Here is a 57,671-nt window from a genome sequence, read left to right as displayed (position 1 = left end):
GAAGCATAACGAATATTCTAATTGAAGGCTTAAAGCGTCTTGAATACCGTGGTTATGACTCAGCGGGATTAGCTTTAATCAATGCAGGTCAAGTTTTACGTGAACGTCGTGTCGGTAAAGTTATCAACCTTGAAGAAGCGGTTTCAGAAGCAGCGATCACTGGCGCGCTTGGTATCGCACATACACGTTGGGCTACTCATGGCAAACCTACAGAAAATAATGCACATCCGCATATATCTGGTCAAGTCGCTGTGGTACATAACGGTATTATTGAAAATTACCAAGAGCTTAAAGATGATCTTGAAGCATTAGGATATGTGTTTACATCCCAAACAGATACTGAAGTTGTTGCACACTTAGTTCATGATGCACTGAAGTCTGCTCCTAACCTGCTTAAAGCCGTTGAACAAGTTGTGCCTCAACTCAAAGGTGCATTTGCACTCGGTATCGTACATACAGATTACCCAAATGAATTGATCACTGTTCGTGAAGGTTCACCGCTCGTGATCGGTGTGGGAATTGGTGAGAACTTTATCAGTTCTGATCAATTGGCCCTATTACCGATTACCAATCGTTTTATATACCTTGAAGAAGGTGATATTGCGCGTTTAACACGTGATACGATTGAAGTCTATGTACAAGGTGAGCGCGTTGAACGCCCTGTCAAAGAACTTGATGCGACAGTGAGTAATGCTTCAAAAGGTGAATATAAGCATTACATGCTGAAAGAAATTTATGAGCAACCTGAAGCGATCAAGCAAACCATCTCTCAAGCCTTAAATGCCGATCACTTACGTGATGATTTTCTTGCAAATGCTGTAGAAGATTTTTCTCAGATTCAGCAAGTTCAAATCATCGCTTGCGGTACCAGTTACCATGCAGGCATGATCGCAAAATATTGGTTTGAACAACTGATTGATGTACCTTGTCAAGTTGAAATTGCAAGTGAGTTCCGCTATCGCACTCCAGTCATCGTGAACAATACACTCTATGTGTGTATTTCTCAATCAGGTGAAACTGCCGACACATTGGCTGCTCTTCGTGATACACAAAAACGTGCCAAAGCGAAAAATATTAATATCACCACGATGACGATCTGTAACGTTGCAACATCTTCCATGGTGCGTGAAACAGATTACAGCTTATTGACATTAGCAGGTCCAGAAATTGGGGTTGCGTCGACCAAAGCATTCACCACACAACTTGCTGCCTTGATGCTTCTCGTGCTTAAGTTCGGTCAAGTTAAACAAACGATTTCTAATGAACAAGTAACAGAAATCATTACTGGATTGTGGCATACACCTAAAGTGATTCTTGACACATTACAATGTGATAAAGAAATTTTACGCCTATCTGAATTGTTTGTTGAAAAACAACATTGCCTATTTTTAGGTCGTGGAACACAATTCCCAATCGCGCTTGAAGGAGCGCTTAAACTGAAAGAAATTTCATATATTCATGCTGAAGGTTATGCAGCTGGTGAGTTGAAACACGGCCCATTGGCCTTAGTTGATAATGATATGCCTGTTGTCATTCTTGCTCCTCAGGATGACATGCTTGATAAGCTCAAATCAAATATGGAAGAGGTTCAAGCACGTGGTGGTGAGCTGTTTGTATTTGCAGATGAAAATAGTGGCATTAAGGAGAAAGAGCGCCAACACGTCGTTCAAGTTCCGAGCGTTTCAGCACTATTATCACCAATCGTATACAGTATTCCTGTGCAGCTTTTGTCTTATCATGTCGCTGTACTACGTGGTACCGATGTAGATCAGCCGCGTAACTTAGCAAAGTCAGTTACGGTTGAATAATTCAATTTGATCTACACTTAAAAAGATCGATAATGAAAATTATCGGTCTTTTTTTTATCAAATGAAATATCTTATCAGTGCATGTTTAGTCGGACATCCAGTTCGCTACGATGGTCAACATTGCCTTCAACAAAAAATTAAAATGCTCATTGATACCGATCAGGCCGTCGTAATCTGCCCTGAAATTTCTGGAGGACTTAGCACTCCCAGAGCCCCTGCTGAAATTCAAAAAGGAACAGGCTCCGATGTTTTGAGTGGCCATGCAAAAGTATTTGATCTTTCGGGAAAAGATGTTACCGAAGCATTTATTTTAGGTGCCAAACAGACCTTAGCTTTTGCGAAAAAACATGGGATTACTCATGCGATTTTGAAAGCTAAAAGTCCATCATGTGGTTTTGGTCAGATTTATGATGGCTCTTTTTCGGGGTCAAAAATAAATGCGGACGGTGTTACAGCAGCGCTTTTAAAGCAACATGGTATTCACATCATGACTGAAAAAGAATTTCTAGATCAGTTAATGAAATAAAATCAGCTACTTAATCACATCACCGTCATACTTATTTTTTTTAAGGACAGCTTTGTCACGCGTCGCCCAATAACTTGCCAAGACGGGTCCAGAAATATTGTGCCACAAACTAAAAATTGCACTTGGAAGTGCTGTAATGGGGGTTGCCGCAAAATGAACCGCAGCTAAAGCAACGCCTAAGCCAGAATTTTGCATCCCTACTTCTATCGAAACTGCTTTAGCATCTGCTTGATTAAGCTGCAATAATTTTGCAGCCCAATAACCTATAAAATATCCTAATCCATTATGTAAAATTACAACAGCAAGGATCAGCAACCCTGACTGTAAAATTTGCACTTTACTTCCAGCAATAATCGCAGCCACAATCAATACAATCGCGATGACTGAAACCATAGGCATCATTGCGATATATCGATCTATTTTTTGCTTAAATAGACCGCTCACGATCACCCCTAAAATGATAGGGAACAAAATCACTTGCATTACCGATACAAGCATTGCTACCGCATCTATATCGATCCACTGACTCGCTAAGAGATAAAAAATCAATGGTGTCAGCAAAGGTGCTAACATCGTTGAAACTGAGGTACACGCGACGGACAAAGCCACATTTGCCTTTGCCATATAAGCAATGACGTTAGATGCTGTACCTCCGGGACAACATCCAACAAGGAGTACGCCAATGGCAATTTCAGCAGGTAATCGAAATGCTATGCACAAGCCCCATGCCAATAATGGCATCACTATAAATTGAGCACCCACCCCAATGGCAACCGCCTTAGGCTGACTGAGAACACTTTTAAAATCCTTCCACGACAGGGTCATTCCCATGCCAAACATGATAATCCCGAGCATCCAAGTGATATAAGACTTAAGCCAAATAAATGCTTCTGGCATATACATGGCAATTCCTGCAAAAAGGAGTACCCACAGCGCAAAGGTTTTTTGCAAGAATTGATTGATGGCTTTCATTTAAAAAGTTCACTTATTGGATTAACGACGTATGATCTTGAACCATGACCTTTAAATGGTCTACGCGGAGTGTCTGAGAGTCATCAGTTCTTTGGCGTAAATTCGTTTCACACCTTGTGCAAGCATTTCTTGCCATGCATGTTGCAACGAACCATTTAAATCAATGCCTTTAGTCGCATCTGACACGACATAACTATTAAAACCTAATTTTGCAGCATCAATTGCCGTCCAAGCCACACAAAAATCAGTGGCGATCCCGACAATGAAGACATCACGAATTCCACGCTCACGCAGATAACCTGCTAAGCCAGTCGACGTTCGATGATCAGCTTCTAAAAAGGCAGAATAACTATCAATATGTGGATGAAAACCTTTACGAATGATCAACTGCACTTTGGGTATATTCAAGTCTGGATGAAAATCTGCATCATGTGTACCCTGCACACAATGTGAAGGCCATAACACCTGACGGCCATAAGCTAATTCAATCGTATCATAAGCAGACTTTCCAGGATGATTTTCAAAAAATGAAATATGGTCTTGAGGATGCCAATCTTGGGTAAGGACAACATTGTCAAAATGCCGAGCAAGTGAATTAATGGTTGGAATAATTTGATCTGAATTTGCTACCGCCAAATTTCCCCCAGGGGTAAATCCATTCTGAACATCAACAACGATAAGTGCACTTTGTTGTGGTTGGAACATCCTTTTAGCTCCCAATATTTTTAAAATTGTTAGGGACTATTGCATAGGATCAAGAGAACTACAATTGCTTGAGTTGAAAATTTGATATCAAAATTCTATAAAAAAAGCCTGCATCAAGCAGGCTTTAATCTATGTTTTTGTCTTAATTCTGGATACGACGTACCAACATTAACATGAAGATTGCAGAAATAATAATACAAGGGATTGCTGCAGAGATTACGCCTGCTGCACCAAATCCAGCCGTTAATAATGATCCTGCAATTGCTGGCCCAAGCATAGCACCGATACGACCTACTGCTGATGCTACACCAACACCTGTACCACGTACTTCTGTTGGGTACACAATACCACCAAATGCGTAAAGCACACCTTGACAGCCAATCACGAAAGCACCAACCAATGCTGAAGCCAAATACATTTGTGTGAGTGAGCTTGCTGCATTCAACGCAAGAAGGCCAGCCAAAATACCACCGTACATTAACAAGATCACATAAGCTTTTTTCCAGCGGTCAGTTAATACACCTAAAATCACAGTACCTACAGTAGCACTTACCATGAAGTAGAATTGCGCTGTCGCACCTTCTTTTCTCGAAAAACCTAATTCTTGGAATAGAGAAGGTAACCAGCTGAGCATGATGTAAACCACCATGAGCGTGAAGAAATAGCTACACCAGATGAACATCGTACGAAGAAGATTCTGTGAATTAAACAAATCTTTAAACGAACCTTGTGGAGCTTCTGCAATTTCAGCTTCAGTTCTATTTTGCGTTTTCAAAAATTCTTTAGATTCAGGTAAGAATTTCATCATCACTGGTATAACAATTAATGGTAATAAACCACCAAGATAGAAAATATTTTTCCAATTAGCACCGAAATCTGTACTTGCAATTAAAGATAAGATCGCAGCACCGACAGGCATACCACAGTACATTAGCCCTACAGCACGACCACGATTTTGTGGGGTTACTGCTTCAGAAGCCAAAGTGATGAGAATTGGCATTGCTGCACCTAGTCCTGCACCTGCAAGGAAACGTACAGCCAATAAACTGTTAAAACTATTTACCCATACCGTACATAAAGTGAATACAGCGAAAACAGCAACAGACCAAATTAAAACTGTTTTACGACCAATACGGTCCGCAATACGCCCACCTACCAGTGCCCCAGGTAACAGACCTAAAATACCGGCACTAAAAAACACACCTAATTGTGAACTATCTAAACCAAAATGTTCACGAATACCCGCAGCTGCAATACCTGCAGCCTGAATATCTAAGCCTTCAATTACTGCAATGAGGAAGCAGATACCTACCGTCAAAATTGCATGTTTGTTACTTACTGATTCTTGCATTGAACTTCCCTCACTCATCAGCATTTGAGTCCGATGCCCGATTATCTATGTAAGTCAATGAAAGTGAGAGTTATCAAATGGTGTAATAAAATGTAATCAAAATAAGATTAAATTTCATACCTCTTGCCAACCAAAATAAATTCTAGTCTTCAAAACGATTAATTATTTTTTTTATTTAGGAAAAAACCAAGAAAAATCTATTATAAAATCTATAAGTATTAGAATAATTTAACCTTTAAGTAAAAAAAATAAGACGTTTTATAAATTATAATAATCACATAATTTAAAAATTATTAGTCTATTCACCTGTATATACATACATCTTAAATCTGATGTAAGTGATATAAGCTATTAATTCAGGGTAAATTGATCAGATTTTAGTTCGAATTTTCATTTTTATCCGCAATACTTTCATAGACGAACATCTATCTTCACTGTAATTTAAATGCCTAACCATAAGGTCTTAAAATTGCTTTTTTTAAAAAAAGTTACTTGTTTTAACTAAACTTTTTTTTGACTGAAGTGAATTCATATTGTTCTTATTGGTTGCTTAGTTCATAATTTGCATACGCATTATCCAGTATGCAGGCATATTGGATCGTGATATAAATCAAAATACATACCCATCCAAACTTCGCTTCTCAACCTTCACTGGATGGAAAAATAGGATCGTGTTTTAAAATGACTACTCAGCAAGCTCAGGTAATTCAAGGCTCAATCGTCGCAATCGTCACTCCAATGTTTGAAGATGGAACTGTTGATTGGAAGGGTCTCGAGAAGCTTGTTGAATGGCACATTGAACAAGGTACAAATAGTATCGTTGCCGTGGGAACAACAGGTGAAGCTTCGACCTTAAGCATGGCTGAACACACTCAAGTGATCAAAGAAATCATTCGTGTAGCCAATAAACGCATTCCAATTATTGCCGGCACAGGCGCAAACTCAACGCATGAAGCGATTGAGCTTACCAAAGAAGCTAAAGAGCTTGGTGCAGATGCTGCACTTTTAGTAACGCCATATTATAACAAACCGACTCAAGAAGGCTTGTATCAGCATTACAAAGCAATTGCTGAAGCTGTTGATTTACCGCAAATTCTTTATAACGTACCTGGCCGTACTGGCGTTGATATGAGCAATGAAACTGTAGTTCGTCTTGCTGATATTCCTCAAATCGTAGGGATTAAAGATGCAACAGGTGATGTTCCTCGCGGTGCTGAGCTTTTAAAAGCACTTGAAGGCAAAGATATGGTGGTCTATTCAGGTGATGACGCAACAGCATATCAACTGATTGAGCATGGTGCGAAAGGTAATATTTCTGTGACCGCTAACGTTGCTCCAAAGCAAATGAGCCAAGTGTGTGCCGCTGGTTTAGTGGGTGATGCAGCTCAAGCAAAAGCAATTAATGATCAAGTTGCAAATTTACACGAAATTCTATTTTGTGAATCAAACCCAATTCCTGTGAAATGGGCACTTCATGAAATGGGATTAATTGGTACAGGTATCCGTTTACCACTTACTCCATTAGCAGAACAATATCGAGCTTCACTGCGTGATGCATTAAAAGCTGCGAGCATTATTTAAAGAAGAGTTTAACAACTATGCAACTACGTTTTGGTTTACCCCTTGCCCTTTCAGCCCTCAGCATGGTCGGTTGTAGTACGATTGGTATCGATAATGGTTCACTCGATTATAAAAAATCTACTGCACAAGCCCCGCTTAAATTCCCTGAAGGTTCAATGGTTAGACCAGCAACACCGCTTTATCCAGCGCCTGTTGTTGAACAGCTTGCAATAGACAATGCGCCACAAATGGTTAATAAGCGAGGTAATCGTTTTGAGCTACCTCGTCCTAATGTGGCACCAACCGTTTCTAATCCTGTTGAGAGTGAACAATCAACTGCTGTCGGTCGTCCACAACTTTTAACTGATGGAAATGGCAATCCGTTGATCAAAATTGACGGAAATTCTGCTACAATTTGGCAATACACAATCGCCACCCTCAGTAGCCTCAACTACAACTTTGTCAATCAACCTAAGAATCCCCATTCCGCGACAATTCAAGTGGATGGTGAAAGTTTAGTGCTTAAACTGACATCTGTAGGTTCGAGTCATACCTTGGCCGTGTTTACCCCAACTAACGCGTTTGCAGACAAACAAAAAGCTGCGAGCCTGTTAACCCAGATTTATCAAAACTGGCCAGCCTAGTCGTTCTAGGCATATTTTTTCTGAAAAAGGTTCCACCATGTTAAAACAAACCTTGCTCTATACTGGTAAAGCTAAATCCGTTTATGAAACCGATAGTGCAGACCACCTGATTTTAGTCTTTCGTGATGATGCCTCAGCATTTAATGGCGAAAAAATCGAACAGCTAGATCGCAAAGGTAAGGTGAACAACCGTTTTAACGCCTTTATCATGGAAAAACTTGCAGCTGCAGGTATCGAAACTCATTTCGAAAAACTTTTAACACCGAACGAAGTTTTGGTTAAAAAGTTAAACATGATTCCAGTTGAATGTGTAATCCGTAACTATGCAGCTGGTTCGCTTTGCCGTCGTTTGGGTGTTGAAGAAGGTTTAGAACTTACACCACCTACATTTGAATTATTTTTCAAAGATGACGCTTTGGGCGACCCAATGGTGAATGAATCTCAAGCCATTGCTTTAGGTTGGGCTACTGCTGAACAACTTGAGCGTATGAAAGAGTTAACGCACCAAGTAAACGTGGTGTTAAAAGATCTTTTTGCTCAAGGCAACATGCTTTTAGTTGATTTTAAACTTGAATTTGGTGTGTTCCATGACCGTATCGTTCTTGGTGATGAGTTCTCTCCAGATGGTTGCCGTCTATGGGACAAAGATACCAAGAAAAAATTAGATAAAGACCGTTTCCGCCAAGGTTTAGGTGGTGTGGTTGAAGCTTATGAAGAAGTTGCGACACGTATCGGTGTTGACCTTTCTGATATCTAAATCAAAATTTAGATAAAATGAAGCCGAGTCATATGACTCGGCTTTTTTGTATCTGTTGATATTATTTTTATATTTTCAAATTGTTGTTATACATTCATTATTTTTGTTAAGTCGCATTACCAATGCTCTCTCCTCATTGGTAATGCTATTAATTTATCGAATCGATATTTAAATAAGATGACAAATCTGGGGTTTTGATCATTAAAAAACTCAATTGTTTTTTGTGTTTTTAAATTTACACCCATTAATCGAATAAATTAATGCTATTTATTAAAATGATCGTTTTTACAATATTACTAAGTTCAACTAATATATTTTTATACCAGGCAACTACAGGAGTTGGTGGCTCAAGAGAGAGACTGTAGTTGCCGACCAGATGAATCTCTTTTCGCCCAGCTTCCTATAGAACTGGGCTTTTTTTTATTGTTGTTGCTGCTCTTGCTGCCAACGTCGCTGCTGTAAACGCTCTGCTTCGACTTCACGCTTATTACGAGCTGATTCGTACAATTTGGTGCCTTTCAGCTCTGGAGGCATATAATCCTGCAACACGAAATGTTCTGGATAGTGATGTGGATATAAGTAATCTACACCATATCCCTGCTCTTTCATTAACTTGGTTGGAGCATTTCTTAAATGCAATGGAACTGGAAGATTTGACGTACGTTCAGCCAACTCTAATGCTTTATTGATTGCTAAGTAAGTGCTGTTACTTTTCGCGCTTGTGGCCAAATACACTGCACATTGTCCTAAAATAATACGGCATTCTGGCATCCCAACCGCTTGAACGGACCTAAAACACTCCCCAGCCAATAACAACGCATTAGGATTAGAATTTCCAATATCTTCCGAAGCGGCTATCAACATCCGACGCGCAATAAAGACTGGATCTTCCCCCCCCTTTAACATTCTCGCCATCCAATATAGTGCAGCGTCAGGATCACTTCCACGAATTGATTTAATGAATGCTGAGACTAAATCATAGTGCTGCTCACCAGATTTGTCATATCGCGCAATATTTTGTTGAGCTACTTTCACCACGATGGCATTGGTGACAATATTTTCAACATCTGCTTCAAATGTGCTCGCAATGAGATCCAATAAATTGAGTGCTTTACGAGCATCACCTGCGGCAAATTGAATTAATGCATCATATTCTTCGATATGAATATGACGGTCTTTCAGAAATTGGTCTTGCTTGAGTGCACGTTCAATTAAATGTTGAATATCATGCTCAGATAATGCATTCAGCGTATACACCTGACAGCGCGACAACAAAGCATTATTGACTTCAAAAGAAGGATTTTCTGTGGTTGCACCAACCAGAGTAATCTTGCCTTTTTCTACTGCGCTCAGTAAGGCATCTTGTTGAGATTTATTAAAACGATGAATTTCATCAATAAAAACCACTGGCACAATGAGATCACCACTTTCCCCAATGATTTCTCGAAGCTCTTTAACACCAGTGTTGAGTGCAGACAAGCTAATAAAAGTACGATCTACAGCTTGAGCTAACAATAGCGCAATGGTGGTCTTGCCGACGCCTGGAGGCCCCCAAAAAATAATCGAAGGTAAATGTCCTTGGTCAATCATTTGACGTAAAGGTGCGTCTTCACCAAGTAAATGATCTTGTCCGATAATCTCAGACAAATCACGTGGACGTAAGCGTTCAGGTAGCGGAATTTGTGTATCGGACATATTTTTTATAGATCTCAAAGTGCTGTTGACTAGTCTACTATGTAATAGTCAAATTCCAATATTAATAGTCAAAACAACCATCACTATTCAACATTTTTCATTTTACTCAGATTCGAGTTTTGCTTTTAATTTGAATAAATAAGCTTGCGGTCCATCTTCTATTCCCCAAATTGTGCCATCCTTCGCTTCATGCAAGTCTCGTACTCGAACCCCCATATCCAAGCGCTGAATTTCTCGTACAGGTTCAGATTGTGGATCTACCACAATAATGGCTTTCGATGATAATCCACCGATTAAGGCTTTGTTCTTCCATTGTGGAAAATAGTTAGATTTATAAAAAATCAGACTCGAGGGTGAAATCACTGGAGACCAATCAAGTTTAGGGGCTATGAATTCAGGTCGCGTTTCATGATTCGGAATCTGTTTCCCATCATAGTGATCACCATTAGATACAATTGGATAGCCATAATTCTTACCTTTTTCAATAAGATTGAACTCATCGCCACCTTTAGGGCCCATTTCTGCCACCCACAAACGATTTTGATGATCAAATGCCATACCTAAAGGATTACGATGACCTAAACTCCAAATCTGCGCTGAGACACCACCTTGTTTGGCAAATGGATTAGATTCTTGAGCACGACCATCATCATACAAATATACAATTTTACCTAGATTAGACTGCATATCTTGTGCAGGCTGAAACTTCTGCCGTTCCCCTGAACTAATCCATAAATTCGCTTGCTGGTCAAACACTATACGATGTGCATAATGCCCCTGACCCGACACTTTAGGGACTTGCTCCCATATGCGTTCGATATCCGTCAGTTTCGGTGCTTCGATATTCGATAAATCCAATTTCGCTCGGATCACCACTGCACCAAACAATCCATTTTTTTCTTCGGCATAACTGAGATATAGCCAAGCGTTATTATTGAAATTAGGATGAATCGAAACATCACCTAACCCACCTTGTCCGCCATAAGCAACTTGAGGCACACCAGCCACGTTAAAACTACGTTTTGATTGTGGGTCAAACAACTTAAGTATGCCTGACTTTTCTGTAATTAACAGTTGACCATTTGGTAAAGTTGCAATCGCCCATGGTTCATTAAATTGAGCAATTTTTTCAACTTGATATCGTTGTTCTTGAGCTTTTGAATTCTCGTTTTTGACTGTTGATTCCTGCGGATTCTGTGCTTCAGTGGCTTTATTTTGATTGGCATGACACGCCATTATGATTCCGCTCAAACCAACAATCCAAATCAGTTTTGCAGCTTTTAACATGCCTTTCCCTTTTTAAATCCTTGAATATCAGTCTCAAGGATTAAACGGCAATGATCATTTTAAAAGTGTTTTTATATTACAAAATATGTGTAGTCTAGCAATTGAATGTACTAGCGTACCCACCGCACGATGTATTCATCTATTTCATTTTCATCAACAAGCTGTTCAGATATACAACGACCTGCTACAGATTTTCGAGCACTAATCACACTTTGTTTATTGCCTGTCACCAAGTGATGCCAATTCGGTAGCTTTTTACCTTCATTAATACGTCGATATGCACAACTCGAAGGTAGCCATCGTATTTGTTGTAATTTTTCAGGCGTTAAATGAATACAGTCAGGTACATGCACCTGACGATTTTCATAATCTGAACAATGCCCCGTCTGACAATCTAGAAGTTTGCATGCCACTTTGGTATATGCGATTTCTTCGGTTTCATCATCTTCTAATTTAACCAAACAACACATACCACAACCATCACACAGTGCCTCCCATTCTGCTTGGTTCATTTCAAACAGTGAATAATGTTTCCAAAATTCAGGGCGTAAAGATGTGCTCATGATTCAGCTAAATATCAAAAATTTGAGTCAGTATATCACTAATAATTCTCATAAAATTTCACCAATCTCAGTTACAGTTGATTAACTAAAGAATATCAATACTCTACGTTAAAATACCCTTTGTATACATTTTGCTCAGTTTATTTTCTTATACTGAATGAACATTAATAAAAATTTATGGAGAATCAAAATGTTCCGTTGGGCGATTATTTTTGCAGTGATTGCATTGATAGCAAGTTTGCTAGGGTTTGGTGGTGTAGCAGGCTTATCTAAAGATTTCGCAATTATCTTACTTGTGATTGCAGTGATTCTCGCAATTGTAGGCTTTATCTCAAGAGGCAAAGTCTAGTGTTCTAAATCACTAGATTAAATTGAAAACACAAGATTGATGAAAAGAAGAAGGTACTCCTTCTTCTTTTTTTATTTCTTTTTTATCTGTTCATTGATACGCGTTTTATATATTCCAATCTTTCATAAATTCTCACATTTGATTTTACTTTCTTATTGCAAATTCATCACTTCGGAAAACATTTATGCTTTAATCTTTGCTGATTTTCATAAACGAAAGGACTTTCAATAATGACTTCAGCAATTCAAACAAGAGAAATTCAGTATAAAGCGGCAGATGGTACACAATTGATTGGTTATTTTGCCGCACCTGAAAACTCTTCAGGAGCTGCGGGTATTATTGTAGCCCCAGAGTGGTGGGGTCGTAATGAATATACAGAACAACGTGCTCGAGAACTTGCAGAACAAGGATATGCTGCTTTTGCCATTGATATGTACGGCGACAAAAAGGTAACCCCTGAAGCTTCTCAAGCAAATGAGTGGATGATGCAAACTTTCGCACAGCCTGAAACGATTGTACAACGCGCTACAGCTGCGTTAGACACTTTATCTGCACAGCCTGAAGTTGACGCAACTCGATTAGCTGCTATTGGTTTTTGTTACGGTGGAAAAGTTGTCTTAGATCTTGCTCGATCTGGGGCGAATTTAAAAGCAGTTGCTACTTTCCATGCTAATTTATCTGCGCAAACACCTGCTCAACAAGGTCAAGTTAAAGCTGAGATTCTGGTTTTACATGGTGAGCTAGATAGCATGGTCACGCTAGATGATGTGGCACAATTTAAAGAAGAAATGTTTGCAGCTCAGGTGCCACATGAAGTCATTATCTTTGAGGATGCAAAACACGGTTTTAGCAATCCACAAGCTGATGAACGGGCAAAAGCCAATGGTGTAGATCTCGGTTATAACGCTGAAGCTGAGGAAAAAAGCTTAGCTGCGATGTATGAGTTACTGTCGCGTCACTTAGATTAATATACTTTCAAAGTTTATTAGCGCTAAGATTATTGAAGAAAGAAGATAAAATATAAGAGGAATGTAAGGATGAGTGAACAATGTACTTATTGCAATCACGATGAATATGATGTGATTGATAAAAATGAATTCGGTGTGATTTTGCCAGAACATCAGCCGTTGACTAAAGGACATTCCGTTATTATTCCTTTACGTCATGTGAGTTCTTTTTTTGAAATTACCGATAAAGAGCGTAAAAGTTTACAGTCGCTGTTAGAACTGGCACGTAACGAGTTAAAAATCCGTCATCATCCGGAAGGCTTTCATATCGCTTTTAATGATGGCAAAGTTTTTGGCGATGAAGAGTCGGAACATTTACACATCCATATTATTCCTCGTTACAAAAACCAACCGCTTAAATTAGATAGTCGTTGGGGCATTATTCAAGAGTAATGTTGATTTTCCAAAAAGGCGCAATATGCGCCTTTTTTCATGCTTTTTTAAAAGGTCTTTGCCTAGATTGGTTATACTGAGCACAGATTATATTAATGGTATTTTCATGTTTTCTTTTTCAACTGCGTTACTTGATTGGTTTGATGTACATGGTCGACATGACCTGCCATGGCAAGTCGCAGATGATCCTTACAAAGTTTGGGTCTCTGAAATTATGTTGCAGCAAACCCAAGTGAAAACTGTTCTGAAATACTATGATCGTTTTATTGAGCGCTTTCCGACGGTCACCGATTTAGGTCGTGCTACTTGGGATGAAGTTGCTCCTTACTGGGCAGGTCTAGGCTATTATGCGCGTGCTCGCAACCTGCATAAAGCAGCCACAATCGTAAGTCAAAATGGACATTTTCCAGAGACTTTAGAAGCTTGGATGGCTCTGCCAGGAATAGGTAGATCAACTGCTGGTGCATTGATGTCACTTGGATTACGCAAATACGGCGTGATAATGGATGGAAATGTTAAGCGTGTTTTAGCACGTTTCTTTGCCATTGAAGATGATTTATCAAAGCCTGTCCATGAACGTGCAATGTGGGAATTAGCCGAGCAACTCTGTCCTGAACAACGCAACCATGATTACACGCAAGCCATTATGGATTTGGGTGCAACAATTTGTACTCCTAAAAAACCACTTTGCCTGTACTGTCCAATGCAGTCAGAATGCCAAGCTTTAAAGCAGGGTCTGACACAAGAGTTACCATTTAAAAAGCCAAAAAAAGCAGTGCCTATAAAGACTGCGGATGTTTTATTACTGCGAAGTACTGAAAATACATGGTTATGGCAACAACGTCCGCATTCAGGCTTATGGGGTGGTTTATGGACCTTACCCATCATTGATGAAACTTCAGAATTTAGTCAATTGACTCAGCAATATGGTTTGGTGAGTAATCAATTACCAACTCAAATTTCACACAGTTTCACCCACTTTACCTGGTTACTGAATGCACATATTTTCCATGTTGATCTCGACCAGATGGAATACCTCCAAACAGAATTAGGAGGTGAATGGCTCGCTCCACAAGTTGTAACAGAAATGGGCATTCCAACTGCGATGAAAAAATTGATCTCAGCCGTGAAATTGTGACATAGTCGATTCAAATAAGTGTGGCTGTATCAATCAAGGAGTTGGAGTGACTAAGTATTTGCGACATTACATCATCCTAAGTGTAGCTATTTTACTTGTTGCCTGCAGTAGCCAACCTCCAAAACAAACGCCGCTTGACCCAACCCTCGTTGCTCGCTTACATATGCTTCCTTTGGACCGCAAATTACCTATCCCAGTACAAGGTGTAAAAGCGAGACAACTCACTGACACTTGGGGTGCATCACGAAGTCACGGTCGAACACATGAAGGCATTGATATCTTGGCGGCTCGTGGTACAAAAGTTTATAGTGCAACTGATGGAATTGTTCGCAGTATGCGCGATAATAAGCTGGGTGGGAAAGTCATTTGGATTTTAGGACCCGCTGGTTCTTGGCATTATTATGCGCATTTAGATCAGCATAAAAAAGGTCTCAATGAGGGTGACTTCGTGCGACGAGGTGACCATATTGGTTATGTCGGCAATACGGGTAATGCTCGACATACTGCCCCTCATTTACATTATGGAATTTACTTAGATGGTCGCGGTCGAGGCCCTGTCAATCCATACCCTTATTTACATTAAATTAAAGTTTTTATTATTAGGAAGTTTTCATGTCAGAAGCCTTGATTAATCGTCTAGTTGAATTTGCAGAATCTGGCAATCAACAACGTATTGTCTTAAATGGACAAAGCCATCAGGGCTGGATTATGGAAATTACCGAAGAAGCTCTGTTGATTAGCACTGGGTTTGCAGATAAAGCAGGTAAAGATTTCTGGATTAATTTTTCGGATTTAGAGCAAGCAGAGTTGTTCTTTTGGGACAATCAAAACGATCAGTGGGTTGCTTTTACCATTTGATCACTTCGGAGCATTCGCATGACGATTCAACGCTGTGGCTGGTGCTCCGATGAGCAGATTTATATTGATTATCACGATCAAGAATGGGGTGTTCCTGTATATGATGAACACACCTTATTTGAAATGCTCTGTTTAGAAGGTCAGCAAGCAGGACTCGCTTGGATTATTGTTTTAAAAAAACGCGAGCGATATCGACATCATTTCTTTCAATACACCATTGAAGAAATTGCGACTTTTACAGATGAACATTTAATCGAAATAGCACAAGATCCGGGCATAATTCGTCATTTAGGTAAACTAAAGGCGATTCGAGATAATGCTCGAGCATGGTTGAATATGCGCCAAATCATGCCTGATATGGTCAAATGGTTATGGAGTTTTGTAGGGCATCAACCCAAAGTTCATTCTGTGCAAGACTATCGCTTAGCACCAACACAAAGCGAATTAAGCCTGCAACTGTCTAAAACTCTAAAAAAGAATGGTTTTAAATTCGTGGGTCCAACCATTATCTATTCTTATCTGCAAGCGGTAGGAATGGTTGATGATCATGAAAATCACTGCTTTAAAAAGCTTAGTTTAGCGCCATAATCTTTTTAAGAAGGTGCTTGGGATGATGACCTCATTTTTTGTTTCACCCAATCCGCTAAAAACACGATGGAGTCATGAATTTCATGAGTTAGTTCATGCCCTGCATTTAAGCGAATATAATTTTTATAACGGCGTTCTTCTCCAAAAACATCACCGGGAACAATGTTAATACCATGTTGACGTGCAGCATAATAGAGTTCTAAACCATCAATATGTGTCGGCAATTGCAGCCATAAAACATAACCACCATCCGGCTGACTTAACCCAATGTCGATCCCGTGAAAAGCGTTTAATATCGTTTTTCGATATGCATCAACTTGATGATTTAATTTTGGTTTTAATCGGAGTAGATGCTCACGATAGGCTCTACTATACATCAGGTCAGCCAAAGCCAATTGCAAAGGTGTATTCACACTGACATTTTGAATGACAATTTGACGATGCAAATATTTAAGCCTCGGCGGTAAACAAAACCAACCTACTCGATATGCACTCGACAATGATTTTGATATTGAACTGCATAAAATGACATAGCCTGCTTCATCCCAATGTTTGATCGGTAAAGGTCGCTGTAAATTAAAACTACATTCAGCATAAATATCATCTTCAATCACATAACATTGATATTGTTCAGCCAATTGCACAATTTTCTGTTTATCATGATTTGAAAGCTCAAATCCTAGTGGATTTTGATAATTCACAGTCAATAGACAGGCTTTGGTATCGGGGTGCTGCATTGCTCTTTCTAAGCGTTCTAAATCAAAACCATCCACATTTGCAGGTATCTCAATCAACTTGCGTTTCAGTGTCCCTAACAACTGTAATTGACCATTAAAATTTGGGGTTGGAATCACAATGCCATCCCCTTCCTTGGTCAAGAGCTGAACCACGAGTGATAACGCAGCCATACAGCCATTGGTGATATAAGTCTCGTCTGGATTGATATAAAAACCATCTTCAGCCCAATGGTCTGATAAAGCTTGTCTCAATCTCAAATGCCCTTGTCGATTACTGTAAAGGAAATCTTCTGGTTGACTGTGTTTTAAAGCACGTTGAATTGACTTTCGGATTGCATCTACAGGCACGTGATTTGGAGAGATTTGTACTGCACCTAAATGAATTGATCGGTTATTGATTGAAGACTCCTGTATTTCAATTTGCAAATCTAAGTTACTGATATCCTTTGCTTCAGCTTCAAATTCATGATGATAAGGCAATACTGGCGAATCGTTTCTGGATTTCAAATGTTGAACAAAATAACCCGATTTATTTTTAACAGTAATGAGCCCTTCCGATTCCAATAATGTATAACAATTTTTTGCTGTATTTAAACTGACGGCATGTAATGCTGAAAATTGCCGAAGGGAAATGAGCTTCTGTCCTGAACACAGTTCTCCACTCAGAATTTTCTGTTTGATATGTTTGGCTAAGATTTGATACTGAAACATGAACTGTGCTCATTTTTATAAAATGTGTGTATCTGTATCTATAAACCTAGCAAATTTATGATGGTCTTACAGCTAAAAAAACACAGGAGGCCACATGAACAACGATAAATTATATTTGATATTACCCTTGGTAACACTTTTGACAGCTTGCCAACCAGAGCATGCGATCGAACAAGCTGCACTTGAGCAAAAATTTATTTGTACATCGTTAATTGATGGATTCTTAAAAGTGACGCACAACAGTCATTATCGTTTTACAAAAAGTATTGAATCTCCAGATCAGCAGAAAATTTACCTCTACACCGTGTCTTCTGATCATGCAGTCAAGCTCAATAGCCCCACACAAAAAAATTTAAATTTTCAATGTGATGATTCCAAAAAACAAATCTATCAAGTTTTTCTATTGGATCAGACGTCTAAGACTAAGCAACCAATTTTGAGTTTTCATTTGCCTCAAGCAGTAGAGTTAAAGCAATTTACAGCTTACACTTTGAAAAATGATTAAATGACTGATGTAACGTCATTATTTCAAAATATCTGGTAACGATATCTGCGCAGATTGAGATTTTGCTAATTCAGTTTTCATTTTTTGCAACATTTGATAAGGCTGCTGTTGTACAAACATATTGGTCACACTTTGTGGAATTGCACCTTCTGGATCCGCATATCCTGAAGTGCTGACCTTCACCTTATTCGGTCCAATCTGTTCAAAGCTCCAGTCTCCAACATAGTGTTGCAGGCGAATATACTGAGGATTCTTCGATTTTCCCGTTTGCGAAGCTTTATTCTTAATATGAACAATACCTTTTGAATCCTTATACATTTTCCCTTGCACAATCAGGTCTCGATCTTTCAAAGGAAATGGAAAATCTAACACCATGTAGAGTTTAAATTCCCCTTGCTTCAAATCTTGAGAAATCACCTGTGCTGAACCGACATTGGGTACCCATGATTTTGCATTTTCCACATCCAAAACTATTGCAACTGCTCTTTCGAGTGAAGCATCCACTACTGTTTCAGCACGATAGGACAACACAGGATGATCAGGATTTTGCATCGTCCACACTTTAATATTGTTTTTGTTAATGGTGAGTCGAGAGGCTTCATTGGCTTGAACTTGGCTTGTCAGGCCAATGGCACTGACAAGCAAGCAGATCATAGAAATTTTCTTCATTTTTATTCTTCATATTTAACATTATTATTTAGATGATCACGCAGTATTTTTAAACTTAAACTTTGATATCGTTGAAGCCTAAAACGTCTTTCATGTCATATTTTTTCGGTGCTTTACCGACAACCCAAGCAGCGGCACGTACTGCACCTGCAGCAAAATTCATGCGATTCGTGGCTTTATGTGTGATTTCTACACGTTCACCTTCACCAATAAACATTACCGTATGTTCACCCACAATATCGCCACCACGAATGGTTTGGAAACCAATACTTTGACGTTCACGAGGACCAGTATGCCCTTCACGGTGATACACAGCATCTTGCTTCAAATCACGACCTAATGCATCAGCAATCGCCTCACCCATCATTAAAGCAGTACCTGATGGCGCATCAACTTTATGACGATGATGTGCTTCGATCACTTCAATATCGACACTGTCACCAAAGACTTTAGATGCTAATTCTAAAAGTTTAATGGATACATTCACGCCTACGGAGTAGTTTGCTGCGTACACTACAGGAGCAATCGTTGCACTTTCATCTAAAAATGCTTTTTGCTCATCGTTCATTCCCGTCGTACCGATCACTAATGCAACACCAGCCTCACGGCACAGTTTCAAATGCTGTTCAGTTGCAACTGGTGCAGTAAAATCAATAAATACATCGCAATCATTTAAAACATCTTGGATATCACCCACGACTTTCACACCAAGTGTACCAATACCCGCTAATTCGCCTGCATCCGCGCCAATAAGGCTACTGCCTGGACGCTCTACCGCTGCTGCTAATTGATAACCAGCATCTTGAACTGCTTGAATCAATGTACGACCCATACGGCCACCAGCACCTAAAATCCCAATACGCGGAGCGACAGACATAACCTATTCCTAGTGTTGCTTTAAAATTGTTCTTACTATAACAAAAGTCTATACATACGCTAAGTTTATCGATATAAAAAATTATGCTGTCTTCTAAGCATTTGATTCGAACATTAATCGAATAATCAGATTAAATTGAGAAAAATATTCGGTTTTTTATATTTATAAATTTTAACTATGATCAATGCCATGAAATTCAACACTTTTATAAGGAAATAATATGGCAGACCAAGCTCGAAAATTATCAACGATCCAAACGATCGAACAGTTACAGTTGGATGCTTCATTAGTTCAAGGTTTAGATCATGCCGAAACTGCGTGGATCATTATCGAAGCTATTCAACAATTGCAGGAATATCATAATCAGTGGCACTGAGATGAAACAGATCAGATGACTTTTCTTATTTAAAAGAAAATCATCTTCTGTGTTATTAAAATATTTACAATTTAAAAATCATATTAGGATTCAAAATTTAAAATTGCTCAAAGCATTGATTGCTCAGCTAAAGCATCGGTTTCTATTTTCATTCCTATTAAAATATGTTCTTATTATCTCGTTATTTTTAATCTAAATTACATTCTATCTTCACAGTTTCTCTGCATTTTTTCAGTACATTAGTGTGAACCCCAATTTATAAGGTCAACGAGGGCGGAATATGAAAAAGATTATGACAGTTTTGACATTATCTTTAAGTGCAATATTTACAGCAAATATTGCCAATGCTGCTCCTTACTCTGATGACTACCAAGATAAAGGTTCACGTGAACGTGGTAAAGGATTTGAGAAACGTACTCAATATGATGCTTCATCAGATCAAGAGTTCCAAGATCGTCGTAAAAACAGAGAAGAGCGTGGCGTAAAACGTTTACGTCAACATAAATGGCAAACTGGCTATGTCATGCCTCAACACTATCGTGGCAATAGTTATAAAACCGAATATAAAGATCATAACCTACCAAAACCTGGTAAAAACCAACAATGGTACAAAGTGAATAATGACTTTATTCTGGTGGATTCAAACAGCAATAGCATTTTGAAAATCCAGCAAGATTAATTTTGACGTTTAAATCGACCCGACTTCATGTCGGGTTTTTTGTTGAGTTCAATCCTAATCATTCATCTTCATCACTTCTTCATACATTTCACAAATTGACTATATCTCTCCACGGTTTATCTCAAATCATTTTGTACTTTAGCGATATCGGATAAATAACAAAGTTAGAGGTATCCCACATGAAAAAGTTAGTATCAGTACTTACATTAGCAATGAGTGGTTTATTGGCAACATCTGCGATGGCTGGTCCACATGACGATGGTCGTCACTATTCAAAACCAACTCCACCACCAGCGCATTGGAATAAAGGTCAGCCTGGGAAATATCAACATGACCGCTATGAACAAAATCGTGGCTTCCAAAATGTAAATCCAAGCCGTCAATGGCGAGTAGGTCAACAGTTACCACGTCAATTCAACTCTTCAAAATTTGAGTTAAGTGATCGTCAAGCGAAGAATCTACCTAAAGCGGCGCGTAACCAGCAGTGGTACAAAATTAATGGAGACTATGTCTTAGTGAATGAGCGTACAGATCGCATCGTGCGTATCATCGGATAAGCTTATTCCTAGATCTTCTCAAATTGATCTTCCCTGCACTCAGCCCAAACTCAGTTTGGGCTTTTTTATGTCTTTATTTTAATGCAGGTGTGGAAAATCATTTTTTTGTTTAGAATCTGATGACCACTTCCCGCTTCTATCGGTACATGCATGCAATCGGACTCAATAGATACAACTCAAAATATGACACAGCAATATGTGCATTGGTTCCGAAACTCAGCGCCGTATATCAACGCCCATCGTAATAAAACCTTCGTTTTAATGTTTGGCGGCGAAGCAGTTCAATCACCAAATTTTCAACATATTATTCATGATATTGCCCTTTTACATTCTCTCGGCATTCGACTCATTCTGGTTCATGGAGCACGACCACAAATCAGTGCAAATCTTGCTGAGAAGAATTTAGATAGTCCTTTTCATAATCATCGTAGAGTAACAACACGTGACTCATTAGGTGCGGTCATGTCTGCCGTAGGCTCAATCCGTTTACAAATCGAAGCCTTATTGTCTATGGGACTTGCAAATTCACCCATGTATGGTGCTCGCATTGATGTGGTATCTGGTAATTTTATAACAGCTAAACCTTATGGCATTCGTAATGGTATCGATTTTCAACTTACCGGTGAAGTGCGTTCAGTCGATGCAGATGCGATTCAAAAACATTTGGACAATCACAATATTGTATTGCTTGGCCCCTCAGGTTATTCAACCACTGGTGAAGTTTATAACTTGCTTGCTGAAGAAGTGGCGACCAAAACAGCTATCCAACTCGGTGCCGATAAACTCATTTTTCTCGGTTCCGAACAAGGTTTAATGCAAAGCCCACAGCAGTTGTTGCGCGAAGTGACCCCGCATCAGCTAGATCAACATATTGACGTTGCTTTAGAGCAAAATTATGAATTGGCATTGCATTTACAAAATGCCAAGGAAGCCTCTTTAAATGGCGTTAACCGCGTTCATTTATTATCTTATGAACATGATGGTGCATTAATCGAAGAATTATTTACTCGTGATGGGCATGGCACGATGATCACCGATGCACATTATGAAGAAGTCCGCACAGCGACGATTCAGGATGTCGGTGGATTAATCAGTTTATTACGCCCATTAGAACAAGAAGGCATTTTGGTATACCGCTCTAGAGAACGCTTGGAAAATGAAATTGATCATTTCGCTGTGATTGAACGTGACGGTATGGTTCTGGCTTGTGCAGCATTATATCCAATACCAACTGAATCAAATGAAATTCGTTCTGCAGAAATAGCCTGTGTGGCAGTACATCCAAGTTACCGCAAATCAAATCGTGGTAGCCAAATCTTGCACTATTTAGAAGAGAAAGCAAAAAAGTCTAATATCCAACAGTTATTTATTCTTACGACACGAACCGCACATTGGTTTTTGGAACAAGGGTTTGTCAAAGCATCGGTGGATGACTTACCACAAGCGCGTCAGGCACTTTATAATTTCCAAAGAAACTCAATTGTTTGTAAAAAGCCACTCTAAAGTGGCTTTTTTATTGCACCCTTATGAACTGCTTTATCTTTCTTTTATATATCGATATTCCTAGGTGAACTATCTTCACAATCATTCGATATATTCATACAAATCATATCCTTATCACAATTTAATATTTTAATATATATTTATATATTTCACAAACTTAGAATCAAAAATATCGTTATTCTTAGATTGAGCCTTTTGCATTTTTTTAGATATTTTTTTCTCTTTTAATTTTATCTTTTTTATTCATTAGGAATTCCTGAATTCTTATTTTTTACGAAATAGAAAATTCATTAACTTAGGCGCGTTACATGACGCATTTATTTTTTTGATTTTTTTTATTTTTAAGTTTTCAGGATTTTCAATATGAGCAGCTTTAACGCTAATCTTTGGAAAAAAACACTCATTTTGTCTTCTGCGTTAACAGGTGCTTTGCTACTCACTGGTTGCGACTCAAAAAAAGAAGATAAAACCCAAGTGTTAAATATCGGTTATCAAAAGTATGGCTTACTGCCCGTGATTAAAGAACGTGGTGAATTAGAAGCCGCTTTGAAGGATCAAAACATTCAAGTGAAATGGGTAGAGTTCCCAGGTGGACCACAACTGTTAGAAGGTTTGAATGTCGGCAGTGTTTCATTTGGTGAAGTCGGTGAAGCACCCCCTATTTTTGCCCAAGCAGCGAATTCAAATTTGGTTTATGTCGCAAATCAACCTGCGACTCCACGCGCTGAAGCGTTGATTGTTCAAAAAAATTCGAACATCAAAGATATTCAACAACTTAAAGGTAAGCGTGTAGCGTTAAACAAAGGTTCTAACGTTCATTATCTTCTCTTGAAGATCTTAGAAAAGAATCATTTGACGCTTGATGATATTGAAGTGGTTTACCTACCACCATCGGATGCTCGCGCAGCATTTGAGCGCGGTGCAGTCGATGCATGGGTAATCTGGGATCCGTTCTTTGCAGCAGCAGAGCATCAAATCGGCGCACGTGTTCTCGCTTCTGGCGAAGGGCATGCCAATAACTACCAGTTCTATATGGCTGATCGTAAGTTCGTTGAACAGAATCCTGAAATTATACAAACCGTTGTTCAAGAACTTAATGAAGCATCAGATTGGATTGCTTCCAATAAAGACGAAGCAGCTCAACTGCTCGTGAAGCCTACAGGCCTAGATTTCAAAATTCTTCAAACCTCAATTGGACGTATGAGCTTCGGCGTTTATCCAATTAGTACTGAAGTTGCTCAACATCAGCAAAAAGTTGCCGATGTATTCCATCAACAGAAGTTAATTCCAAACAAAATCAATATTCAGGCCGCAATTATTGCGCCTACACCCAAATAACAACATGAAAAGGTGATGAACATGACTCAATATCAATCAGGAAATACAGCACACACTTGGTTTAAAACCTCAAGTCATTCAATGACAACGATGCTATTTGCCTGTGCGATGTTGGGTTGCTCAGCTGCATGGGCTGTTGATACCTCAGTGAAAGAATTACGCATTGGCTTCCAAAAATCTTCCGTAAATTTGGTGATTGCTCAACAGCAAAAACTGTTTGAGCAAGAATTTCCCAATGCCAAAATTACATGGAATGAGTTCCCTGGTGGTCCTCAAATTTTAGAAGCACTTGCAGTGGGTTCAGTGGATATTGGTGCAACAGGTGATACCCCCCCTGTTTATGCTCAAGCAGGAAACAAACCTTTGCATTACATTGCTTATGAGGCGGCGAAGCCTCTTTCTTCAGCAATCTTAGTGCCGCAAAAATCCAAAATTACTCAGCTTAAACAACTCAAAGGCAAGCGTGTCGCAGTACATCGTGGATCTAGTTCACATTATCTATTGGTCCAAGCCGTCCGAAAAGCAGGTTTGCAATGGAGCGATGTAAAACCAATTTGGTTAAGTCCTGCTGATGCACGCGCAGCATTTCAAAAAGGTGCTGTTGATGCATGGGCCATTTGGGACCCGTATTACGCTGCTGCTGAACTTGAAGATAAAGCAAAAGTTTTGACCACTGGACAAGGGCTGAGCCCGAATTACACGTTCTATCTCGCTTCAGGCAAGTTTATCGACAAACATCCTCAAGCGATTTCAGGTGTCATTGAACAGATTAATCTTGCTGATCAATGGGTTCAAAAGAACTTAAAAACTACAGCAACGATTTTTGCCAAAACAACAGGTTTAAAGCCGAATGTCAGCCAAACCTTTGTTCAGCGCCGACCTCGTCCATCTTATGCAGCACCTTTAACCGCGAAAGTCATTGCAGATCAGCAACAACTGGCTGATCGCTTTGCTGAGCTCAAAATCATTCCTAAACCGATACAAATTAACCAAGTCGTATGGACTGGTAAGTAACTCATATTAAGGACTTAAGTAATGAAAATTTTCTGGTTTATTCCTACTCATGGTGATAGTCGCTACCTAGGTACAAGCAAAGGCGGACGTGTTGTCGACCATGCCTACATGAAACAAATCGCTGTGGCGGTGGATAATCTAGGTTATGAAGGTGTGCTTATCCCGACTGGTCGTTCTTGTGAAGATCCATGGTTGACTGCCGCAAGTTTAATTGATGCCACCAAAAATCTTAAATTTCTCGTTGCTTTGCGTCCAGGGGTAACCACTCCTGCACTGGCTGCACGTATGGCAGCAACCTTTGACCGTCTTTCAAATGGCCGTGTTCTATTGAACTTGGTCACTGGTGGTGATGAGCAAGAGTTAAAAGGTGACGGCGTCTATGAAGATCATAAAACGCGTTATAAAACTGCGACTGAATATACTACGATTTGGCGCGAAATTTTAAAACGCTCTCATACGGGTGAAAGCTTCACGTTCCATGGTGAACGTCTAAGCGTGGATGATGCAAAATTATTATATCCACCCGTGCAAAAACCTTATCCACCATTGTGGTTTGGTGGTTCTTCTGATGATGCTGTTGAACTGGCAACTGATCAAGTAGATACCTATTTAACTTGGGGAGAGCCTCCAGCAGCGGTTAAAGAAAAAATCGAAAATGTCCGCGCTAAGGCGGCAGCTAAAGGTCGCACCCTAGATTACGGTATTCGTTTACATGTCATCGTCCGCGAAACCAACCAGGAAGCATGGAGAGCTGCTGAAGAATTAATTCAGTATGTTGATGATGAAACAATCGCTGCGGCACAGAAAAAATTTAAACAAATGGACTCTGTTGGTCAACGTCGTATGGCTGAACTTCATAATGGAGATCGCTCGAAACTTGAAGTTTCACCAAACTTATGGGCTGGCGTAGGTCTCGTCCGTGGGGGTGCAGGCACGGCATTAGTAGGTGACCCTGAAACTGTGGCGGCACGTATCCAAGAATATGCAGATTTAGGCATTAATACCTTTATTTTCTCGGGTTATCCGCACCTTGAAGAATCAATTCGTTTTGCTGAATTGGTATTCCCTCTTCTACCATTAGAAACACGCAAAAAACTGACTCAACCGAATCTGACTGGACCTTTTGGTGAGATTGTCGCGAATAACTACACTCCTGAAGAAAATAAAAAAGGAGATCAGGTTCAGGAGCCGGCATGACAACAGCGGTAAATAAAACTCAAAAGCATTCTATCGTGTTGAGTAAAACCAAGGTGGTTAAAGCTGAAGGTTTTCTCTCTCGAGGAACCAAACAACTGGGGCAACGTTTGTTGCCTTGGTTAGTACCCATTTTTCTTATTGTGATTTGGCAACTGGCATCAGTCACTGGCATTTTAGAAAGCCGCGTCTTGCCTGCTCCAACCGCAGTGGTTTTGGCTTTTTGGCATCTATTGCTCAGTGGTGAACTGTGGACACATGTCCAAGTCAGTGCGGGACGTGCACTGATTGGCTTGCTGATTGGTGGTGGCTTAGGATTATTTTTAGGGTTGTTAAATGGCTCATCTAAAGTCGCCTCTACGTTACTCGACACGACCCTACAAATGATCCGTAATATTCCAGCTTTAGCTTTAATTCCATTGGTGATTCTATGGTTTGGAATTGACGAATCTGCCAAATTATTTTTGGTCGCGATTGGCGTGTTTTTCCCAATTTATATCAATACGTATCACGGTATCCGATCTGTAGATCCTCAGCTGATCGAGATGGGCAAGAGTTATGGTTTAACACGCTGGCAGTTATACAAAGAAATTATTTTACCAGGTGCTCTTCCTTCCATTTTAGTTGGTTTGCGCTTCGCACTAGGTTTAGTTTGGGTTCTTTTAATTGTGGCTGAAACCATCTCGGCACAAGCTGGAATTGGCTACATGACCATGAATGCGCGTGAATTTTTACAAACAGATGTCGTTTTAGTTGGGATTCTACTGTATGCCCTACTTGGTAAATTAGCGGATGTACTCGCGGTTGCCTTAGAAAAATATTTATTACGCTGGCATCCAGGCTATCAAAAATAGGAATGCGTATGACTGATTTAAGTATTTCAAATCTCGCTGATGAACATGTCATTCCAGATCATGCCAGATCAGCTCCACAAAAGATCGGTGCAGAAATCAATATTGAACAACTGCACAAGTTCTATGGCAAAGTTAAAGTATTAGAGGATTTAGACCTACATATAGAACCTGGTGAATTTGTTGCCATTGTGGGTCGAAGTGGCTGTGGTAAGAGTACGTTGTTACGGTTAATCGCGGATTTAGAACAACCGAGTTATGGTGAGATTAAATTTAAATCTGCACTGAACTTTCGTGAAGGTATTACCGCAGATGACATCCGCGTCATGTTCCAAGATCCTCGCCTATTACCATGGAAAAGCATTTTAAAAAATGTGCAATTGGGCTTAGATAAATCCCAGCATGATAAGGCTGAAGCATTATTGGAAAAAGTTGGCTTAAATGAAAAAGCTGAACTTTGGCCTGCACAACTTTCAGGTGGACAACGTCAACGAGCAGCGCTAGCACGTGCCTTGTCTCATACCCCTCGAATACTATTACTTGATGAACCTTTGGGGGCTTTAGATGCGCTTACGCGTTTAGACATGCAAAATTTAATCGAGAAACTATGGCTAGAACAAGGCTTCACCACCATCTTAGTGACACATGATGTCAGTGAAGCTGTTCAGTTAGCAGATCGTATTATTTTGCTCGATAAAGGTAATATCGCACATCAGTTCAAAGTAGATTTACCACGACCGCGACAAAAAAATGTCAAATTTGCAGAGCTTGAACAACAAGTTTTAGAAGCCGTACTTTCAACTTAAGCGATACAAAATATGACATTCTGAATTGTTGAATAAGGTAAATGGAAGTGTCTAATTTTCGTCGGAAAATTAGACACTTTTCGTACTGATAAATGGCTTTTTTTAATTAAATTAAAAGATATTCTCGATCAGCATTTCCCACATGAGTAATATGTATTTGTTTATCAAATAAATTGTACATGTGTCTTATTATTAGTTTTATCACTTAACTACACAATTATTCTTCATATTCTTTTGCAAATGCCCTAATCCTTGTGCACAAATCGCACGTTTTACCGTACAATTTGAGGTTCCTTTTTATAATTTACTGACGAGATGGAACAAAAGAAGAGTACGCAAAAACGTCAACAGCTTTTAGCTGCTGCATTAGATGTGTTTTCTGTGTATGGTTTTAGTGGTGCAAGCTTAGATGAAATTGCACAACTCGCGGAAATGCACAAATCGAATATTTTCTATTACTATGAAAATAAAGAAGCGCTCTATGTCGAAGTGCTGACTACTGTCATGCAAAAATGGTTAGCTCCACTGCAAATGTTGGAAGCTGATTTAGAGCCTGCTGAAGCGATCACGCAATATCTCATGCAAAAGATTGAGGTTTCCCGTACTCAACATAAGGCATCAAAATTATTTGCTTTAGAAATTATCCAAGGCGCACCACATATCCTGCCAATTTTGAAAGGCCCATTAAAAAAACTCTTCAAACGCAAATCTAAAGTCATTTCCACGTGGCAAGAGCAAGGCAAAATATCAGACAAGATCGATGCTGAGGTTTTAATTATTAACCTTTGGGGTATCACACAAAACTATGCTGATTTTAGCACCCAAACTGAAATGGTAACGGGAAAAACCTTACGGAATCGCACCATGTATCAACGTACCATCGAGCATACAGTCCATATGATGCTATACGGTATTTTACCTCGACCATAATTGGTTTATCTAAATCTCTTCGAGATTGATCTCTGGCATACGACCATAGTTTCTATGGTCGCCAAAATCTTCAAAATCTAGTGTTCCATACTCTGATATAAAGCCAATAATTTTTGAGCGCCCAACAACAAGTTCTCCTCCCAATCTAAATGTGCGGTGTCGTTTGCCCCATCTGTAATGTATTTCACGGAAATCAAACGAACGCCAAGTTTCTTACATACTTTGGCGAGCGCATATCCTTCCATATCAACCAACTGACATGGCACCTTAGGTGCACCAGTTTCAAAGCTATCGCCAGTCCCACAAATGCCCTTGGGAAGATGTTGAAAATACGGCTCTAGGTTAATCGCTGCGGGAAATTCCTGATCCATCGGTGTAACACCAACTTCAAAGCCAAGCGGTGAAACATCCATATCTCGCTGTACAAATGTTGTTACTTCAACCAAGGAATGCGCATCAAAATGCGAACTTCCTGCTGTTCCTAAATTCAGCAAAGTTGTGCATCCCGTTTTTTGAATCACTTCAAAAGCTTTAAATGCTGCATTGACCTTACCAATACCACTGTAATGTACTGCAATATTTTCAGCTTCGAATAATCCTTTAGATTCGCTTGCTAAGGCCATAATTAGGGCTAGATCAGACATCACTTACTCATTAAATATTGAATGGAACACATTAGACAAAAATATATCCGGAAATAAAAGTTTCTTTGATCTAATGACTCAAGCATCTTGATCTAGAATAAGAAAAGTATTGAATAAAAACACAACAACAAGACGAAACTGTGAGAATATGGCAATATATAGCCCAAATTAATTTTAGTCACCATTTCGCCCATGAAGCTACTCCGTCTGAATGCTTTAGCGCCCAACTTTCAATTGCCCAAAACTGCCGTCACCATTGGCAATTTTGATGGTGTTCATTTGGGTCATCAGGCGATGGTTCAGCAATTAAAAGACATAGCACAACAACAAGATTTAAAAACTGTGGTGATGATTTTTGAACCACAGCCTTTAGAATATTTTAAAAGTTACGACGCACCACCACGAATTAGTTCATTACGTGAAAAAGTGGAACATTTGGCTGCACTTGGTATCGACTACATTGTTGTTGCCAAATTTGATGACACATTCCGTAATTTAAGTGCGGAAGAGTTTGCTGATATTTTAAAATACAAGCTGAATACCCAAAGCCTAGTACTCGGTGAAGATCATCATTTTGGTAAAAACCGACAAGGTAATAGCCAATTCTTGCGCGATTATGGTTTTCAAGTCACCGATTTAAATAACGTTGAACTGAATGGCGAGCGTATTAGCTCTACCTTAATACGCCAAACTTTGGCTACAGGGGACCTTAAAAAAGCTGCGGAGCTACTTGGTCGCCCGTATAGCATTACGGGTCGTGTTCAATATGGTGATCAAATCGGTCGCACCATTAACTTTCCAACTATCAATGTTCGTCTAAACCGCCATAAGCCCTGTTTGCATGGCATCTATGGTGTTGAAGTGATTTGTGAAACAGAATCGTTAAAAGACAAAGTTCGCAATGAAAATGCCGAATATCCAGGTATTGCTGGTTATGAGGCTACAGCCCTTTTCGGTGCAGGACATGTCGGCACCCGACCAGCCATCGAACAGGAACATCCAGAGTGGCGATTAGAAGTACATTTCCCTGATGTTTCTGCTAATCTGTATGGCCTGTTAATGCGGGTAACATTTTTGAACTTTGTTCATGGCGAAAAGAATTATCCTTCGCTAGAAGCACTCAAAGCTGGGATCGATGATGATGTTGAGCAACTGCTTGAGTTTCGCCGAAACAACCCCAACTTTCCTTATTAATACTCCTTAATTTTTGTAAAACGCGTCAGCTTTAGACTGATTAAATTGGAAGACAACTTGCATGAGCGATAAGCAAACTCCTGAAAATGCAGTGGACTATAAAGCCACGCTAAACCTCCCAGGTACTGACTTTGCGATGAAAGCAAATCTCGCAGTACGTGAAGCGAAATGGTTAGAAGAGTGGTATGCCGACAACATTTATCAGCAGATTCGTGCGTCGCGTATTGGCAAGAAAAAATATGTGCTTCATGACGGCCCTCCATATGCAAATGGTCAAATTCACTTAGGTCATGCGGTTAACAAAGTCTTAAAAGACATCATTATTAAAAGCCGAGTAATGGATGGTTTTGATGCACCATACGTACCAGGTTGGGACTGTCATGGTCTTCCAATTGAACTTAAAGTTGAAGAAAAAGTCGGTAAAGTCGGCGTAAAAGTAGATGCTTCTACATTCCGTAAAGCCTGCCGTGAATATGCTTACACACAAGTTGAACTGCAAAAGAAAGACTTCGTGCGTATGGGCGTGTTTGGTGATTGGGACAATCCGTACTTAACGATGAACTTTAAACAAGAAGCCGACATCGTGCGTTCATTGGGTGCTATTGCCAAAGCAGGTCATATCGAACCAGGTCTTAAACCCGTCAACTGGTGTTTAGACTGTGGTTCATCATTGGCTGAAGCTGAAGTTGAATACGAAGACAAAAAATCAGACGCAATTGATGTGGGTTTCAGCGTTGTTGATTTAGCTGACCTTTCTGCACGTTTGAGTGTAGACATTGCTGAACGTACCGACATCGTGATTTGGACCACAACACCTTGGACCATGCCTGCTAACCAAGCGGTTGCGCTTCATGCTGATCTCGAATATCAACTTGTGAAAGCGACTGGCGAAGACAAAGTACCTCAAAACTTCATTCTTGCAAAATCATTGGTTGAGTCAGCGACTCAGCGTTATGGTTTCACTGCATTTGAAGTGCTTGCTGAATTCACAGGTTCTAAACTTGAAAACTTACTGCTTCAACATCCTTTAATCGCTGAACGCCAAGTGCCAGTGATCTTGGGTGAGCACGTCACCGATGGTAGCGGTACAGGTGCTGTACATACGGCTCCGGGTCACGGTGTGGACGACTATAAAGTTGGCTTACAGTACAACTTAAAAGTTGAAAACCCAGTCGGTGGTAATGGGGTGTATTTACCAACATCGCCAATCTTCCCGGGCGAACACATCTACAAAGCTAATCCAAAAATTATTGAAGCATTGACTGAAGCAACCAAGCTTTGGGCACATGTCGTAATCAAGCATAGCTACCCGCATTGCTGGCGTCATAAAACTCCAATTATCTTCCGTGCGACACCACAATGGTTCATCAGCATGGATGCGAAAGGTCTACGTAACAATGCCCTAAATGCCATTGAAAACGAGATCAGCTTCGTACCAGATTGGGGTAAAAACCGTATTCAAGCGATGATCGAAGGTCGTCCTGACTGGTGTATCTCACGTCAACGTACTTGGGGCGTGCCAATTCCATTCTTCGTACATAAAGACACCAACGAATTGCACCCACGTACCCCAGAATTGATCGAAGAAGTTGCAAAACTGATTGAACAAGAAGGTATTGATGGTTGGTACAACCGTGATGCACGTGAGTTCATTGGTGATGATGCTGAACAATACAATGCTGTGCGTGACACGCTAGACGTTTGGTTCGACTCAGGTACAACACATTATGCTGTGCTTCGCGAGCGTGAAGAACTACAAGACCCTGCTGATTTGTACCTTGAAGGTTCAGACCAACACCGTGGTTGGTTCCAATCTTCATTATTGACCTCAATTGCGATCAATGAACGTGCGCCATACAAAGGCTTGTTGACGCATGGCTTCGTAGTGGATGAGAAAGGCCGTAAGATGTCGAAATCGTTGGGTAACATCATTACCCCACAAGACATCATTAAAGATATGGGTGCAGACGGCTTACGCTTCTGGATCGCATCTGCGGATTACCGTTATGAAATGACCGCAGGTAAAGAAATCTTTAGCCGTGCCTCTGACGGTTACCGTCGTATTCGTAACACGCTTCGTTTCTTACTTGCGAACTTGAATGGCTTCAAACCATCAACAGATGCGCTTCCTGTCGATCAACTGATTGCGCTTGATCAATACATCTTACAACGTGCCTCTGAGGTTCAAGAAACCGTTAAGAAAGCGTATGAAGAAATGAACTTCCATATCGTGACAAGTGCGTTAACTAACTTCTGTATTAATGACTTGGGTGGTTTCTACTTAGACATCATCAAAGACCGTCAGTACACTACGAAAGCGGACTCACAAGCACGTCATTCTGCACAAACTGCGCTGTATCACTTGGTACAAGCATTCGTACGTTGGATGGCACCAATCTTGAGCTTTACTGCACAAGAAGCTTGGCCACTCATCCCTGAGCAATCAGAGAAATATGTGTTTACAGCTGAATGGTATGACATTCCTGTGGCATCTACAGTAAACCTTGTGTCTGAAGCTGAATGGCAAACGCTAATTAACGTGAAATCTGCGGTGAATAAGTTCATTGAAGCGGCACGTGGTGCGAAAACTGTGGGTTCAAACTTGTCTGCTAAGGTTGAGCTTTGGGCGAATGATGAACTTAAAGCCGTTCTAGACAAATTAGGCGATGAACTTCGTTTCGTTCTCATTACTTCACAAGTGATAGTCAATAGTTTCGATGCAGCACAAGGTGAAGTATCTGACTTAGAAGGCTTGAATGTGAAAGTTTCTGCTGCTGACGGCGAAAAATGCGTTCGTTGCTGGCATGTTCTGCCTGATGTGAATACACATCCATCACATCCAGGACTATGTGGTCGTTGTATTATTAACCTCCCTACAGGTCAAGGCGAAGAGAGAAAATATGCCTAATCCACAAAATAATAAAAAAGGTTTATTCCAATTCTATCCCCACAATTTGTGGTGGATAGGATTGTCTATTGTTGCCATTATTTTGGATCAATGGACTAAATGGATAGCAAGTACACATCTGACTTATGCAGACCCTGTACCTGTTTTACCTTTTTTAAATTGGACATTACTACATAACTACGGCGCTGCCTTTAGTTTCTTGTCCGATGCCGGTGGATGGCAACGTTATTTCTTTACATCACTTGCAGGAATTGTCTCGGTTATTTTTGTGTTTTGGATTATGCGTATGCCAAAAAACATGAAAGTATTGCCTTTAGCCATCGCACTCATCTTAGGTGGGGCGATTGGTAATCTTATTGATCGAGTAAGTTTAGGCTATGTTGTAGATTTTATTCATGTCTACTATAACAATAGCCACTTCCCTGCTTTTAACCTTGCAGATAGTGCCATTACTTTAGGTACCATCTTAATGCTGATCGATACTTTTTTCTTAGAGAAACATCGTATTCAACGTGCGGAAGCGCAAAATGACTGATTTTATTAATCCAAATGAAGATACTCGCATTGAAGCGGGTTCAAAAGTACATTTACACTTTTCAGTAGCCATTGAAAATGGTGTTGAAATTGATAATACCCGTAGTCGCGAAGAACCTGTAAGCCTCGTGATAGGTGATGGCAGCTTATTGCCTGGTTTTGAAAAAGCTTTATTTGGCTTACGCGCGGGTGACCGTCGTACAGTAAGTTTACCTGCTGAAGATGCTTTTGGCCCTTGGAACCAAGAGAACGTGCAAAAATTTGATACTGTTAAATTTGAGCAACGTCCTGCTGAAGGTCAAATGATTGAGTTTGAAGATAAAGCAAAGCAGTCATTATATGGTGTGGTTAAATCGGTTGGTGATGATATCACTGAGGTCGACTTTAACCATCCGCTTGCTGGTAAGGACATTACTTTTGAAGTTGAAATTTTCAAAGTAACACCAGCAGGTCAGCAAGGCATCAAAATTATGTAATGCCTGATTCGTACATAAAAAAGCGCCTTATGGCGCTTTTTTTTAGATACATTTTCGATCTACCTTTTTTAAAAAAAACATTTTAAAGTCAGTGTGATAACAGATATAAGGATAAATTTGGTGAATATTCAAATTATTGTGGGAAGCATTCGAGAAGGCCGCACAGCCATTAAAGTTGCAAATTGGGTTCAAAACACGATTTCATCATATAACTACAGCACGATTAAGACAGAAATTGTGGACTTAAAAGAATGGGATTTACCGTTTTTCGCTGGAGCAAATCCACCACTAACGGGTATATATGATCAACCTAAGCAACAAGAATGGGCTGCTCAAATCGCGAAAGGTGATGCATTTATATTTATTAGTCCTGAATATAATCATGGATACAGCCCTGCACTTAAAAATGCACTCGACTATTTAGGTAAAGAGTGGAATGGAAAACCTGCTGCTTATGTCAGTTATGGCGGTAGTAATGGCTCTCGCTCTATCGATCAAATCCGTCAAGTTGCTACGCAATTAGGTTTAGTCGACTCAAATGCCGTGGTTGAGATTCGCGATATTTTTGCACGCAATCGCAATGAAACATTCGAAGGCAATGAATTCGATGACAAAGCGCTTAAATCTGCGTTTGATAAAATTGTGCAATATGTAAGTGCGTAATAATCATCTTCAGATCATCAGTAGGTGCGCGATTACAAATACCGAAGACACTTTGATCGAGATAAAATTATAGTTGAAAAAGTGAACCCTCTAAAATTAGAGGGTTCTTTTTAGATACAGATCCCAATGAATTAACTAATTTTGTCCAACCGTTAAACTTTGATTCCCTATACATTTGCATCCACATGCCAAAGGTGAATTATGCTGTGCGGCGGGTTTTCCCATAATAACCATTTTGCTGTCACCCGCAACAATTGTCGTCACCGTTTTATGTTTAGGACAGGTGGCCTTATCCCCTACACAAGCAACTGGCTTACCTTCGATTAAGAAAGAACTATTTGCTGAAATAACCTGCCCACCACCAGTGGTTGGAGAGCCAATCGTAATATAAGGGAAAGCCATACACTTGTTCCTTTTATAATATTTTATTGAACTTCAAACTCGATTCTTCGATTTTTCTTACGACCCTCTTCCGTTGCATTGTCTGCAACAGGTTCATCAGCACCCATACCCGCTGTACTTAATCGTGAAGGTGAAATATTCTTGGCAATCAAATATTGTTTTACTGCATCCGCACGTTGCAAGCTCAATTCTTTGTTTTTCTGTGGATTACCTTGACTGTCAGTATGTCCGATGATTTTGACATTTTTGCCTTGAACTTTGTTTAGCGCAACCACCATTTCGTCTAAAATTTGTGTGCCTGCTGGTAAAAGTGTGGCACTTCCAGAAGCAAATTCAATAATTCGATTTTTTAAAGCATTATCAATGATGGCTTGTTCTGTATGATTCACAGATAACTGTGCATTAAAGCGATAAGGTGCCACAACTAAATTTTGAAATGTATTTTGAGTCGGTACGATATCATTTTGATTGAGGACTTTACCTGTGAGCTCAACTTGTGTTCCTCTTACACTCAATTTTCCTTGAGAAACTTTTTTAAGATCAGGTGTAATGACTTGTGTCACGGAATCACTCCATCCATTGGGTGCAGTGACAGGACGAACCTGAATTTTATCGATAATTTGGTCTTGGCTATAGACCACTTTCATTTTATTCAATATGGCCTGTTTGCTCATCTCGTTAGGAACAACTCCCTCAACGATAATTTCTTTCGCAAACGATATAACACTTATACTCAATATCGAACTAAGCAATGAAATCTTTAATAAGGTTTTCTTCATCATTATTCTTCTATAAAAGTCTGTCGGAATAATTTCATTCCTTGATTTAAACTCAACTGTCGTTCGCACAAAGATTGCTCGAGTGCAGCAAGACCTGCATTTTGCTCCAAATAGCGATCAATCCACTGAGCTTGTACCAATGAAACCCAATGTTCAGAGCTTAAGTTCTGATTGAAAATATCACTTAATGCTTCAATATCTGCGCCCTGAAAGCCAAATAATAAAACTGGACGTTCTGAATGAAGAATACCAATTAACACTTCGGTATTATGTTTTGGCAAAAATCTTGCGATTAAACTAACCCAGAATGCTGCGATTTCATAACAAAAACTAGGGTTGTGAATTGGTAAAATTAACACCTTATTCAGTTTACTCGTTCCATTTTTTAATACAGGTTGGAGTAAAAGACCTAGTCCAATCATGCTTTGTGCAAGCTCATAGACCGATATTTTCATCATTTGTGCAAATGAATGCATGGTGTGATTTTCAAAAAAAGCGGTTGATTCAGTTACATCAAGAACTTGAATTTCTTTTTTGAGCTGAGCCAGTTTTTCGATTAAATCATCAGCATCTCGAATTTGACGAATCACACGGTTTCTTTGAAATAAGTCAATCAAAACTGGCTTATAGCTATAAGGTGCATAGAGCAAATTTTGGTAGGGTGCATCCACTTCCAATAAGTGACTCAACACCATAGGAAACTGACGACCTGAGCTGTCTTGGCTGGTCACTAAGTTTGCAACCAAGAACATATTTTCACGCGGATTGGCAATAAAGAAATCTAATGATGCCAAACTTTGATAATTTTGATCGAAGTTTGGATTTCTCATTGCCATTTCAAGCGCTTCAGTAATCCACTGATCAATTACTTGAATCAGAGAATACTGTCCTTTGGTTTTCAGAAAATCGCCACGAGCAGGACTCTTACCATAGTACAAAGGCATTGTTTTCACACTGTACATATCGCCTCCTACTGATGATCCATCTTAAGTTGTACTCCATACATCATGGCTGTGCTCCTTGTGTTGCATTTTGCAATGCCGTATTCGTTGAATTCTCAGCTTGAGGTGCTGGTGTTGGTGCCTTTTGAGCAGATACCACACGTGCTGTCGCCTTGTTGGTCGTCACCTTATCAACCAATTGCAAACCGTTTAAATCACGATTAGAACCAACGCCTGTTACACCTTGACCTGAATTCCCACTGATCAAACGAAAGTTTACTTTTACCGCTAATGATGGTTGTTGAGCACTTGCCCAAGTCATTTCGATGACACCATTTTGATCACGACGTTGCGAAGAGTCGATCAAACGATTGATCCCGTATTCACCTGGTGCATCAAAAATCGTATGCGTTTTCCCTTCGAGATCGACTGCAGTAATACGTGCTCCAGGAATAGCACCAGTATTCGGCCAAACAAAGTTCACCCACTGTTGGATACCATTTTCAAAGACCATACGTTGACCATCAATATCAATCGTATAAGACAGCAACTGTGGATTAGACAATGGATAGAATTGGAAGTTGGACTGATTGGTCGCAGCAGGCGCAGAACCTTGTGACAAAGTACCTGTAGCTACACCGTTAAGTGGTGAAACATAGCGTTGGAAACTCATCACAAATTGTGGATTCAAGATAATGCCTTGGTCTTTCCACGTTTTAGAAGTCAGTGTGTAACCACGACGAATCACAAATGGATCGAGCGTTTCTTTAACAAAATTGGCAATACTACCGCCCTCACCGAAGATTTGACCGATTTCACTACTCGTCGCTTGGATTGAAGCCGAGGTATTGAATGGAACCTTTTGGCTCAGAGTCTGATTAAACGGTTGATAAGCTTGCATCACCCATAATTTATTAATCTCATCTTGTGCTGGCGTGATTAAGCTTGCAAAGGATTGTGTCAGTGGACTCACCAAAAGCTTTTGAATGAGCTTATTGTCAATATCATTCAGACCGACCGTCAGTTTTTCATCGACAAGTTTTTGCGTAGTATTAAATACTGAGGTTTGTTCATTGATGGTTTGTTTTACCAAAGCCATCGCATTTGGGCCAATATCCCCTGCATTTCGGAGATCATTAAACTTACTGCGTACCTGTGCGAGATTTTCTAAATACTCATCAAGTAATGATTTATTTTGCTGATCATCACGTTTACGAACCAACTGATAAAAAACGTTAAATTCTTTTGAGATAGCACCTTGGGCGCGCTCAGCTGCACGTTGAATTTCATTGGTATTATCTTGACGAAGAACCTTACGTTTAAACCAAGCGATAAATCCTGTTTGTGGAGCCGCCAATTCCGCTTGAACCACAGGGTTATCCCAATTGGTTTCTTTCGCTGTATGCTCAATGAGCAAACGTATCGGGGAATTTTGAGGCTCACCCAATAAATCTATTGTTTTATGTTGCTGGGCAAAATCAGGTTGTTTTGCATAATAAATTCCATTCAAGAATTTACGCCACTCTGCGATATATTCTTTCTTATAGAGTTCAGTCAGCTGCTTACGAATTTGATCTGGACTACCACTAAAGGTGAGGTCATCTGATTGATTGCTGTTCAACACCCAGTCACGACTGTCTGTCGGACTATTCGCAGCTTCATCAATGGCTTGATCGATATATTCGTTCCATGCCTTATATGTAAATACCCCAGGAAGAGCATAAGAACCTAATACGGCACTACGATTGTTCTCACCTACAATTTGAGCTGCTGTCACTGCTGGATATCGTACAGCAGCACGCATTTTGATCTCATTATAAACTCGATCACGTGCTGGCATCCCCTTCATCACCGCCAACAATACTTGTCGGCTTTGATCAACCAATTGCGCATCCGCTGACAACTGTGGGAATTTTGGATCATTCGCCAATGTCATGGTATAGGTCAGCACCTGCTCCGCTTTTTGGATCATTTCACCACGTGGCATTTGTCCACGATTGGCATCTAACCATGAACGCCAAAAGCGCGTAACCTGATCACTCAGATGACTTGCTTCCATATATTTTGAATTGCTCATCATCAAATAAGCTTTCAATGCGTTGTAAGCATCTTGGGGATTCGAATCAGAAGGTTCCAAAGCATTTTGTGCAGGTTTAGCCGATACTTGCTGAATTTCAACATTAACGTGATTTTCTTTTAGTGTCGCTTCATTATTTTTTACACGTTGCAAGAACTGACCAATATTTTGTTGAGATGGTTCTAAAACAATTTGTCGCACACCATTTAAATATTCGGTTTTAAGTTTTTCCCGCAGATCATTGCCTTGATACAAACCAAAGCCAAACTTTAATGGACGATCTTCTTCAAATTGATCTAACTGTTCTAAACGCTGTTGTAAAATTAGTAACGAGTCGAGCTGTGTCGCCAAATGCTGACCTGATGCCTGCTCCATTTGCATCACTTTATTCAGATCAGCTTGAACATCTGCGATCAACTGTTGATTGTTACGGTAAGACCACACCCACAGGCCTAAAATTACAGATACCCCAAGTAAAGCTGCAATAAAACTCAAATAACGTTGGCGCTTTTTCGCCGGGTTAATATGTTGCTTCACCAAGTTTTTATCTTTCAGAATGACATCTGAAAATAATCCCTTTAAGAAATACCCATGATTCTGTGATACAGAATTTTGTGGAATACCATGTTCGCTGTTCGGAATTTTCTGAAGTCTAAATTCTTGAGCAATTTGCTCCGTCATTGGACTCTCGATCGTTCCTTCTTGTAAGGCACTGGTGAAGTAAAAACCACGGAATACAGGTTTGAACTGATACGGATTTTCCTCAAATAGTGTTCCTATAAAAGTTTTGAGTGCTGGTTTTAAAGTCTTAAACTCAAGCGGAAAAGTCATCACACTGGGTGAGATATTCTGTGCATGACGGCGACTTAAATGAGTCGTACTTACGCTTTTCAATCCATCATACAAAATATTGTAATGATGCTCGAATAGATCAACAGCATTTTCAGATGAATCTGGATTATAAGGCAGCGTTGCTCCCCAAACTTGGTCAAATTCATCCTGATCATAACAATCAAAAAACTCAGTGAATCCTGCGATCAAATCCATTTTAGAAAACACCAAATACACAGGTGCAAAGATTTCTAAACGTTCCGTCAAATCTTGTATACGTGCTCTCAAGTTTTTAGCGAGTTTCAAAGATTTTTCAGGACTTTGGCTAACTAACTCGGCAATACTGACGGTGACAATCAGTCCATTAATCGGCGCTTTAGATCTATTTTTTTTGAGCAAGTTCAAAAAACCAATCCATTCAGAGTGATCTTCTGCATAGACTGAGTAACGACCAGCAGTATCTAACAATACTCCTTCTGTTGAGAAAAACCAGTCGCAATTACGTGTTCCACTCAAACCTGAAGACACTGCATTTTTATGCGTTTCTTCGAATGGGAACTTTAAGCCCGAGTTATAAATGGCAGAACTCTTACCGGCAGCAGGGTTACCAATGACCATATACCAAGGCAACTCATATAGCGCTGCATTCCCTTTTTTATCACCCAGCTTTGACTTACGAATGAGCTGAATTGAATCCTTCATCTGTTGATGAACCAATTGTAGTTCATCTTTATCCTTCTGCTTACCATACTCAGCTTGGGTATCTTTTTCGATTGCTTCCGCCAATTCTTCCCCTTGTTTCTCGTGGCGTTTGCGTTGAATGAACCAATAGATTCCATAACCGATTAGACCCAGTACATAAGCCACCGCAAGCGGCCAGAAATACTGTCTAGGTATCGTGTGATAGGCAGACACTAAGGCAACAAACAATGACAATGCAATGATTGCCTTTGGGTTTGAAACGTACTGCCATACATAGCCTAATATCGTGTGCATTGTATTCTCATTTTTTTCGTAAATTTTTAAACGTTTTGCTGCTCAGGATTTATGTCCGATTCTGATTGATAAGTTTGAATAAATGTCTGAACATCTGGGTTTTGAGTTGTATACACCATTGTCATCAAGGCATCATCAAACTGAAAAGCGAGAGTAAAGCCAAAAATTTTAGCTAAGCTTTGTGTATTCCCAAGTGTTGGATAAAGCATTAAATAGTGATGTTGCTCAATATTCGTATTGGCAAAATTTTGCTCAATTTTTTTAAGTGTTTTGAGTTGAGTAATGTCATCCAACAGAATTGTAAAGGGCTGCTCATTTTCCACTTTGAACTGATGATCAATGTTATAGCGATCTAAACTCTGTTTCAGTTGTTTTTCATTTATCGCAATATCTAATGTTTTCGTAGGTAAAACATTTTCAATTTGAATTTTAGGTGAAGCTAAACAACAGCTCGAAATATATTCTGCAGGAATATATTGTTCTGAAATCCAAATCTTTTCATCCAATGTATCTTGATCAATTTCGGAATCAACGATAAACACAAGACTTATAGACGACTCATCTTTTTCAATACTTTGTAAAAGATGAATCCATTCACTATAGCTTGTTTCAGCACCCCAATAGTGGTGTTCCACGTGAAACACTTCAGGAATATAATTGAGCTGACTCAGGTAGTCTGAAATGAGTTGCTCAGAATCTTGTTCATCCCAAACATGCAATAATTCTTCAGCGAGAACCAGGTGGATTTTAAGCTTATTCAGTCGATAAACTTGCTGCACAGAAGGAGTATCTTCTTCCCCATCATGATACTCAGCCTGAGGATCAATCCATGCTGGATGCATACGATAAGATTGGCTAATTTGAGTATCGTAGAAAAGCGCAGATTTTTTTAAATGCTCACTAATTTCCCAGAGTATTTCTGTTTGTTGTTCGAGTTGAGTCAGAATCAATTGATGAATGCGGTATTGCCGTTTGAAGCTATATTCATCCTCTTCATCTTGTTCGACGTCTAAATCAGAAATTCGATAACTCAGAATAGGCAACCCATACCCATTCAATAATTTGTCATCAAGTTCAGGGCTCTTGAACTCCCGAATCGCATCAATAATCAGATGATTTTCACCCAAAGCATTGAGTGCATAAGCGCGATAGACATTTAAATTGATCCACTCCACAGGCTCAGGCTGTAGCTCCTCAATTGTGGTCTCATCGCTAAGTTGAGGATCATTCTGTTTATTTTTTTGCTCTTTTATCCAATGATAAATCATATATGGCATCACCAAAAAAGCAGTGATTGCAACAGGTAACAATGCAAAAAAGATAAGTAAATCACTGCCAGAAGGATCAAAATTGATGTCACGCCAATACAGCACCACAATCGCAGAAATCACCAGATAAACAGTAAGGAACACTCCAACAATGATTTTGATCATGACGCTACTCCAAGCAATGGGTAGCAAGTTTCATCATTGTCTAGCGGTTGATTATGAGCTAAAAAGGCACCCTGACTAAGCCCCATAGAATGCTCCGAATTTAAAGTAATAGGCTGTATTTCTTGTTTTGATAAAATTAAACGAACATCAACCAATAAGGTTGGGCTACACCAGCTTTGTAGTAGTTTTTTTAATTTTAAACTTAGTTTTTGTTGTGGTAGAAAATCTAGGTAAGTTTTACGATCCAACGGTCCAATTTGAATTTCAATTTTGCCATCAATTTGGGTAATAGTCTCTCCACAAAATGTATTCAATCCTAACAAGCTTGGCGTCGCCCCTCCTAAGGATGTTCTCTGCTGAAGCTCTAATTTAAATTTTTCAGGGATAAACTCTTGTATTGCCACATGCTGATTAAATACCTGTGCAATCATGGTTTTTAAAGCATGTGCTGTATTATTTTGCCCCTGCATTAATCCTGCAAATTCAGCAAAATAATCATCAAGTTCTTGTTGTTGATGTTGCTGACTAATATAACCATTTAATGCATGGATAATATTCAGATAATGATTTTCAGACTCGACCTCATACCGTACTGGTAAATTGTACTTGACCGTCGCATCAACGAATTGTGAAGTGAGCTTATGATTAAATAAACTCAAGAATTGCGTTGTTTCAACTCGAAATTTGCGTGGTGCTGATTTAACTTTATTGGTATAGCTATAGGGTAATGCCCCCTGCATGCCAGTCAAACCCACCATTAAATTTGTAAGCTGAACTTTTTCATCTTCTAAAGCTAGCGATTCAATTTCTTTTTTAGGGAAGTTAAGCTCTAAGGAAGGATGAAATTTAAAATCACGATCCCATGGTGTATGTGGCCGAGCATAGGGCACATGTCTTAACAATCGAATCGACTGAATAAATTCATAAGCAGTCGGCTGTTGAAATAAATAGTCTATTACAGAAGCTTCTTGCCACCAACGTTCTGCACGCATTGGTATAACTCCTGTTGTGATTGAGCATCTTCGATTATGACATCGACAAAACTGTTTAACTGCACTTTTAAGTTAAACACATGGCTCAGCAATTGACTGAAAATATAAAGACTATGACCTCTGAATACTTGTTCATCGATTCGGATAACAACTTTGAGTCCTCGTACGAAAAGCGGGAAAGGTTTGGCTTCAACCAACTTATGCGTCAGGCTAAATTCAATTTGTTTAATCGAGTTAATTAATAGATGATTTTCTTTATTCGACGGTAAGTTATATAACTCTAATAATTCTTTTAAATGCGCTACCGCATCCCCTTTCATCAGTGCTAACGTATTTAATGAAAGATGAGAAATAATGCGCCATTGCTCTTTCTGATTTTGCTCAAATTGATAGGGTAAACTCGGACGCTTCAATACCAAAGCACGACGTGCCAAACTACTATCATTTAGATTTAAAATATTATTTGACTGGCTTAATGCTTCATGCGGTAAATTCCGATTCGAACATAGCAATACGGTGCTAATAAAATCAGACTTTATATCATACGGCTGTAAATGCTTAGAAATAATGGAATAACCCGTTTCAACAAACTTATTGTTGAGCTGGGATGAGTTCAATGCATAGAAAAATTGGACATTTTCATCATGGTAATGACTCATTCCAAAGAACGGCAACACTGGATGATAAACCTGATCCTGATTAATCTTTTCACGAACCATGTGCATTTTCTGAATCGAATAGACCTGATAAAATTCAGGATGATGTGCATCCGTGATCAATGGATATTCGAGTTGTCGATGATGTATTTTTTGTGGTTCAGCATTTTTTTCAAAAAGATTAACAGCTGGCGTGCTGAACAATTTGAAATTTGCACCATTCAGCTCTGAATAATTACGAATAATCGCCTGATCGTTTAGGTTTAACTTAAAATGAATTTGGAGATCAAAACTCGTTTGTTGATCTAATAAATTTCTTAAAAAAGACAAATCAAGATTAAGAAAGCTGAATTTATCTGCAAAACAAAAATATTCCATCAACAAGCGATAGGCATGATGTGTATGTTGATCAATAGGCAATAAACTCTCATCTTCCTCAAAGCCCATTAAGGAAAATGGATTAGAAATTTGATAAAGCTGTGTTCCAATGCGTACCGTAAAAGTCGTATCTTTTTTGAAAATACTATCCAAAACTTGCAGCGGAAAATTTGAAATAGCATCTAAATAAATAGGGAGTTTTTCTTGATGAATCCACAAGCCTGCTTCATTGAAAGTTTCAAAACTTAATTGCAAAGTGGCATTTTGATTGAGATGAATTTGAGCACTTGGGTTCGTTTTAAATTGAACTTGATTCAGTTGAATGGGAAGTAATCGTACAGCTTGACAGGTATTAAATTCACATTGAACCCCCTTAAAGCTTCGTGATTTTAGCGTTGTTGCCTGCGGAATGACGTGAGCTTCAGTTAATTGTTTTATTTTATTTTGATCTTCGAAACTGACGACAGTACAACTTGGAAAATGTCTTAAATATTGAGGGAACATCACCTCAAATAAAGCACGTGTAAAAACGTCATAACTGTCTGCTAATTTTTTATCAATTCGAGCAGCAATCAACGAAAACGCCTGAATTAAGCGCTCAATGTGTGGATCATCAATCTGTTCTTGGTTGAGCGAGAGCCGTTGGGCAATTTTAGGATACTTCTGAGCAAATTCACGAGATTGTTGTCCAAATTCTTGTAATTGTTTTTCGTAGTACGGTAAAAGTTCTTCTATCACAAAAGCCCCAATCTTAAGATCTAGCCGAAATTACATATTGTTGTGTCGTTGGTTTCAATAAAGCATCAAAAACTACAGGCTCATACAATGGATGGATATTTAAATATGCTTGAATACTGAGGCAAAGTGCGCCCATATTGTCGCTGTCTAACAACATTTCAACTTGAATTTGTCGTAGGCGAGGTTCATGTGCCGCAATGGACTGCTGAATAGATTGGCAAATTTTGTCTCGATCCATTGGATTCGCTGTTGATAATCCAACAAAATCAATAATGCCAAACTGTGCAATCGAGCCTTTAACCGTAGGGAATTCATCAATCTGATCAAACTTGGCTACTCGACTATTAAGTAGATCCTCCAAGTCATGTGCAACAGATTCACGTAGCTCTTGCATAGACAAGCCTTTGATCTGATCCTCATATTCTGGAATCAAGCGATCAAATAAAGTTGAACGGAAGCCAAATGGATAAAGATGATCTAAATTTGTTTTCATCTTGCCTACTCTAAAAGATGAGTAAAGGCCAACTTAAGTCAGCCCCTACTCCTCTCACTTTCAAGACTTTAAGCTTTGTAGCTTGCAGTGTTGTTAGAAAGTGACCATTGCTTCGTGATCGCACCTTTTTGAGTACCATCGATATCTTGTTGGTTGTATGTCCATTCAACAGCAGCATATTTCAAACCAAATGCTTCAGTCGGAACACCTTCAGCATTTACAGATGGTGTTACGCTTGAAACTAGAACATGTTTCAATTTGATTTGAAGGTACTTGATACGCTTATCACCATTCGCACGGTAGTAATCGATTTGTACTTCATCAAAAGTGTAACCAGCAGAACATGCTTCCCAAAGTTTCGGGCTAGTCGCATCTAAATCTTTAACGAATAACATGTCTGAATGTTCAACACGCTCAGAAGTATGACCACCAACACTTGAAGATGTCGCAGATTTAGGCTGACGGATGTTATGAGACCAAGAATTAACTTCCAACCAATCTTTGTGCTCAGTGTCACGAGATTCGCCGTCTACTTTGTATTTTCCTCGAAATTGAACATATATATCTTTCATGAAGATTTCCTGTTTTATTTAACGTTATTATAAAGTTGCTCTATTTAATTAGAGGACTGAGGTAACTCAGTGACAAGTCTCAAAGATACCGACAACTCGTCCAACTGGAAGTGCGGTCTTAAAAACACGACCGATTTGTAGTGACCAGGGTTCGCCGGGTCTTCCACAACTTTTACAGATGCTTCACGAAGCGGGCGCTTAGCTTTGGCCTCTTGTGATGCACCATCATCTAGTAATACATATTGAGATAACCAATCATTCAAAAAGCTTTCTACATTTCCAGCTGAAGCAAAACTTCCGACTTTATCTCGCATCATTGCTTTCAAATAATGCGCAATACGCGACACAGCCATGATGTATTGAATCTGGCTTGAGAGTGCTGAATTTGCATTCGCTGTATCGCTATCATATTTCTTAGGCTTTTGGGTCGATTGAGCCCCAAAGAACGCTGCGTAGTCTGTGTTTTTGCAGTGTACTAATGGAATAAAACCGAGATCGCTCAACTCTTTCTCACGGCGGTCCGTAATCGCAACTTCTGTCGGACACTTAAATACGACTTCACCATCATTGGTTTTGAAGGTATGTACTGGCAAGCCTTCTACTAAACCACCACCTTCAACCCCACGAATTGCTGCACACCAACCATGCATATCAAATGCATTCGTTAAACGTGTACCGAAACCGTATGCTGCATTCATCCAGAGATATTGATCGTGATCTTCACCTGAGACTTCTTCAACGAAGTTAAAGCCTTCTGTTGCCCAACCCTCTTTAGGGTCATAAGGCAGGCGACCCAGAACGCGTGGCATAGTTAAAGCCACATAGCGAGAATCATCACTTTCACGGAATGAGCGCCACTGTACATATTCTGCAGTTTCAAAAATTTTAGATACATCACGAGGACGATCAATTTCAGTGAAAGATTCAAGACCTAGAATTGAAGGGCTTGCTGCTGAAATAAAGGGTGCATGAGAGGCAGCGGCAACATGAGAGATTTGTTCTAAAAGATACATATCTGACGGTGTGCGATCGAATTCAAAATCACCAATCAAAGTTGCGTAAGGTGCACCACCAAAAGAACCATATTCTTCTTCATACACTTTTTTGAACAATGTGCTTTGATCAAAGTCAGTTGCGCCTTGGAAGTCCTTAATCAATTCTTTTTTAGTGGTATTTAAAATGCGGATTTTAATTAAAGGATTTGAAGGTGTTTCTTGACAGAAATAGTAAAGTCCACGCCAAGTCGACTCAATCTTTTGAAACTGTTCATGATGCATAATTTTGCTTAATTGAGCAGAAATTAAAGCATCAATTTCAGCAATACGCTTATCTATTGAGACCGTCATGTTTTCTGAAACAGTAATTGTTCCAGCCATAACTTCTTTGGCTAATTCCCCAATTAAATTTTTCGCACGAACATGTTCATCATCGTTACGCGCAATTCGACTTTGTTCAACAATCGAATCTAGAAGACTCGTTTCTTCAACAGCATTGCTTGTCGCAGGTGCGGTTTGTAAATTACTCACGGTCGTCGCCTCCTGCTTCAGCACTTAATTTGCGTACTTGATCTGTATTTTGAAGAATTTCATCAAGCAGATCTTCTAGACGTTCACTATTTGAAATTTTATTACGCAAATCTGAAAGGCGTTCACGCGCTTCAACCAATTTGCGTAAAGGGTCAACTTGTTGAACAACATTTTCAGGTCGGAAATCTTCCATTGAGTTAAAAGTAAGATCTACCGACATATTTCCACCCTCTTCCGAAATTGTGTTTTCAACTTGAAAGGCTGCTCTTGGTGCTAGCGAACTCATTACTTCATCAATGTTATCCAAATCCACATTAATAAATTTCTTATCTTTCAGTTTGGTTCTTTCAAGTTCAGATGCTGCTGAGAAGTCCCCTAATACACCAACAACAAAAGGAAGTTCTTTTATTTCTTTACCATCACCTACTTCTACGTCATACGTCAGTTGTACTCGAGGTGGTCGAATGCGTTGTAATTTTTTTTGAACACTTTCACGCTTAGCCATATTATTTTTTCCTAAATTTGTAATTTGATCAGTTCAACGAGCCAAATGGATTCTCACGTTTTGGTGCTGCTGGTTTTTCAACTTTCGCAGGTGTCGTTGTTTTAGCGGGTGTTGTTTTTGCTGGAGTCGATGCACGGCGCGTCGTACGTGCAGGCTGTCGAGTAGTTCGAGTCTCTTGAACACGCTTAGGTGCTTCTTCAACTTTGGTTTCGATTACAGTCAAAGGTTTAGCTTTTTTAACTGCTTCAGAAAGTGCCAACGCAGGTTCGTAAGTCTCTTCAGTCAAATAACGTACTTCTGGTCCACGCATTTGCTCTAATGCCTCATTCGCGATTCCGATTCCAGCTAAAAACTTAGTATCTGTTAACGATGAGTGCTGAACATTTTGTGCATTAAGACTGTTCACCAATTGAAGTGCTTTCTGATTTTGTCCGATTTGTTGAAAACGCTGAGCTGCTTGTGCTAGAAAACCATTTTTGTTGTCTTTATTTTTTTTATCACATGCTTGAGCATAAATTTGTAGCAATGTCTGGTCTGTTTCACCCGCTACTAATGGATGATCTTTAACACAACCTCTTTTGAGTTTTACTTCATCTGCGTAAGTTGTAGACGCCATCCCCAACCCAATTAGCAGAGTTGTAAGCAGAATTTTAGTATTCAAAATACACCCTCATTTATTATAAAACTTACATTAACTATATGATTCATTAAATCATTTTTTAACACACTCAATGTTTAGAGCAATGTCTTCTATATATATTAGATTTAATTAAAATTTAAACTTATAAATGCAAACTTAGTCAACATTATGACCATTATAATAAAGAAACAATTAAGTTTTTTAAGTTACAAAATTATATAGTTCTGTAAACGATTCACACTATAGGATAGTTTTTTTATCACCTTTATTTAGGTAGAATAAAAAATATGGGTGAATTTTTTCATACTAAAAATTATTGTTTATTAAATATTTAGTCGTTAAAAATCTTAAAAATAGACGTTATGTAGGTTTATTTTAAGTAACTATAAATAATTTGAACACAGAGAATTCTGATGAATAACTTGAAAATTTTGATTACAAAACTATCTCCTACGACAAGAACAGCACTAGAAAAGTCTGCAAATTATTGTATTAATCAACAAAATTACGAAATCGAAATTGAACATCTACTCTTCGAATTATTAAATCAAAACGTAAAAAATGATCTCTCTATTTTGCTCGATCACTATAAAATTTCTAAAAATGCACTGATCGATGATTTACAAGAAACGATTTCGCACTTGCCCAAAGGCAATACGCGTACACCTATTTTTGCTCAATCGATTGTACGTCTGCTAGAACAAGCTTGGCTTATTGCTTCCGCAGATCAAACCCCAGTCATCCGTAGCGGGCACTTATTAGTTGCGTTATTGACTGCAGGAGATTTATATCAAATCGCGCTTCGTGCATCGAGTTTATTCGATCTGTTCCCGATTGATACGATGAAACACAAATTTATAGAAATTTGTAAAGCTAGCATTGAAGAGCATCTCCCTCAAGCTGATCATCAAAATGATGTTCAGGATCAGGATACGATTCAAAGTTCAGAATCTCATGCAAAAACACCTGCACTAGATCAATACACCATTAACTTGACTCAAAAAGCGCTTAACGGTGGGATTGATCCTGTCATTGGACGTGAGTTTGAAATTCGCCTTATGTTGGATATTCTGATGCGTCGTCGTCAAAATAATCCTATTTTAACAGGTGAGCCAGGCGTAGGTAAAACTGCTGTCGTTGAAGGTTTAGCGCTGAAGATTGCCAACAACCAAGTGCCTGATGCATTAAAAAATGTACATATCCATGTTCTTGATATGGGTCTATTACAAGCAGGTGCAAGTGTAAAAGGTGAGTTTGAAAATCGCTTAAAACAAGTCATCCAAGAGGTTCAAAGTTCCGCTCATCCTATCATCATCTTCATTGATGAAGCACACACACTGATTGGTGCAGGCGGTCAAGCTGGTCAAAATGATGCGGCGAATCTCCTTAAACCAGCCTTAGCACGTGGCGAGTTAAGAACAATTGCTGCAACTACATGGGCTGAATATAAGCAATATTTTGAAAAAGATGCGGCGCTCAGTCGTCGTTTCCAAGTCGTCAAAGTTGAAGAACCGACTGAAGAAGTTGCGATTGATATGCTTCGCGCCATGATTCCTGTCATGGCTAAACACTTTAATCTTCAAATCGATGACGAAGCCATTGTGACTGCTGTTCATTCTTCACATCGATATATTGCTGGTCGACAACTCCCAGATAAAGCAGTGAGTGTTTTAGATACTGCTGCCGCTCGTGTGGCATTAACTCAGAATGCTCAGCCGGTAAAGTTAGATCAGCTACATGCTCAACATCATAATTTATTGCTTGAATTAGATATTTTGGAACAAGAGAATAATCAGTTCCCACAGCATGACGAACGCCTCTCCAATCTTAAAAATACGATCACTGAAATAGAAAATGAGTTAAATGCCACAACTGAAAAGTGGAAACAAGAACTAGAAATTGTTCAAAAAATCAAAACACTTGAGCAAAAAAATTCTGAATTAAAAGATGAAGAACACATTAATGATTTTAAAAATCAGATTCAGCAACTTAGATCCGATTTAAAAATATTACAAGGTGAACAACCTCTGGTATTTGAACGTGTTAATGCACAAATCATTAATGAGATTATTTCAGACTGGACTGGTATTCCTGTAGGAAAAATGGTCAATGACGAAATTAAGCAAATTCTAAGTTTAGAAGAAAAACTGGAACAACGCGTCATGGGGCAAGACTATGCCCTGCATCAACTTGTTCAAGGAATCAAAACTTCTAAAGCAAAACTTGAAGATCCAAACAAGCCTCAAGGGGTATTTATGTTGGTTGGACCAAGTGGTGTAGGGAAAACAGAAACGGCTTTAGCTTTAGCCAATGAGCTGTATGGTGGGGAATCTCATCTCATCACGATTAACATGTCTGAGTATCAAGAGGCTCATACTGTTTCCTCATTGAAAGGTGCGCCTCCAGGCTATGTAGGATATGGTCAAGGTGGTGTCCTCACTGAAGCTGTTAGACGCAATCCGTATAGCGTTGTTTTGTTAGATGAAATTGAAAAAGCACATTCAGATGTTCAAGAGTTGTTTTACCAAGTCTTTGACAAAGGCACACTTGAAGATGGTGAAGGACGTGTTATCGATTTTAAAAACACCACAATTTTATTGACCTCTAACACTGGCTCAAGCGCAATTATGCAGGCCTGTTTGACTAAACCTGTAGAAGAATGGCCTACGGCAGAAGACTTAATCGAACATTTAAAACCAAGTTTATATAAACAGTTTAAACCTGCCTTCTTGGGACGTATGCGTATCGTGCCTTACTTCCCACTCCATGATGATCTACTTGTGCGTATTATCCATCATAAGTTAGGCAAAATTACTGATCGTATTTTCAAACAATATCAAACACGTGTTGAATACACCGATGATTTGGTGGAACTCCTCTTAAGTCGCTGTACAGAAGTCGATAGTGGCGCACGTAATGTCGACAATATTCTAAACTCTTCAGTTTTACCTGAACTAGCAACACAAATATTGATTGCCTTAGCGGATAACAAAGTGCCTAAATTAATTCAAATTGATAGCAAAGATGACGTGATTGAGTATCGATTAGATCCAACAACAGCACCGAAAAAGCGTAAAGCCACCAAAAAGAAAATTGTTGAAGCATAATTATTTGAGTATATAAATTAATATGAACATTGATATAGAACAGCTACTTCAACCAATCTCAGATCAAGCAATCTGTGGCGAAGATCTATCTTTTTCGAATGAATTTCATGAAATCAAGAAAGCGAAAACCCAAGATGATCCGCTCTTAGATATGGGGGATTGGGTAGCTGAACCTAAACAAGCAGATTGGTCATTTGTTTCGGCAAAATGTATCGATGTTCTGACTCAAAAAAGTAAAGATATTCGTTTATTGACTTGGTTAAGCGAAGCTTGGAGTCAACTCTACGGTTACGAAGGAGTCGCTCGTAGCCTTGAGCTTTCGCATCGTATGTTATCCAATTATTGGAAAGATATACATCCTGAAATTGAAGATGATGATTTAGATCAACGTCTGGGTTTATTGCAAGGTTTGACTTCTCAATTACCTGCTTTGATTAAACGTGTTCCACTCATCAATTCAGCTCCTTTCTATTCAATCTACGATTATGAAAAATTACTGCATCAACAAAATGTAAGATTAAAAAATGCTGATGATTATGGATCTTCTCAGAATCATCCAGAAATCGAGCAGTTCGAACAAAGCTTATTTAATACCTCAAAAAGTTTCCAATACAACAATTATCAGTTCTTTTTAGAAATTTTGACGCACTGGGATACCCTCAAGCAAGTACTTGATCAACTGATGCAATTAGATGCTCCAAGTTTCGCAAATACTGATTCTCAGTTGGAAGACATACATAAAACACTGAAAAAAATTTATAAAGCAGATGCATTTTTAATGTCTGAGGATACTCCTGACATGAATCAAGACCTACAATTCCAAGAAAACAATTCAAATATAAATTCTGCTCCAACAGCAAATATACAAGCAGCAGTAACTCAGCAGTCATTTCAACCTCAACCACAAAGTCATCTACAAAATCGTGAACAAGCAATGCGGGTGCTTAAAGATATTGCGGATTATTTTCAAGCAAATGAACCACATAGTCCTGTGAGTTATATGCTTCAAAAAACCATTAAATGGAGCCAAATGCCGCTTCATGAATGGCTCGCACAAGTCATTAAAAACGATAACAACCCATTGGAATCAGTCCATGAACTCTTGGGTGTAAAAAATAGCAATGAATCTAATGAATGGTAATCTCAATGTTTAAAGCAGAAAAAGTACTGTGGGGTGAAGGTCTATTTTTAAGACCGCAGCACTTTCAAATTCAAGACAGTTATCATGAACAGCGTTTAAATCAAACTATTCGTGCCACCATTCCATTCGCATATGGGGTACAACAGCTCAAATTTGATGAATCTCAATTAACGACCCATGTGCTAGCAATCGAGCACATTGAAATGATTTGGCAAGATGGTGAAATTTACGCTGCTCCTTCGCGAGATCTTTTACCTCAGCCCGTACTGCTCGATGAGCTCAATTTCCGTGGTGAAATGACCATTTTTCTTGCGCTTCCTATCGTTCAACCAAACAAGCGTAATATCGCCCATGAGGCTTCGACACAACCAAGTCGATATCATTCGTATCTGAATGAAACTCATGATTTGTTCACAGATGCCACACCTGCTGAAATTACTTACATTCGTCGTCGTGCTGAGCTGAAATTACTGGAATCTCAGAATGATACTCCTCATGAACTGGATGGTTTTTTATATTTGCCGATAGGAAAAATTAAGCGTCATAGTTCAGGAAGCTTTGAACTTGATACAAAATTTATTCCACCAATTTTGCATATTGCTTCATGTGAGTCATTGGTTGCTAATTTAAAACGTACCTTGAATGTCATTAAAGCAAAAATCAAAACTATTCAAACCAACAATCGCGAAAACGAACAAAAATTAATTGAATTTAGATCAGGTGACATTGTTTCATTTTGGCTAGTGAATGCATTGAATACTGCTCATGCAACTCTCAGCCATTTATTGACTCATCCCCAAATTCACCCTGAACGCTTATTTTTTGAATTACTCAGATTGACTGGCTCATTACTGACATTCTCAACAGCCTATGAAGTTGAACATTTACCTCAATATCAACATCATAATTTACAAGATAGCTTTGCGCAGTTAGATGTCATTTTAAGAGAGTTACTCGACACAATCATTTCAAGTCGATACTTCAATATCAGTCTTAAAGAAATACGTCCTTCGTATTGGGTTGGTAGCTTAGAGTCAGATAAGATCACTCGCGAATCTCGTCTGTATATTGCTGTGTCTAGTTCAATGATGCAGACACACGAACTTGTACAAATTGTCCCACTACGTTTTAAAGTGGGCACAACAGTCGATGTTGAGCAACGTGTCGTCTCTGCATTGCCTGCTATTCCGATTCACCATTTGATGCAAGTACCTACTGCGATTCCAGTCCGCTCTGGTGTGAGTTATTTTGAAATTGAACCTCATCATGAACTCTATCAACGCATGTTGGAGTCTGAAACCATCTGTATTTATGTACCTGCTGGATTCCAAGATATCAGTATTGAACTCATCGCAGTGATGAATCGCTAGAGATTGAGAAGAGAAAAATATGAATATGCCTAATGGAGCACCTTCACTGTTCGATGACGGTCAGATTGGAGCAGGCTCTACACCACAGCAACAGAATAAATTGACGCAGTCTTCTAATTTGGTTGATTTAATGCATGACGGTTTCTACATCGTTTTTTTAATTCGTAACCAATACGTTCCTGACAATGTCGATGAATTTCGCCAAAAAATCATGGATCAACTACAACGTTTCGAATTACAAGCGAAGAAGTTGCAGTTTTCAGCCGAGGATATCCATGATGCCAAATATGCATTTTGTGCATTACTTGATGAAACGATTGTCACACAACAGAACCCTAGTTATTTCCATTTACAAAATTCGTGGTTGATTAGTCCTCTTCAGTTAACTTTATTTGGATCTCAACTTGCAGGTTATCAATTTTTTGACTTATTAGAAAAAATTAGAACTCGTGGAAAAGATCGCTTAGCAGCTTTAGAAGTTTTTCACTACTGTTTACTGTTAGGTTTTCAAGGTAAATACCGTATTGAATCAATTGAAAGCTTAAATCATTTGGTTGCACGCGTAGGCGATGAAATAGATTATTTAAAAGGTAAAAAAGCCCTCTTTTCACCTTTCGCTGCATTGCCTGATCAAATTAAAAACATTATTCATAAAGAACTTCCATTCGCTTGGATTCTATTATTTTTACTCCTCTTTGCATTATTGGCATTTTCTGGACTTCGCTATATGCTCAGTCAACAAGAGACCAAAGCCATGACTCAATATAATAATGTCATTAGTGCACCTGCTGAACAGGCCCACATAACGATTCATTTACCATAAAAGATATTCAATATGAGCCAAGAAAAGAAAAATATTAGAGTCCTTACACCTACTAAAAAAAATAAAAAAATTTCGCCTCTAGTAAGCGGGATCATTGGTGTAGCAATTGGTATCTCTACCACATCTTTAGCTTTTTATACCTATTTAAATCAACCAAGCTTCCAACCGATTAACGCAGCAGATACAGATTCAACACACTCAAATGATAAATTGTCCAATATTGATTCGGGAATCACCCAAGCTGATCAAAACGAGCAATCTGAACCTGATGAATATCACCAAGCTCAACCCAAGCTAAATGAGCTTAATAATATTTTCAAACATCAGCAAACAAACTCTGCTCAAGCAACTCAACCAGTGACTTCAAGTAAAAATCCCTTCGAATCAACTTTTAATCAAGCACAACCTTTAAGTAACAAAACTTCCCAAGTTCCACCTAAAGCAGAACCAGTAAAAAAGACCACAACTGAAGCATTACCGAAAACCATAAAAAAGCCTGAGTCTAAGCCTACGACAGCCAATGCAAATAAAGTTGCTGAAAGTAAAGCTGACACTGATGAAAATATTGATATTCCTGTAGCCAGCGTAGAAGTTTCAGTCACACGAACTGCTAAAGAACCTGCACCGTGATTTTTTTTATCATTGTCAGTTTTGTGATATTAATCATCGCACTGACTTTATTGATGTCTTATGAGATAAGACAAAAAGTAATAGATTTTGCACAAAGCTTATTACCACAAGGTAAAAAAAAGCTTTTAAACGCACGTAAATTTGCACATGAAATGAATCATGCTGCTTCAGCAGACCAAATTCAAACGCATTGGCACTTACAGCAATGGTGGATACTCATTGCTGGTTTTTTCTTACTTAGCAGTATTATGCTTTTTGCTTTTACAAAACCCGTTGATCCTACAAAAATAGAAGCGAACTATTTAAAGAAAGCTGATCCTCAAATTTATAACTTATTAAATGGGGAAATTCTTTCCCCTCCTCCAGAGGTTGAAGAAAGTCTCGTCGATGCAGCAATCGTTGAAGCTGTACGTCTTGAGCAACAATATCAAGCTCAAACTGGCGGTTCTGTTTCATCGACAACTATTCCTAATGTAGAAAATTCAGAGTTTTCTCATGGTCATCTCGATACTTCAATGGTAAATCGTAAGTGGGACAAGATGCATCCACGCTATAAACAACGATTACTTATGGTCTTCAAAATTATGAAGGAACAACATGGCTATGAATTAGTATTACTAGAGGGTTATCGTAGTCCTGCACGACAAAATAGCCTATCTCGGAATAAAGCAACCACTTTAGCGACTGCATACCGTAGCTATCACCAATTTGGTTTGGCAGCTGATGTCGCATTCAAGCGAGATGGTAAAGTCGTTATTTCTGAACGTGATCCTTGGGCTATGCGTGGCTATCAGTTATATGGTCAAGTTGCTGAGTCTGTCGGTTTAGTTTGGGGAGGACGTTGGACAAAAATTCATGACTACGGTCATACAGAATATCGAATGCCTGGCTTGGTTCGTAGCAAGGAAACTCATGATCGTTTCATGCGAGAAGCTGAACAAGGTAATTTAATGGCAAGCAATATAGAACAGTAATAATCCGTTGATTCTCTTTTCAAAATGCCTGTTAACGATACAGGCATTTTTGTATTTATTGATATATTTTGCGCTTGTAATTAACTATGTGAAGACATTGATTTAGAAGTTAATTTTCCCGTACCCATGCCTTTCCCTTTATATTTAATTCTTTATTTCAATTTACATATATAAAAAAACACCCCCTTGTATTGAAGGGGGTGTTTAGAATAATGAGCTGGCGATGACTTACTCTCACATGGGTAACCCCACACTACCATCAGCGCTAAGAGGTTTCACTTCTGAGTTCGGGAAGGGATC

At 39.1% G+C, this 57,671-nt stretch carries 56 protein-coding genes and 1 rRNA gene (1 of these 57 running past the window's edge); 34 read left to right on the top strand and 23 right to left on the bottom strand.

Annotated elements, in window-relative coordinates:
• Positions 1–1,808: the 3' portion of a glutamine--fructose-6-phosphate transaminase (isomerizing) gene (gene glmS, locus AC1M9K_RS05830; RefSeq protein WP_035264843.1), read on the top strand. It extends 31 nt beyond the left edge of the window; only the last 1,808 of its 1,839 coding nucleotides appear in the window; its start codon lies off the left edge, out of view; it ends in the stop codon at positions 1,806–1,808.
• 61 nt (positions 1,809–1,869) lie between these two features.
• Positions 1,870–2,334 carry a 2-thiouracil desulfurase family protein gene (locus AC1M9K_RS05825; protein ID WP_481588764.1) on the top strand — a complete coding sequence of 155 codons (465 nt, stop codon included), beginning with the start codon at positions 1,870–1,872 and terminating at the stop codon, positions 2,332–2,334.
• A gap of 6 nt (positions 2,335–2,340) precedes the next feature.
• On the opposite strand, the gene AC1M9K_RS05820 is transcribed toward AC1M9K_RS05825, so the two are convergent.
• The 3 genes from AC1M9K_RS05820 to mhpT all read right to left on the bottom strand — a co-directional run bounded on the left by AC1M9K_RS05820 (position 2,341) and on the right by mhpT (position 5,362).
• Complete coding sequence (locus tag AC1M9K_RS05820) at positions 2,341–3,306, bottom strand: bile acid:sodium symporter family protein (RefSeq protein ID WP_481588763.1); 966 nt, start codon at positions 3,304–3,306, stop codon at positions 2,341–2,343.
• Between the two features lie 60 nt (positions 3,307–3,366).
• The gene (pncA, locus tag AC1M9K_RS05815) at positions 3,367–4,011 is read right to left on the bottom strand and encodes a bifunctional nicotinamidase/pyrazinamidase (RefSeq protein WP_481588762.1); all 645 of its coding nucleotides are present in this window, start codon (positions 4,009–4,011) and stop codon (positions 3,367–3,369) included.
• Between the two features lie 142 nt (positions 4,012–4,153).
• A complete protein-coding gene (mhpT, locus tag AC1M9K_RS05810) occupies positions 4,154–5,362 on the bottom strand; it encodes a 3-(3-hydroxy-phenyl)propionate transporter MhpT (protein ID WP_035264856.1) in 1,209 nt (402 codons plus the stop codon).
• Between the two features lie 681 nt (positions 5,363–6,043).
• Here mhpT and dapA point away from each other — a divergent pair.
• The 3 genes from dapA to purC are packed head-to-tail and all read left to right on the top strand — an operon-like array spanning position 6,044 to position 8,323.
• A complete protein-coding gene (gene dapA, locus AC1M9K_RS05805) occupies positions 6,044–6,943 on the top strand; it encodes a 4-hydroxy-tetrahydrodipicolinate synthase (protein ID WP_179999608.1) in 900 nt (299 codons plus the stop codon).
• A gap of 17 nt (positions 6,944–6,960) precedes the next feature.
• On the top strand, positions 6,961–7,566 hold the full coding sequence (locus tag AC1M9K_RS05800; protein WP_092766584.1) for a lipoprotein-34 precursor (NlpB): 606 nt from the start codon (positions 6,961–6,963) through the stop codon (positions 7,564–7,566).
• Positions 7,567–7,603: 37 nt separating this feature from the next.
• On the top strand, positions 7,604–8,323 hold the full coding sequence (gene purC / locus AC1M9K_RS05795; RefSeq protein WP_092766585.1) for a phosphoribosylaminoimidazolesuccinocarboxamide synthase: 720 nt from the start codon (positions 7,604–7,606) through the stop codon (positions 8,321–8,323).
• A 420-nt stretch (positions 8,324–8,743) separates the two neighbouring features.
• Here the strand turns inward: purC and AC1M9K_RS05790 are convergent, their stop codons facing one another.
• The 3 genes from AC1M9K_RS05790 to AC1M9K_RS05780 form a co-directional block, all read right to left on the bottom strand.
• Entirely contained in the window at positions 8,744–10,018 is a 1,275-nt protein-coding gene (locus AC1M9K_RS05790) for a replication-associated recombination protein A (RefSeq protein ID WP_092766586.1), read from the bottom strand.
• Positions 10,019–10,120: 102 nt separating this feature from the next.
• Positions 10,121–11,305: a PQQ-dependent sugar dehydrogenase gene (locus tag AC1M9K_RS05785; RefSeq protein WP_481588761.1), complete on the bottom strand. Its 1,185-nt coding sequence runs from the start codon at positions 11,303–11,305 to the stop codon at positions 10,121–10,123.
• Between the two features lie 110 nt (positions 11,306–11,415).
• A complete protein-coding gene (locus AC1M9K_RS05780) occupies positions 11,416–11,868 on the bottom strand; it encodes a YcgN family cysteine cluster protein (RefSeq protein WP_481588760.1) in 453 nt (150 codons plus the stop codon).
• A 190-nt stretch (positions 11,869–12,058) separates the two neighbouring features.
• On the opposite strand from AC1M9K_RS05780, the gene AC1M9K_RS05775 reads away from it, so the two are divergent.
• The 7 genes from AC1M9K_RS05775 to AC1M9K_RS05745 all read left to right on the top strand — a co-directional run bounded on the left by AC1M9K_RS05775 (position 12,059) and on the right by AC1M9K_RS05745 (position 16,201).
• The gene (locus AC1M9K_RS05775) at positions 12,059–12,217 is read left to right on the top strand and encodes a DUF1328 domain-containing protein (RefSeq protein ID WP_035264869.1); all 159 of its coding nucleotides are present in this window, start codon (positions 12,059–12,061) and stop codon (positions 12,215–12,217) included.
• 230 nt (positions 12,218–12,447) lie between these two features.
• The gene (locus AC1M9K_RS05770) at positions 12,448–13,185 is read left to right on the top strand and encodes a dienelactone hydrolase family protein (protein ID WP_481588759.1); all 738 of its coding nucleotides are present in this window, start codon (positions 12,448–12,450) and stop codon (positions 13,183–13,185) included.
• Positions 13,186–13,230: 45 nt separating this feature from the next.
• The gene (locus AC1M9K_RS05765; RefSeq protein ID WP_481586965.1) at positions 13,231–13,617 is read left to right on the top strand and encodes an HIT family protein; all 387 of its coding nucleotides are present in this window, start codon (positions 13,231–13,233) and stop codon (positions 13,615–13,617) included.
• Between the two features lie 106 nt (positions 13,618–13,723).
• A complete protein-coding gene (mutY, locus tag AC1M9K_RS05760; RefSeq protein ID WP_035264874.1) occupies positions 13,724–14,755 on the top strand; it encodes an A/G-specific adenine glycosylase in 1,032 nt (343 codons plus the stop codon).
• Positions 14,756–14,813: 58 nt separating this feature from the next.
• Positions 14,814–15,338 (top strand): M23 family metallopeptidase, encoded by a 525-nt coding sequence (locus AC1M9K_RS05755; RefSeq protein ID WP_481588847.1) that lies wholly within the window; start codon positions 14,814–14,816, stop codon positions 15,336–15,338.
• A 29-nt stretch (positions 15,339–15,367) separates the two neighbouring features.
• Entirely contained in the window at positions 15,368–15,613 is a 246-nt protein-coding gene (locus AC1M9K_RS05750) for a hypothetical protein (protein ID WP_035264881.1), read from the top strand.
• Between the two features lie 18 nt (positions 15,614–15,631).
• On the top strand, positions 15,632–16,201 hold the full coding sequence (locus tag AC1M9K_RS05745) for a DNA-3-methyladenine glycosylase I (RefSeq protein WP_481588758.1): 570 nt from the start codon (positions 15,632–15,634) through the stop codon (positions 16,199–16,201).
• 5 nt (positions 16,202–16,206) lie between these two features.
• Here the strand turns inward: AC1M9K_RS05745 and AC1M9K_RS05740 are convergent, their stop codons facing one another.
• Positions 16,207–17,649, bottom strand: a complete 1,443-nt coding sequence (locus AC1M9K_RS05740; RefSeq protein WP_035264885.1) for an aminotransferase-like domain-containing protein — start codon at positions 17,647–17,649, stop codon at positions 16,207–16,209.
• Positions 17,650–17,743: 94 nt separating this feature from the next.
• On the opposite strand from AC1M9K_RS05740, the gene AC1M9K_RS05735 reads away from it, so the two are divergent.
• A complete protein-coding gene (locus AC1M9K_RS05735) occupies positions 17,744–18,154 on the top strand; it encodes a hypothetical protein (protein WP_481588757.1) in 411 nt (136 codons plus the stop codon).
• Between the two features lie 18 nt (positions 18,155–18,172).
• Here AC1M9K_RS05735 and AC1M9K_RS05730 read toward each other — a convergent pair whose 3' ends face one another.
• Together AC1M9K_RS05730 and dapB are read right to left on the bottom strand one after the other, a co-directional pair.
• Entirely contained in the window at positions 18,173–18,823 is a 651-nt protein-coding gene (locus AC1M9K_RS05730) for an START domain-containing protein (RefSeq protein ID WP_092766592.1), read from the bottom strand.
• A gap of 55 nt (positions 18,824–18,878) precedes the next feature.
• Positions 18,879–19,700, bottom strand: coding sequence for a 4-hydroxy-tetrahydrodipicolinate reductase (gene dapB, locus AC1M9K_RS05725; RefSeq protein WP_035264896.1), 822 nt, complete (start codon positions 19,698–19,700; stop codon positions 18,879–18,881).
• 220 nt (positions 19,701–19,920) lie between these two features.
• Between dapB and AC1M9K_RS05720 the strand changes: the two genes are divergently transcribed.
• The 10 genes from AC1M9K_RS05720 to AC1M9K_RS05675 all read left to right on the top strand — a co-directional run bounded on the left by AC1M9K_RS05720 (position 19,921) and on the right by AC1M9K_RS05675 (position 28,948).
• Entirely contained in the window at positions 19,921–20,076 is a 156-nt protein-coding gene (locus tag AC1M9K_RS05720; RefSeq protein WP_171076739.1) for a hypothetical protein, read from the top strand.
• A 280-nt stretch (positions 20,077–20,356) separates the two neighbouring features.
• Complete coding sequence (locus tag AC1M9K_RS05715) at positions 20,357–20,755, top strand: RcnB family protein (protein ID WP_092766593.1); 399 nt, start codon at positions 20,357–20,359, stop codon at positions 20,753–20,755.
• A 179-nt stretch (positions 20,756–20,934) separates the two neighbouring features.
• Positions 20,935–21,312, top strand: a complete 378-nt coding sequence (locus AC1M9K_RS05710; RefSeq protein ID WP_035264902.1) for an RcnB family protein — start codon at positions 20,935–20,937, stop codon at positions 21,310–21,312.
• Between the two features lie 150 nt (positions 21,313–21,462).
• Positions 21,463–22,815 carry an amino-acid N-acetyltransferase gene (gene argA, locus AC1M9K_RS05705; RefSeq protein ID WP_035264904.1) on the top strand — a complete coding sequence of 451 codons (1,353 nt, stop codon included), beginning with the start codon at positions 21,463–21,465 and terminating at the stop codon, positions 22,813–22,815.
• Positions 22,816–23,178: 363 nt separating this feature from the next.
• Positions 23,179–24,153: a sulfonate ABC transporter substrate-binding protein gene (locus AC1M9K_RS05700; protein WP_481588756.1), complete on the top strand. Its 975-nt coding sequence runs from the start codon at positions 23,179–23,181 to the stop codon at positions 24,151–24,153.
• Between the two features lie 81 nt (positions 24,154–24,234).
• Positions 24,235–25,167: a sulfonate ABC transporter substrate-binding protein gene (locus AC1M9K_RS05695; RefSeq protein WP_481588846.1), complete on the top strand. Its 933-nt coding sequence runs from the start codon at positions 24,235–24,237 to the stop codon at positions 25,165–25,167.
• A 21-nt stretch (positions 25,168–25,188) separates the two neighbouring features.
• Positions 25,189–26,364: an FMNH2-dependent alkanesulfonate monooxygenase gene (ssuD, locus tag AC1M9K_RS05690; protein ID WP_481588755.1), complete on the top strand. Its 1,176-nt coding sequence runs from the start codon at positions 25,189–25,191 to the stop codon at positions 26,362–26,364.
• Between the two features lie 53 nt (positions 26,365–26,417).
• Complete coding sequence (gene ssuC, locus AC1M9K_RS05685; protein WP_180000343.1) at positions 26,418–27,215, top strand: aliphatic sulfonate ABC transporter permease SsuC; 798 nt, start codon at positions 26,418–26,420, stop codon at positions 27,213–27,215.
• An 8-nt stretch (positions 27,216–27,223) separates the two neighbouring features.
• Complete coding sequence (locus tag AC1M9K_RS05680) at positions 27,224–28,018, top strand: ABC transporter ATP-binding protein (RefSeq protein ID WP_481588754.1); 795 nt, start codon at positions 27,224–27,226, stop codon at positions 28,016–28,018.
• Positions 28,019–28,333: 315 nt separating this feature from the next.
• Positions 28,334–28,948: a TetR/AcrR family transcriptional regulator gene (locus AC1M9K_RS05675; protein ID WP_035264923.1), complete on the top strand. Its 615-nt coding sequence runs from the start codon at positions 28,334–28,336 to the stop codon at positions 28,946–28,948.
• A gap of 77 nt (positions 28,949–29,025) precedes the next feature.
• Here the strand turns inward: AC1M9K_RS05675 and AC1M9K_RS05670 are convergent, their stop codons facing one another.
• Entirely contained in the window at positions 29,026–29,595 is a 570-nt protein-coding gene (locus AC1M9K_RS05670; protein ID WP_481588753.1) for a 5'-methylthioadenosine/S-adenosylhomocysteine nucleosidase family protein, read from the bottom strand.
• A gap of 189 nt (positions 29,596–29,784) precedes the next feature.
• On the opposite strand from AC1M9K_RS05670, the gene ribF reads away from it, so the two are divergent.
• From ribF to AC1M9K_RS05645, 5 genes are all read left to right on the top strand, one after another.
• Complete coding sequence (gene ribF / locus AC1M9K_RS05665; RefSeq protein ID WP_481588752.1) at positions 29,785–30,786, top strand: riboflavin biosynthesis protein RibF; 1,002 nt, start codon at positions 29,785–29,787, stop codon at positions 30,784–30,786.
• A gap of 61 nt (positions 30,787–30,847) precedes the next feature.
• Positions 30,848–33,694: an isoleucine--tRNA ligase gene (gene ileS / locus AC1M9K_RS05660; protein ID WP_481588751.1), complete on the top strand. Its 2,847-nt coding sequence runs from the start codon at positions 30,848–30,850 to the stop codon at positions 33,692–33,694.
• Positions 33,687–34,229 carry a signal peptidase II gene (gene lspA / locus AC1M9K_RS05655; RefSeq protein ID WP_035270556.1) on the top strand — a complete coding sequence of 181 codons (543 nt, stop codon included), beginning with the start codon at positions 33,687–33,689 and terminating at the stop codon, positions 34,227–34,229. Before ileS ends, lspA begins: the two co-directional genes overlap by 8 nt.
• A complete protein-coding gene (locus AC1M9K_RS05650; protein WP_035270560.1) occupies positions 34,222–34,704 on the top strand; it encodes an FKBP-type peptidyl-prolyl cis-trans isomerase in 483 nt (160 codons plus the stop codon). The genes lspA and AC1M9K_RS05650 overlap by 8 nt, the downstream gene beginning before the upstream one ends.
• Before the next feature lie 120 nt (positions 34,705–34,824).
• Positions 34,825–35,367 (top strand): NADPH-dependent FMN reductase, encoded by a 543-nt coding sequence (locus tag AC1M9K_RS05645; protein WP_481588750.1) that lies wholly within the window; start codon positions 34,825–34,827, stop codon positions 35,365–35,367.
• 135 nt (positions 35,368–35,502) lie between these two features.
• Here AC1M9K_RS05645 and AC1M9K_RS05640 read toward each other — a convergent pair whose 3' ends face one another.
• The 12 genes from AC1M9K_RS05640 to AC1M9K_RS05585 all read right to left on the bottom strand — a co-directional run bounded on the left by AC1M9K_RS05640 (position 35,503) and on the right by AC1M9K_RS05585 (position 49,302).
• The gene (locus tag AC1M9K_RS05640; RefSeq protein ID WP_092766603.1) at positions 35,503–35,769 is read right to left on the bottom strand and encodes a PAAR domain-containing protein; all 267 of its coding nucleotides are present in this window, start codon (positions 35,767–35,769) and stop codon (positions 35,503–35,505) included.
• Positions 35,770–35,792: 23 nt separating this feature from the next.
• The gene (locus tag AC1M9K_RS05635) at positions 35,793–36,551 is read right to left on the bottom strand and encodes an OmpA family protein (protein WP_481588749.1); all 759 of its coding nucleotides are present in this window, start codon (positions 36,549–36,551) and stop codon (positions 35,793–35,795) included.
• Positions 36,551–37,510, bottom strand: a complete 960-nt coding sequence (gene tagF, locus AC1M9K_RS05630; protein WP_481588748.1) for a type VI secretion system-associated protein TagF — start codon at positions 37,508–37,510, stop codon at positions 36,551–36,553. The genes AC1M9K_RS05635 and tagF overlap by 1 nt, the downstream gene beginning before the upstream one ends.
• 43 nt (positions 37,511–37,553) lie before the next feature.
• The gene (gene tssM, locus AC1M9K_RS05625; protein ID WP_481588747.1) at positions 37,554–41,393 is read right to left on the bottom strand and encodes a type VI secretion system membrane subunit TssM; all 3,840 of its coding nucleotides are present in this window, start codon (positions 41,391–41,393) and stop codon (positions 37,554–37,556) included.
• A gap of 26 nt (positions 41,394–41,419) precedes the next feature.
• On the bottom strand, positions 41,420–42,826 hold the full coding sequence (locus AC1M9K_RS05620; RefSeq protein ID WP_481588746.1) for a hypothetical protein: 1,407 nt from the start codon (positions 42,824–42,826) through the stop codon (positions 41,420–41,422).
• Positions 42,823–43,818: a type VI secretion system baseplate subunit TssG gene (gene tssG / locus AC1M9K_RS05615; RefSeq protein ID WP_481588745.1), complete on the bottom strand. Its 996-nt coding sequence runs from the start codon at positions 43,816–43,818 to the stop codon at positions 42,823–42,825. The genes AC1M9K_RS05620 and tssG overlap by 4 nt, the downstream gene beginning before the upstream one ends.
• Complete coding sequence (gene tssF / locus AC1M9K_RS05610; protein WP_481588744.1) at positions 43,782–45,590, bottom strand: type VI secretion system baseplate subunit TssF; 1,809 nt, start codon at positions 45,588–45,590, stop codon at positions 43,782–43,784. The genes tssG and tssF overlap by 37 nt, the downstream gene beginning before the upstream one ends.
• Positions 45,591–45,603: 13 nt before the next feature.
• A complete protein-coding gene (gene tssE, locus AC1M9K_RS05605; protein ID WP_481588743.1) occupies positions 45,604–46,083 on the bottom strand; it encodes a type VI secretion system baseplate subunit TssE in 480 nt (159 codons plus the stop codon).
• A gap of 68 nt (positions 46,084–46,151) precedes the next feature.
• Positions 46,152–46,655, bottom strand: a complete 504-nt coding sequence (locus tag AC1M9K_RS05600; RefSeq protein ID WP_092766611.1) for an Hcp family type VI secretion system effector — start codon at positions 46,653–46,655, stop codon at positions 46,152–46,154.
• A 44-nt stretch (positions 46,656–46,699) separates the two neighbouring features.
• Entirely contained in the window at positions 46,700–48,181 is a 1,482-nt protein-coding gene (gene tssC / locus AC1M9K_RS05595; RefSeq protein WP_092766612.1) for a type VI secretion system contractile sheath large subunit, read from the bottom strand.
• A complete protein-coding gene (gene tssB / locus AC1M9K_RS05590) occupies positions 48,174–48,686 on the bottom strand; it encodes a type VI secretion system contractile sheath small subunit (protein ID WP_092766613.1) in 513 nt (170 codons plus the stop codon). The genes tssC and tssB overlap by 8 nt, the downstream gene beginning before the upstream one ends.
• Before the next feature lie 28 nt (positions 48,687–48,714).
• Positions 48,715–49,302, bottom strand: coding sequence for a hypothetical protein (locus tag AC1M9K_RS05585; protein WP_092766614.1), 588 nt, complete (start codon positions 49,300–49,302; stop codon positions 48,715–48,717).
• Between the two features lie 434 nt (positions 49,303–49,736).
• On the opposite strand from AC1M9K_RS05585, the gene tssH reads away from it, so the two are divergent.
• From tssH to AC1M9K_RS05555, 6 genes are read left to right on the top strand one after another with little or no spacing between them, the layout of a single operon-like run.
• Positions 49,737–52,433: a type VI secretion system ATPase TssH gene (gene tssH / locus AC1M9K_RS05580; protein WP_481588845.1), complete on the top strand. Its 2,697-nt coding sequence runs from the start codon at positions 49,737–49,739 to the stop codon at positions 52,431–52,433.
• 22 nt (positions 52,434–52,455) lie between these two features.
• A complete protein-coding gene (gene tssA, locus AC1M9K_RS05575; protein WP_481588742.1) occupies positions 52,456–53,574 on the top strand; it encodes a type VI secretion system protein TssA in 1,119 nt (372 codons plus the stop codon).
• 5 nt (positions 53,575–53,579) lie between these two features.
• Positions 53,580–54,944 (top strand): type VI secretion system baseplate subunit TssK, encoded by a 1,365-nt coding sequence (tssK, locus tag AC1M9K_RS05570; RefSeq protein ID WP_481588741.1) that lies wholly within the window; start codon positions 53,580–53,582, stop codon positions 54,942–54,944.
• 19 nt (positions 54,945–54,963) lie between these two features.
• Positions 54,964–55,767 (top strand): type IVB secretion system protein IcmH/DotU, encoded by an 804-nt coding sequence (icmH, locus tag AC1M9K_RS05565; RefSeq protein WP_092766617.1) that lies wholly within the window; start codon positions 54,964–54,966, stop codon positions 55,765–55,767.
• A 12-nt stretch (positions 55,768–55,779) separates the two neighbouring features.
• On the top strand, positions 55,780–56,397 hold the full coding sequence (locus AC1M9K_RS05560; protein ID WP_481588740.1) for a hypothetical protein: 618 nt from the start codon (positions 55,780–55,782) through the stop codon (positions 56,395–56,397).
• Positions 56,394–57,371, top strand: a complete 978-nt coding sequence (locus AC1M9K_RS05555) for a M15 family metallopeptidase (RefSeq protein WP_180029098.1) — start codon at positions 56,394–56,396, stop codon at positions 57,369–57,371. The genes AC1M9K_RS05560 and AC1M9K_RS05555 overlap by 4 nt, the downstream gene beginning before the upstream one ends.
• A 215-nt stretch (positions 57,372–57,586) precedes the next feature.
• Here the strand turns inward: AC1M9K_RS05555 and rrf are convergent.
• Positions 57,587–57,671, bottom strand: a 5S ribosomal RNA gene (rrf, locus tag AC1M9K_RS05550); the annotation flags it as partial.

The organism is Acinetobacter sp. 24-47-67 (assembly GCF_056779735.1).
This window is presented reverse-complemented; position numbering and strand designations above follow the sequence as displayed.

Bases quoted from the DNA above. Each gene is read 5' to 3' on its own strand.
- AC1M9K_RS05825 (WP_481588764.1), top strand. From the start codon at position 1,870: ATGAAATATCTTATCAGTGCATGTTTAGTCGGACATCCAGTTCGCTAC.
- AC1M9K_RS05820 (WP_481588763.1), bottom strand. From the start codon at position 3,306: ATGAAAGCCATCAATCAATTCTTGCAAAAAACCTTTGCGCTGTGGGTA.
- pncA (WP_481588762.1), bottom strand. From the start codon at position 4,011: ATGTTCCAACCACAACAAAGTGCACTTATCGTTGTTGATGTTCAGAAT.
- mhpT (WP_035264856.1), bottom strand. From the start codon at position 5,362: ATGCAAGAATCAGTAAGTAACAAACATGCAATTTTGACGGTAGGTATC.
- dapA (WP_179999608.1), top strand. From the start codon at position 6,044: ATGACTACTCAGCAAGCTCAGGTAATTCAAGGCTCAATCGTCGCAATC.
- AC1M9K_RS05800 (WP_092766584.1), top strand. From the start codon at position 6,961: ATGCAACTACGTTTTGGTTTACCCCTTGCCCTTTCAGCCCTCAGCATG.
- purC (WP_092766585.1), top strand. From the start codon at position 7,604: ATGTTAAAACAAACCTTGCTCTATACTGGTAAAGCTAAATCCGTTTAT.
- AC1M9K_RS05790 (WP_092766586.1), bottom strand. From the start codon at position 10,018: ATGTCCGATACACAAATTCCGCTACCTGAACGCTTACGTCCACGTGAT.
- AC1M9K_RS05785 (WP_481588761.1), bottom strand. From the start codon at position 11,305: ATGTTAAAAGCTGCAAAACTGATTTGGATTGTTGGTTTGAGCGGAATC.
- AC1M9K_RS05780 (WP_481588760.1), bottom strand. From the start codon at position 11,868: ATGAGCACATCTTTACGCCCTGAATTTTGGAAACATTATTCACTGTTT.
- AC1M9K_RS05775 (WP_035264869.1), top strand. From the start codon at position 12,059: ATGTTCCGTTGGGCGATTATTTTTGCAGTGATTGCATTGATAGCAAGT.
- AC1M9K_RS05770 (WP_481588759.1), top strand. From the start codon at position 12,448: ATGACTTCAGCAATTCAAACAAGAGAAATTCAGTATAAAGCGGCAGAT.
- mutY (WP_035264874.1), top strand. From the start codon at position 13,724: ATGTTTTCTTTTTCAACTGCGTTACTTGATTGGTTTGATGTACATGGT.
- AC1M9K_RS05750 (WP_035264881.1), top strand. From the start codon at position 15,368: ATGTCAGAAGCCTTGATTAATCGTCTAGTTGAATTTGCAGAATCTGGC.
- AC1M9K_RS05745 (WP_481588758.1), top strand. From the start codon at position 15,632: ATGACGATTCAACGCTGTGGCTGGTGCTCCGATGAGCAGATTTATATT.
- AC1M9K_RS05740 (WP_035264885.1), bottom strand. From the start codon at position 17,649: ATGTTTCAGTATCAAATCTTAGCCAAACATATCAAACAGAAAATTCTG.
- AC1M9K_RS05735 (WP_481588757.1), top strand. From the start codon at position 17,744: ATGAACAACGATAAATTATATTTGATATTACCCTTGGTAACACTTTTG.
- AC1M9K_RS05730 (WP_092766592.1), bottom strand. From the start codon at position 18,823: ATGAAGAAAATTTCTATGATCTGCTTGCTTGTCAGTGCCATTGGCCTG.
- dapB (WP_035264896.1), bottom strand. From the start codon at position 19,700: ATGTCTGTCGCTCCGCGTATTGGGATTTTAGGTGCTGGTGGCCGTATG.
- AC1M9K_RS05720 (WP_171076739.1), top strand. From the start codon at position 19,921: ATGGCAGACCAAGCTCGAAAATTATCAACGATCCAAACGATCGAACAG.
- AC1M9K_RS05715 (WP_092766593.1), top strand. From the start codon at position 20,357: ATGAAAAAGATTATGACAGTTTTGACATTATCTTTAAGTGCAATATTT.
- AC1M9K_RS05710 (WP_035264902.1), top strand. From the start codon at position 20,935: ATGAAAAAGTTAGTATCAGTACTTACATTAGCAATGAGTGGTTTATTG.
- argA (WP_035264904.1), top strand. From the start codon at position 21,463: ATGCAATCGGACTCAATAGATACAACTCAAAATATGACACAGCAATAT.
- AC1M9K_RS05700 (WP_481588756.1), top strand. From the start codon at position 23,179: ATGAGCAGCTTTAACGCTAATCTTTGGAAAAAAACACTCATTTTGTCT.
- AC1M9K_RS05695 (WP_481588846.1), top strand. From the start codon at position 24,235: ATGACAACGATGCTATTTGCCTGTGCGATGTTGGGTTGCTCAGCTGCA.
- ssuD (WP_481588755.1), top strand. From the start codon at position 25,189: ATGAAAATTTTCTGGTTTATTCCTACTCATGGTGATAGTCGCTACCTA.
- AC1M9K_RS05680 (WP_481588754.1), top strand. From the start codon at position 27,224: ATGACTGATTTAAGTATTTCAAATCTCGCTGATGAACATGTCATTCCA.
- AC1M9K_RS05675 (WP_035264923.1), top strand. From the start codon at position 28,334: ATGGAACAAAAGAAGAGTACGCAAAAACGTCAACAGCTTTTAGCTGCT.
- ribF (WP_481588752.1), top strand. From the start codon at position 29,785: ATGAAGCTACTCCGTCTGAATGCTTTAGCGCCCAACTTTCAATTGCCC.
- ileS (WP_481588751.1), top strand. From the start codon at position 30,848: ATGAGCGATAAGCAAACTCCTGAAAATGCAGTGGACTATAAAGCCACG.
- lspA (WP_035270556.1), top strand. From the start codon at position 33,687: ATGCCTAATCCACAAAATAATAAAAAAGGTTTATTCCAATTCTATCCC.
- AC1M9K_RS05650 (WP_035270560.1), top strand. From the start codon at position 34,222: ATGACTGATTTTATTAATCCAAATGAAGATACTCGCATTGAAGCGGGT.
- AC1M9K_RS05640 (WP_092766603.1), bottom strand. From the start codon at position 35,769: ATGGCTTTCCCTTATATTACGATTGGCTCTCCAACCACTGGTGGTGGG.
- AC1M9K_RS05635 (WP_481588749.1), bottom strand. From the start codon at position 36,551: ATGATGAAGAAAACCTTATTAAAGATTTCATTGCTTAGTTCGATATTG.
- tagF (WP_481588748.1), bottom strand. From the start codon at position 37,510: ATGTACAGTGTGAAAACAATGCCTTTGTACTATGGTAAGAGTCCTGCT.
- tssM (WP_481588747.1), bottom strand. From the start codon at position 41,393: ATGCACACGATATTAGGCTATGTATGGCAGTACGTTTCAAACCCAAAG.
- AC1M9K_RS05620 (WP_481588746.1), bottom strand. From the start codon at position 42,826: ATGATCAAAATCATTGTTGGAGTGTTCCTTACTGTTTATCTGGTGATT.
- tssG (WP_481588745.1), bottom strand. From the start codon at position 43,818: ATGCGTGCAGAACGTTGGTGGCAAGAAGCTTCTGTAATAGACTATTTA.
- tssE (WP_481588743.1), bottom strand. From the start codon at position 46,083: ATGAAAACAAATTTAGATCATCTTTATCCATTTGGCTTCCGTTCAACT.
- AC1M9K_RS05600 (WP_092766611.1), bottom strand. From the start codon at position 46,655: ATGAAAGATATATATGTTCAATTTCGAGGAAAATACAAAGTAGACGGC.
- tssB (WP_092766613.1), bottom strand. From the start codon at position 48,686: ATGGCTAAGCGTGAAAGTGTTCAAAAAAAATTACAACGCATTCGACCA.
- AC1M9K_RS05585 (WP_092766614.1), bottom strand. From the start codon at position 49,302: ATGGCGTCTACAACTTACGCAGATGAAGTAAAACTCAAAAGAGGTTGT.
- tssA (WP_481588742.1), top strand. From the start codon at position 52,456: ATGAACATTGATATAGAACAGCTACTTCAACCAATCTCAGATCAAGCA.
- tssK (WP_481588741.1), top strand. From the start codon at position 53,580: ATGTTTAAAGCAGAAAAAGTACTGTGGGGTGAAGGTCTATTTTTAAGA.
- icmH (WP_092766617.1), top strand. From the start codon at position 54,964: ATGAATATGCCTAATGGAGCACCTTCACTGTTCGATGACGGTCAGATT.
- AC1M9K_RS05560 (WP_481588740.1), top strand. From the start codon at position 55,780: ATGAGCCAAGAAAAGAAAAATATTAGAGTCCTTACACCTACTAAAAAA.